We start from the raw sequence: 56,812 nt of genomic DNA, 5'->3' as shown, positions 1-56,812 counted from the left end.
GGCGATCATGGCCCGCGCCCGCACCAGCGCCTGATCGGGGGCGATGAACTGCCCGCCGTCGGAAAAGGAATCCGGGGTTATGTTGAGCACGCCCATCACAGCCGGAATCGGCCGTTCCAGCAGCGTCCGCAGCACGTCGGGCCCGACCGAGCCGGCCGATGCGACGGATGGGGAGGGCGAGGCATTCATGCCGGTGGCTTTGCGCGGTCGGGAAGGGGGAGTCAAGACGGGAGGGGTGGGTTGCCAGCGTTTGGGCACGGCGTCGCACACCCTCGCTGTCATTGCCCGCGAAAGCGGGCAATCCAGTATTCCAGAGACAGTGCCGCGATACGGAGGAGCCGCGGCGTACTGGATACCCCGCTTTCGCGGGGTATGACGGCGGAGTTGGGGGATGCATTGTTGTCCATCGGGCAAAACGATGCCGAGAGAGTAGCGCGGCAATTCGTATGCGGCGAGCAACCCTAATACGTGATCTTCGGCGGCAGCTTCTTCGCCTTGGCGATGATGTCGCCGACCGACTTCTCCGAGGGCAGGATGCGGACGAGCTTCTTCTTCTCGTTGGCTTCCCGCATGCTCTGGGCGAGCCTTGCCGGGTTTCGATAGGAGAGCTCGCGCACGGTTGTGACACCGGCGGCGCGGACCAGGCCGACCTTGGCCTTGCCCATGCCGGGAATGCGCATGTAGTCGGAGACGTTGGCCCATTCCAGCAGCAGCTGCTCGCTGATGCCGGTCTTGGCGGAGAGCGCCTTGCGCCCCTTCACCGTGCTGGCCGCCTCGAGCAGCGCATCGGTGGTGCGGAGACCCTGCGCCTTCAACTTGCCGGCGGCAAAGGCGGGCAGGCCGTCAATCTCGGAGATCGGATATGTCATGATACTCGGTATGAAATGCGCGCTTCAGGCGAATTGGCTGAGGCCCGGCGTCCCCGCGATGATCTTGCCCATCTGATCCGCTCCGATTTTGTCTCGGCCGAAGCGAAAAAGTTCACGGGCGACTCTTTGAATGTCGGACATGCCGAGCCCCAGGCCCATCAGGCGCGTGCCGACGGCCATCAGGCCGCCGCCCATCAGCCGCGACAGACCGCCGGCGCTCTTGGACGCCTCGATCGCCGCTTCTGCACCTGGGATCTGGTCGATCAGGACCTCGACGCTGTCGGAAGGACCCTCGTTGCGGAGGAAGCCCAGGATAATGCCGACGGTCTTTTCAGCGACAGCACTATCTATGCTGGCGTTTGTTGCCAGCCGTCCGATCAGCTCGTCCATAAGCCCGCCCCTCAGCCGGTTTGCACGCCGGAGTATTACTTTCGAAAAATGATCTTGAGCCGGTGTGATGTGAAATACAAGCGATGAACGCACGCGACCGGGCGATTCACTCTCGAACGCGCGAGAAGTGTTGCAGCGATGCAAGAGCGGAGACGAAATCATTGAAAAATTGCCGCGGTGCGAACGCGTCGCTCCCACTTTCGGCGGATGTCATTCGCTCGTTCTCCGACAATGTCGCGTGTCCAGGTCGCGTTGAACGGTTTCAATCGGTGCGCAACATGCGTTAAACTACGGAACTGGAGCACGCGAATTTCGATACGCGAAACACCGCAGAGAGATCAGAGACAATAAATGACGGCACAGGACAGCAAGCTCGGCGACATCGACGACAGGATCTTCGTCGGCAAGGGAAATGAGCAGGCTTGGCTGACGCTGGCGCTCGCCAATCGCCACGGCCTTGTCACCGGTGCAACCGGAACCGGCAAGACGGTGTCGCTGCAAGTCATGGCAGAAGGATTTGCGCGCGCCGGTGTTCCGGTCTTCGCCGCCGATATCAAGGGCGACCTCTCCGGCATCTCCGAGGTCGGCGAAGCCAAGGATTTCATCGTCAAGCGCGCCACCGAGATGGGGCTGACGTTTCAGCCCGACCAGTTCTCGACGGTGTTCTGGGACGTGTTTGGCGAGCAGGGCCACCCGGTGCGGGCCACCGTCACCGAGATGGGGCCGCTTCTGCTCGCGCGCATGCTCGATCTGAACGACGTGCAGGAGGGCGTGCTCAATGTTGCCTTCCGCGTCGCCGACGACAACGGTCTGCCGATCCTGGATATGAAGGACTTGCGGGCGTTGCTGGATGCGATCGTGCCCGACAGCGGAAAGAAGGCTGCGGACGCAGCGGAAGATCCGCTAGCGCCGATCCGAAAGGCTGCGCAAGGGTTCGGCAACGTCACCAAGGCGACCGTCGGCACTATCCAGCGCCAGCTCCTGGTGCTGGAGAACCAGGGCGGCACCAAATTCTTCGGCGAGCCGGCGCTGACGTTGAAGGATTTCATGAAGACCGACCGTGACGGCCGCGGCATGGTCAACATCCTCGTCGCCGACAAGCTGATGCAGAGCCCACGGCTTTACGCGACATTCCTGCTCTGGATGCTGTCAGAGCTGTTCGAGGAGCTGCCCGAGGCCGGCGATCCGCCCAAGCCGAAGCTGGTGTTCTTCTTCGACGAGGCGCATCTGTTGTTCAACGACGCGCCGAAGGCGCTGATGGACAAGATCGAGCAGGTGGTGCGTTTGATCCGCTCCAAGGGCGTCGGAGTCTATTTCGTGACGCAGAACCCGATCGACGTGCCCGATCGCGTGCTCGGGCAATTGGGCAACCGGGTGCAGCACGCGCTGCGCGCCTTCACCCCGCGCGACCAGAAGGCGGTCGCCGCCGCAGCCCAGACCTTCCGGCCCAACCCGAAGCTCGACACCACAAAGGTGATCATGGAGCTCGGCAAGGGCGAGGCGCTGGTGTCCTTCCTCGAAGGCAACGGCACGCCGGCGATGGTCGAGCGGGTGATGATCCGGCCGCCATCGGCCCGTATCGGGCCGATCACGCCGGAGGAGCGCAAGGCGATCATGGATGCAAGCCCGGTGAAGGGCAAATACGACACCGCCGTCGACTCCGAATCCGCCTACGAGATCCTTCAGAAGCGCATCGCCGGCACCGCGGTCACCGCGGACGGTCCGGCGAGCGGAAGCGGCGGCGGCATCCTCGGCCAGATCGGCTCGATCGTCGGCACCATCTTCGGCACCAACGTCAAGCGCGGCCGCTTGTCGGCCGGCCAGGTCATGGCGCGCGACGTGACGCGATCGGTCACCAATCAGGTGATCGGCGGGATGGCCGCCAATATTGGCAAATCGGTCGGTGGTCAGCTCGGCGGCTCGATCGGCCGCACTCTGGTCCGCGGTGCGCTCGGCGGCTTGCTGCGGAGGTAGGCAGCAAGCCTTGTTTGAGGCAATCCGTCCGCAATCTCGACCGCTTCCGGGAAGAGGTCGGGTGCGTGACATGTACAAATTCGGGTGAGGGGGCTCTCCAAGCGTCTCTGGGTCTGCTAGGTGCTATGTCCCCTGGCTGGACCACACTGTGACCTCAACCGACTTTTTTGCCAAACTCGGCGCGCTCCGTCCCCTGTCTCTGCGCGCGCCGCTCGATCTTCTCTTCCTGTCCTGCTGCGTCCTCCTGTCCGCCGACGTGCTCGTTCCCGAGATCTTCGGGCACGGCAAGACCAAGGACTATGCGCTGTGGTACTGGGCCGGGCAGCAGGTACTGCAAGGCGGACCGCTCTATCCCAGCGATGTCAGCCAGCAGTTCGAGTTCATCTATCCACCTTTGCCGGCGATCCTGCTGGCGATCCCGAGCTGGTTCGGCAAGATACCGCTCTACATCGTCCTGTCGATCCTGAATGCGGCGGCGTGGTGGTACACGGGGATTCTCTCCAATGCCATGACCGGCTCGGGCCACAGGCCCAGCCCTTGGCTGGAGGCGCTGCCGGCCCTGGTCACCGTGACCTTCGTGTTCGACATGTTCGACCTTGGCCAGCCCAACCTCGTCCTGCTGGCGATGATGCTCTACGGCTTCTGGAGCTTGCAGCGTCAGCGGCCCTGGCTTGCGGGCTTCCTGTTCGCGCTCGCCAGCGCCATCAAGGTGTTTCCAATCGCCGTGCTGCCGTATCTGGTCTGGCGGCGGAAGTGGGCTGCCGTTTTCAGCACGATCGCCTTCATCGGCATCCTTCTCTATATCGTGCCGGCGCCCATTCGCGGCTTCGAGCGTAACGCGGCCGAACTTGCGACCTGGTATCAGGGCATGGTCGGGACGAGCTCGGAAAAGGGCTTTGGCCAGCGCGACGAGCAGAACTGGTCGTGGGTCAACCAGTCCCTCATTGCGGTCACGCACCGGCTGGTCCGGCCGATCAACTACAATCAGGAAGATCCCAACAAGCCGCCGCGCACGATGAATGTCATCGACGTCGATTACAGGACGGCGAACTGGATCGTGCTCGCGCTGTCGGCGTTGCTCGGGCTCGGCTTCGTCGCGACCATGCCACAGCAAGCACGGCGAACGCCGCGCTCGGATGCGGAGGAGCTCGGCATCCTGTTCTGCCTGATGACGGTGGCCTCGCCCTTGGCGCGGCAATACTACTTCATGTGGCTGTTCCTGCCGATGACGGTGCTGATGCATCGCGCCGCCTTCGACGAGCGAGCCAATGTACGCCTGGGAACCTGGATCGCCCTCGGCATCGCTGGATTCCTCATGCTGCTGTCGCTGCCGTGGTTTCCCAATGTCATCCAGGCCTGGGGCAACAACCTCATCGCCACGGCCATCCTCGCCGGTACGCTCGTCTGGCACATCCGGCATCCGCCGGTTGTGGCTAGCTCCGACGCGGCGGCAGGGCTAAAACCCCAACCATCTTGAGACCCGATTTCTTGAGCTTCAAACGACGGGAACACGACCATGGCCAACGCGCAGCTTCAATCCGTGCTCGACCACATCGACAAGGACTTCGACAACAGCCTGGAGCGTCTGTTCTCGTTGTTGCGGATCAAGTCGATCTCCGCGGATACGGCCTTCGCCGCCGAGTGCAAGGCAGCGGCCGAGCATCTCGCCAAGGACATCGCGAGCCTCGGCGTCGCGACCGAGGTGAGGCCGACTGCCGGCCATCCCGCGGTCGTCGGCAAGACGGTCGCGGGCGGGCGGCCGCATGTGCTGTTCTACGGCCATTATGACGTGCAGCCGGTCGATCCGCTCGAGCTCTGGCACCGTCCGCCGTTCGAGCCTGTGATCACCGACCATGCCGACGGCCGCAAGATCATCGTCGCGCGCGGCGCCGAGGACGACAAGGGGCAGGTGATGACCTTCGTCGAGGCCTGCCGCGCCTGGAAGAAAGTGACGGGATCGCTGCCGATCGACATCACCTTCCTGATCGAAGGTGAGGAGGAGGTCGGCTCGAAGAATTTTGTGCCGTTCATCGAGGCCAACAAGGACGAGTTCAAAGCCGACTACGTGCTGGTCTGCGACACCGGCATGTGGGATCGCAACACGCCGGCGATCACCACCTCGCTGCGCGGCCTGCTCTACGAAGAGGTGAAGATCACCGCCGCCAATCGCGACCTGCATTCCGGCGTGTTCGGCGGCTCGGCGATGAACCCGATCCGGGTGCTGACCAAAATTCTCGGCGGGTTGTTCGACGACGACAACCGCATCACCATTCCCGGCTTCTATGACGGCGTGAAAGATCTGCCGCCCGATATCCTGGAGCAGTGGAAGAAGCTCAACCTGACGCCGGAGATGTTCCTCAAGCCGATCGGCCTGTCGATCCCGGCCGGCGAAAAGGGCCGGCTCCTGATCGAGCAGGCGTCCTCACGCCCGACCTGCGACGTCAACGGCATCTGGGGCGGCTATATCGGGGAGGGCTCGAAGACGGTGATCCCGTCGCATGCATCGGCGAAGGTGTCGTTCCGCCTGGTCGAGGGGCAGGATCCTGCAAAGATCCGCAAGGCCTTCCGCGATTACGTGTCGGCGCGGATTCCGGGAGACTGCAAGGTCGAGTTCGGCGACCATTCCGCCGCGCCCGCGGTCGCGCTCGACTGGAACATGAAGCCGCTCGCCGCTGCGAAGACGGCGCTGACCGAGGAATGGGGCAAGGAGACCGTGCTGATGGGGTCGGGTGCCTCGATCCCGATCGTCGCCGACTTCAAACGCACGCTTGGGCTGGACTCGCTGCTCGTCGGCTTCGGGCTCGACGACGACAACATCCATTCGCCGAACGAGAAATACGACCTCAGAAGCTTCCAGAAGGGCATCCGCTCCTGGGCCCGCATCCTCGCCGCGCTGGCGGAGGTGAAGTGACCGCGTGGCGATGCGTAGGGTGCGCAAAGGCGCAAAGCGCCGTGCCCACCACCCCCTATGATGTTGGGCACCCGGCGGGTCAGATGCAGGAGCTGTCGCTTGTCTAGCATTACAGTTGCCGTTTTGCTTTGAGATGCGCGCGCTGAGCGGCAGCCTGGTGAGCTCTGCGCCAGAATGACCATGCGATGACATGCGCGGGTTGGATCCGCTTTCGAGCAAGCCTGATGGCGATGCGGCGGATTTCCTGGATTGACCAACGGATCAGCGGCGGCGTGGGTGTGCTTTGGCTTTTGCCGGGGGGCGGCGTTTGGTTTTTTTGGGCGGTGGCGGATTGGCGCGATGGCGGATCGCCGCCATCATGGCGAAGGCGAGCATCACCAGGGACACGTGGCGATGCCAGCCATGCCAGGATCTGCTCTCGTTGTGATCGAGCCCGAACTCGTTTTTCGCGGTTTCAAAGCTGTCCTCGATCGCCCATCGATGGCCTTCGACCGCGACCAGCGTTTCAATTGATGTTCCCGCTGGGCACCAGGTGGTGAAGAAGGCGAGATCGCCATCGGCGATATGGCGACGGATCAGCAGACCGCGCGTCCATAAACCATCATTTGCGCTGTTGAACTGCTCGACCTCGAGATCGGCCAGTTCGAGATAACACCAGTCATGCAGCCTCGGTCCTTTGGTTCCGGCTCCCGCCGACAAGCGCTTCCAGTCGGACGGGCGCCGCGTCCGGGCGATGTCTTCGGCCTTGCCGGCGACCGGCTGTCGCTTGCCCCAGGATCGGAAGACATGAGAGCTGCTGACCCCGAGCACATAGCCTTTGCCTGCCCGCCGTAGCTGCTGTTCGATATCGCCAACACCGTAGACCGTGTCACCGGCAACCCACTTGAATGGTACAGACGCGGCTATCGCACGTGCGATCATTCTCGTCGCAAGCTTTGGTTTGGTCGCAAAGCCGACATCGGCAGGCACATATGCGGCTTCCAGACGATCTGGATCGTCAGTCCATTCCTTCGGAAGATACAACGCGCGATCGATGAACGCATGACCATGACGCGAAACGTAGGTAGCGAAGACGCCGATCTGGCAGTTCGTAATCTTCCCTGCCGAACCAGTGTATTGCCGTGCCACTCCGCATGAGGCCTTACCCTGCTTGAGAAAGCCGGTCTCGTCGATCACCAGCACCGCATCGTCATCCGCCAAGTGCTCGATGACATAGTCCCGGACGATGTCGCGCAGGGCATCAGCGTCCCAATCTCCACGACCCAGGATCGCCTGCTGACGCCATGGGCCAGGATCGCCAGCCGCCTCCGCGCGCATCCAGCCGGTCTTGCGCTGCTCATCTCCGAGCAGACCTTCCAGGAACAAGCCTGCATTCGTCGCCACACGCTCTTGCGTGAACAACGGACGTATCCGTTGCTTGATCTCTCGAAGCGACGCCGCCCACAACGCAAGCGTCTCCTCAACCGACGCGGCCCGCGTCCACGACATTCGAATCATGGTTGCCCATGGATTCAGAAGCCCGCAAACAAAGCAACTGTAATGCTAGGCAGAATATTTCGTCCGGCTACGCCTTTGAAGACGCATACGGGTACTCGCGAGCCGTCCGCGTGGGAAATCAAATCTATGTATCAGGTACGACGGCACGCCAGCCGCAACTGAGCGGTGATGCCTACGTGCAGGCCAAGGCTGCCTTGGCAATCATAGCCGATGCGCTGGCGGAGATCGGAGCAGACATGCGACACGTCGTTCGTACGGTGGTGTATGTGATTGACATCGGGGACACTCAGCATGTTGCCCGCGCCCATTCGGAGTTTTTTGATCAAATCCGCCCCGCAAGTACGCTCGTCCAGGTCAGCGGACTCTCGCCAGCTTCCGCACGGGTTGAGATCGAAGCAACGGCTGTCACCTGCGAATGACCAAGCAATCCCGGCCCGGCCAAGCAAGCTGATGCAGTGCCCGGGTTCTGCGCTGTGAACGCGTCGATTGTAATTGGAGAGTGGATGGTGACACGGAGCGGGACAATTTCGTGTCGATCACTGCTGTACCGGGTCTGGCGCGCTTGGCTATTGGCCGCCGCGATAGTCTCGTGTTCTTGGCTGTCCGTTGTTGGAGCCGCTGACGAGTTTGCGCGAACTCATGATCGAGAAATTCAGGAAATGGTAGCAGCGAGCGTCAAGATTGAACCCGGCTTCAGTTCGATTTTTGACGAATTTCGACGGAAAATACGGTCGAATCCAGGTCCATCAGATCTCCGCGCAGAGGGGCGCCTAAATCAAGATTGCTACAATTTTGTTCACGCAAGATTTTATGCAAAATATCGGACGGTATTGGATAGCATCGACATCTCGAGTCTAAGCGGGTTCTCTGATCTCAGAAGGGAAAGGACGGATAAGAGCATCCTCCGAGATCCGCGAAAAATTGCCTACGAGACAAACTATCTGATTTCGAGCTTCAAGTTTCTGAAGGACTTCCATCCGCCGTTGGAAGAATTTGTGGTCCAGTACGCGGCGTACCCGGATTTAGAAGCCAAGTGCATGCGCTATCTCGACCTAACCGGAACGAGGAATTGATCCACGCTGACAGACTTGTTCATGGGCGACGATGTCGTCGCAAATAAAAACGCCGCCCGGAATTGGGCGGCGTTTCATTCCAGAACGTGCAGAGGGTGTTGACGCCTACCCTACACAAAATCCCGAAAATCTCAAGACCGGTAGCCGGGATTGACGCGGTCCAGCTTGCGCAGCAGCGGCGGCCACACCAAATTGGTCGCGCGCAGCTCGGCGCGGTCGCGGTTGGCGAGCAGCTCGGTGTTCTTGTCGATCGCGACGTCGTCGACCGGATAGACCGGCGTGCCCAGCGCGCGCGTGCGCACCTGCATCGAGCAGGCGCGCTCGAGGTGATACATGCGCTCGAAGGCCGAAGCGACCGAGCGGCCGACCGTCATCGTGCCGTGGTTGCGCAGCAGCATGTGGTTGTGGTCGCCGAGGTCCTTCTGGAGGCGCGGCCGCTCGTCGTGGTCGAGCGCGATGCCTTCATAGTCGTGATAGGCGAGGTCGTGGGTGACGAGCTGCGCCGTCTGGTTCAGTGGCAGCAGGCCCTCGGCGCTGCTCGACACCGCGGTGCCGTCGAGCGTGTGGAGATGCAACACGCAGATCGCGTCCTCGCGCACCTCGTGGATCGCCGAATGGATGGTGAAGCCGGCCGGGTTGATGCTGTATTCGCTCTCGGAGAGCTGGTTGCCGTGCAGATCGACCTTGACGAGGCTCGACGCCGTGATCTCGTCAAACATCAGCCCGTAGGGATTGATGAGGAAGTGATGCTCGGGGCCGGGCACGCGCGCGGAGATGTGGGTGTCGACCAGATCGTCCCAGCCGTACAGCGCGACGAGGCGATAGCAGGCGGCGAGATTGACCCGTTGCTGCCACTCGGCCTCCGTCATGTTCGACGGCACTTCCCTCCGGCGTGCTTCCGCTGGCGACATGGCAAATCTCTCCGAACATCGTTGTTGCGGGGAGGGAGCCTAGTCCTGCTGCGGGCTGCCAGCAAGGCGCACAAAGCGCGGCAGTTCAGCGTAGCCCGCATGGAGCGCAGCGAAATGCAGGAAGCCGTGAGGTCCCCGGATTTCGCTTCGCTGCTCCGGGCTACGGATCAGGAGAAGGATATTACGGCGCCGGGATCGACAGCAGGCTGGAAATGCTGCGGCCGCGGATGTCGTAGACGCGGGCGAACACCACGTCGTCGCGCTTGATCTCGACCAGGACCGGCGCGGTGAGGCCCTTGCAGTAGAACTCGCCGAGCGTCATCGCGAAATCGGCCGCATTGGAATCCCAGCCGATGGTGAAGTCGGGGCCGAGCGCGACCTGGGCAGGGCGCTGCGGGCCGCACACCGCGACCTTCCATTTGCGATTGCCCGGCGCCACTTCCTGCCGCTCGACGATCTGCTCGCGCAATTCGTCGGAAGCCTGCTTCAGCGCCAGGCCCCAATAGTCCAGCATGAAGCGGTCGTCGGCGCCGCGCACGGTGCCGGCGATGTGGTTAAAATGGGTGTATTGATACGGATGCAGCCGGATCATCTCGGCGAGCGACAGCGCCAGCCCGAAGCAGAAGGTGGCGAGCACGACCGGCTGCCAGGTGCGGTGGTTGGCGCGCAGGCGCTCCATGACCCAGCCGAAAGCGACGCCGCCGAGCACCGCCATCGGCGGGATCACGAAGACGAAATGGCGGATACCGTTGTAGAGCGCCGGCCGCTTCACCATCGCGATCGCGAGCGGCAGGGTCGCTGCGAGCGTCAGCATCAGGAGGATGGTCTTGCGGCGCGCCGGGACCTCGCGTCGCGGCAGCAGCGCTAAGGTGCCGATCACGGCGCCGACCATCAGCACCAGCATCACTTCCGGAAGCTGAAGCGCGAAAAGCGTCGGCAGATAGGACCAGGGCATGTCGGGCACGGACACGATCGCGCCGTCGAACATCTCCTTCCAGGGCTTCTCGAAGAAGTGCGAGAAGTAGGTCAAAGCCTCGAAGGGATTGCCGGGCTCCATGATCGACCACGGCCAGATCAGGCCCATGACGAGGTAGCCGAGCACGAGGCCGGGCAGCAGGATGTAGACGACATGGGCGAAGCGGCGGACCGACTCGCGAAGGCCCTCGGTGCGCAGTTCCTCCAGGAACAGCGGGATGAAGCCGATCACGGCGTAGACCAGCGCGAGCCCGCCGAGAATGCGCGAGCCGATCGCCAGGCCGGCGCCGAGGCCGACGATCAGGATCGTGCGCGGCGAGGGCTGCGGATATTCTTCGGCGAGCCGCACGAGGCCGAGCATCAGGATGATCATCGATACTGCGAAGGGCGCATCCTTCGGGTTCATGAACATGTGGCCGTAGAAGATCGGGCATAGCGCAAGCAGCAGCAGCGTCGCGAGACCGGCAAGCGGGCCACCGATGCGGCGGCCGAGTCGCCATGTCACCGCAAGCCCGACCACGCCGACCATGGCGCCGAGCAGACGGCGCGTCTCGAACAGCTCGAGCGGAATGACTTTGTGCAGGAGGGCTGCGACCATGTCGAAGCCGCCGCCGTACATATAGAGGTTGGCGAAGGAGAGCGCCGCGGTGTCCTTGAAGCCGGAACCGAACATGCGCAGCAGCAGGTCGGCATATTCGGCGTGGGTGTAATCATCCCAGCCGAGCCCGTAGTCACGGAAGGTCAAGCCTGCAATGACGGCGACCGCAGCCAGCACCAGCATGGCGAGATCGTCGCAAGTCCGTTCGACCGAGCGCCGGAGAGGCGTGTCGATCGCCGAAGTCGTGATGGATGTCATGGCTATTGGTGACCCGGAATCCCCTCTCGGCCCTGCTGGTGCGCATGGGCCTGTTCCCCGGAATCCCTATAGCGCAGTTCCATTACCAAGTAATTGGGCATTATGGCTAAATTCCTGATGCGACGCAGCAAATCCTTGCAACTCGGAGAACACTAACCGTAGGGGGCCGTAGCTGAAGGGAATGTGAATAAGTCCCTGATTTCCTTCCCTTTAGGAACGTTGCCCATAATTGGCCGTTGGCGAGGAACACCGTATGACGGTATCGTGGCGTAACGGGTGTCGCGCATGGGTGCGCGGCCGGGGGTGGGTTCGATGATCTTGGCATTGCTGATCGCAGGGATCGTCGCCGTGGTGGCGGGCCTCCTCGCGGTCCTTTTCGGTTACACCGTCAGGGATTTCAGCCTCGGCAGCACTCTCATAATCTCCGGCACGATCGGCGTCTGCTCCGGAATGTTACTGGTCGGCCTCCACGTCGTGGTGCTGGAGCTGAAGGGCATCGCTCGCCGGCTGGCCGGTTCGACTGCGGCGGCGGACGTTCGGGTCAGGCCGGTACTGCCCTCAGGCCTCGCGATGCCTGGAACGGCTCCGCGGGAGCCCGTGCCTGCTCCGGCGATGCAAGTCGATCCGCAGGCTCCGCCATCGTCCGCCGCGCCGCCGCCGTGGCAGAGCGAGGCAGCCGCTCGCGAGCGGCCGCGCGTCGAGCTACCGGCAGAGCCGGAAGCGCCCCCGCCTGCGGCTCCCGAAGCACCGCGCCGGCGCAACCTGTTGTTCGCCTCGACCTCGCGCAAGGAGCGCGAGCGCGCGGAGGCAAAAGCGACCGACGGCCTGCCGCCGCAGTCGCACGAAGAGCCCGCGGAGCCTGTCGCGCCGGAGGTTCCGCCTGCGAGCTTCGACGATGCCTGGCCGAAGCCCGACCGCGCGCGGCCATCGGAGCCGGCGGCGTCGCGGCGCCCGCCACCGCGCACCCCGTCGACCTTCGAGGCCGTCCCGCCCCAGCCTGAGCCAGAGCTGCCGCCGGCCGAGCCGGCGCAGGTCACTGTGCTCAAATCCGGCGTCGTCGACGGCATGGCCTATTCGCTCTATTCCGACGGTTCGATCGAAGCGCAGATGCCGGAAGGCATGATGCGCTTTGCTTCGATCGACGAACTGCGCGCCCATCTCGACCAGCGGTCTTGAGCGGCCCGCGGGCCAAGTGCATTCGCGGAGTGCAGCGCCGTCTTCTTGTCACCTCCGCAGTCATCCGCTCATATTGGTCAGTCGTCACATTTCAGTCGAACGTATTGTTGACATCGAATACTTCAGCGTCGTGAATCTCAAGAGACGCAAGACAGACGCAAGTTGGAGAAAGGTCGGGTCCATGTCGGATGCCGCGGGCAAGAATTTCATCGAGCTGACGGCGAACATCGTGTCGGCCTATCTCAGCAACAATCCGACGCCGGCCGCCGAGATTTCCAACCTGATCAGCCAGGTGCATGGTGCGCTGGTGCGGGTGTCGTCAGGCCGCGTGGAGGCGCCGCTCGAGCCGGCCAAGCCGGCGGTCTCGCTGAAGAAGTCGATCGCGCCGGACTATCTGGTCTGTCTGGAAGACGGCAAGCGCTTCAAGTCGCTGAAGCGGCATCTGCGCACCCAGTACAGCATGACGCCGGAGCAATATCGCGAGAAATGGGGCCTGCCGGCCGATTATCCCATGGTCGCGCCGAACTATGCGGTGGCGCGCTCGCAACTGGCGAAGAAGATGGGATTGGGGCAGCAGCAGCGGAAGCGGAAGTAAGCTTCCTACGAGGCGTCCGCGAGCGCCGCTTTCGCATCGGCCTTGATACGTTCGACCATCGAGCGCAGGCCGTTGGAGCGCTGCGGCGTCAAATGGTCGCGAAAGCCGAACTCGTTGAACACAGCGATGGCGTCGGTCGCAAGAATCTCCTGCGGCGTGCGGCCGGAATAGAGCGAGAGCACGATCGCGACCAGGCCGCGCACGATATGGGCGTCGCTGTCGCCGAGATATTTCAGGCGCGGTGCGCCGTGGCCGCGGTCGACGTGCTTGGCGAGCCAGACCTGGCTGACGCAGCCCTGCACCTTGTTGGCCGCGGAGTGCTCCGCCTCGGACAGCGGTTCCAGGGTGCGGCCGAGTTCGATGACATACCGGTAGCGGTCGTCCCACTCGTCCAGGAGCTCGAAATTGTCCCTGATTTCGTCGATTGTCGTCATGTGGCCCGTGTTCCCGTTCAGGCCAATATAGGGATGCAAGTGGGTGAAATCGATAGGGTTTGGGCCCTAATTCGCGACTTGCGGGCCACGCCACTCCAGCGCGAGGTCGTCCTGGGTCAGGGTTTCGCGCGGCGCCTCGCTCGCAGCTATATCGCCTTCACCGGCCATCGCGATCGAACCGGTGTGGTCGGGCGCCTTCTTGTCATTCTTCTCGTTGGTGATCTGCTCCTTCTTGTCGTTGATGATCTGGTAGAGCTTGCGCGCGCCGTCCTGCGCCCGTTGGCCGATGATGGTTGCGGCCTGACCGCCGACCTCGCAGGCCGCCGGCTGGCGTTTGCAGAACTGGCTCGCGTCGGAGACGGCCGCGGTCGCAGCCTGCACGGCATCGGCAGCGCCGATCTGCGGCAGCTTCTCCGATTCGGGCGTCTTGTCCCGCGGCAGGAGCACCAGCACCAGCCCGAGCCAGAATGTGATGCGGAGCAGAAAGCGCATCTTGCGACCTGTGTGTTAGATCCCTCCGCGGCGATTGCCGCGCGCGTCCGATCTAGCAATCCTCGATAAATCGCAAGTGATTGCCTTCCGCTTAATTCGCGGAAAATTTACGCAAAAATCTTCGCAACCGGCGGTCTCGTAAATTTTCGATTGACGCGCACGCCCGTGATTCCCCTGGCCCGCGCATCCACCAATTCGAAACCATGAGGGGGAGGGTGAAACCCTGTGTTCACCATCCCCGCCGATGACATCGCCAAATCGTCTAAAAAGCCCCGCGATGATACGGTGTCCGGCGGCAGGCCGGGCGGCCTTAGCGTTCGTTTAAGGTCACTCTGACACGTTGGCTCAACGATAAGGAGGCGTTCCGGCGCGTCTTCTCGACGATTGAGCCGAAGCGCGAGACCCGTGACAGTTTTGAGTATCATCCGCGATTGTCTCGATGCGCTGCTGCATCCCTCCGCGCGTTACGACGCGCTGACGCGCGCGCGCCATCGTGCCTTCATGGCGCCGAGGCTGCTGGGAAGCCTGGCGGCGTTTGCCGCATTTCCGGTCTATCTCGCCATGCGCGGCGCGCCGAGCGCGATCGAGGTTGCGGCCTTCGCGTGGCTGATCGCACCGATTCTGTTGTCCTGGTTCCTGTCGCGCACCGGCCGCTATGAAGGCGCGCATGTACTGTCGTCGCTGGCGCTCGCCGGCCTGATCATGGCGATTGCGGCCACGACCGGCGGCATCGAATCATTTGCTGCGATCTGGCTGGTCGTGGTTCCCCTCGAAGCCGCGTTGTCGGCTTCGCGCCGCGTTGCGGCCTTCGCCTCGCTGCTTGCACTGTCCTGCGCCGGGATCTTGATCCTCGTCAGCCAACTCGGCTGGTTGCCCGGCGACGCCAGTGCCGCAGAGCGCGGAATATTGATGGCGTTCGGCGTCGCTTCGGCGACGCTCTATGCCGCGGGCCTCGCCTTCGGTGCGGAATCGCTCGCGCGCACCAGCGTCGCGCTGCTGTCGCGCGAAGAAGAGCGCTATCGCCTGCTGGCGCGCAACATGAGCGACGTCATCTCGCGGCATCAACGTAACGGCGCGGTGCAGTTCATCTCGCCGGCGGCTGAGGCCATGCTCGGCATGCCCATTGCGCGACTGCTCGGCCACGGCCTGTTCGACCGTGTCCATGTCGCGGATCGCCCGGCCTATCTCACTGCGCTCTCGGATGCCGCGCGCGGCCACGTCCGCAGCGTCGAGTTCCGACTGCGACAGGAGAAAGCCGGCTCCGAGCGCGGCCAAGCCGATTTTCAGGTCGATTTCATCTGGGTCGAGATGCGCTGCCGTCCGCTCGAGCTGGATCCGGGCCGCCGGGCTCTTGACCGTGATGTCGCGAGCGAGGCCGATGTCGTCGCCGTGATGCGCGATGTCACCGATCGCAAGCTCGCGGAGCAGGCGCTCGATCAGGCCCGCAGCGCCGCGGAGGCGGCCGACGCCGCCAAGACGCGCTTCCTCGCCACCATGAGCCACGAATTGCGTACGCCGCTCAACGCCATCATCGGCTTCTCCGAGATGATCGCGCAGGAGCAGACTTTGATGCTCGGCGCGGCCCAGCGCAAGGAATATGCCCAGCTCATCAACGATTCCGGGCAGCATCTGCTCTCGCTCGTCAACGGCATACTCGACATGTCCAAGATGGAATCGGGCAATTTCGAGATTGCGGCGGAGCCGTTCGCGCCGCGGGCCTCGCTCATGCACTGCTGCAATCTGCTCGCGCTGAAAGCGCGGGAGAACGGTATTGATCTGATCACCGATGCGCCGCAGGATTTGCCGGTGATGACCGGCGATCCGCGCGCCTTCAAGCAGATCGTGCTCAACCTCGTCGCCAACGCCATCAAGTTCACCGAGCGCGGCGGTCAGGTCACTGTTGTTGCCGCGGTGTCGGGATCGCAACTCACGCTGCGCATCAGCGACACCGGCGTCGGTATCGCGCCCGACGATCTCAAGCGTGTCGGCGCGCCGTTCTTCCAGGCAGGCAAGACCTATCAGCGCCGCCACGAAGGCACCGGCCTCGGTCTTTCGATCGTGAACGGTCTGGTGGCATTGCATCTCGGCGAATTGACGGTACAAAGCAGGCTCGGCGAGGGCACCGCCGTCACCGTCAAGCTGCCGCTCGTCTACACGCCGCCGCAAGTCAAGGCGCCCGAGAGCAAGATCGCGACGCTGACGCCGGTGCTGCGCCAAGAACCTCAGGATCAACCTCAGGATCAACTTCAGGACCAACCTGCTTTGGTGAAGAAAAGTGCCTAGAAAGCCCGCAAAGGACGAAGCTGCTCGGCGCCGCCGTGGCGCAAAGGCCGCGGTCGTGGATATCGAGACCGAGCGCAATCTCGCGATGCGGATACTGCTGCACAGCCCCAAGGACACGCTGGCCGGGCTGGTCGCCGTCGCGGCCGTCAGCGCCATCGTCGCCAACGCGCTGTTCCTTCAGACCGGCCGGCATCCGGCGCCGATGTTCGGCACAGTGATCAATCTTCCGATGCCGTCGTCCGTCCCGCAGCCGAATCCCATGCCGCGCCCGCGCCCCGTCGGCGCCGATACGTCGCCGCTCGAGCCGAAGGCGACTGAGTTCCGTGCCGAGCCGAAGCCGGCCGAGAAGGCGCCCGAGAAGCCCATTGAGGCGACCGCATCGACGCCGAGAGCAGGCGATCCCATGACCAATCTGGTCAAGGCCACGACATCTCCTTCCGTCGCCGTCGCGCGTCCGCCGGCGCCCATTCCGGTGCAGCAAAGCCCGGTTGCGCGCCGCATCTCCGGCGTGCAGCGCGCGCTGTCCGAATATGGCTATGGTCAGTTGAAGGTCACGGGCACAATGAGCGGCGAAACCCAGTCCGCGATCCAGAAATTCGAGCGCGAGCACAAGATGCAGGTCACCGGCCAGGTGTCCGATCGCCTGTTGCGCGAACTCGGGGCCGCGATCGGCCATCCCGTCGAATAATCGTCACGCTTGCGGAGGCTGGTGCTGATTGCGGCACTGGCCTATCGTGCGATTTATGCGCCTAAAATCAAACATATGGGTCGCGGCCTATCTGCGCCGGTGTCAGACCGAGGGCGTGTTCGGCGCGGTGCGCCGTCGCGGCGCCGAGGAAGCGGGCGCGGTGTTCGTCAAGGTCGCGCTGCTCGACGGCAACGCGATGCTCTACGTGCCGGCGCCGCAAACCGTCTATGACGACGGCCGGCCGGTCGATCGGTTCTTTGTGCCGGCCGCGCCGCAGCCGATGCCGGAGCCTGCGGTCGAGGAGCGTCTGACCAAGGAGATCCGCTTCGACTCGGACGCCTGGATCGTCGAGACCGAGGACCGCGCGGGCCGGCACTTCCTCGAACTGGCGCGGACCTGATTAGCGATCCGATCCGTCGGTCCCCGTCCGCACCGCGGGACTCGAGCCGGGCTGCACGCCCGGCCGCGGCTGGTTTGCGCTTGCGCGCGCGCGCTGGCGTTCGCTGTCATGCAGCGTCGACTGGTATTTCGCGCGCGTGACGGCGAGCGTGGAGCCGCGCCAGGCGGCGAGCAACACCAGCGCGGAGCGGTCGCTCAGCCGGTCATAGAGCCGCGACAGCCGGTAGACCGCGTCCACGGACGTGCCGATCTCCGGCTTGAAGAACAACAGGATGCGCTGGAAGTTGGGGCTCGGCATGTCGAGCGCGCGGGCGGCGACCGCGATCGCTTCGCCGCCGGGGTCGTCGACAATCTGGGCTGCGACGCGCGAGGGCAGGATCAGGCTGTCACCGAGTTCGGAGATGAAATTCTCGAAATCGTTGGCGATCGCCGCCATCTCCAGGATCTGGATCGCGCGCTTGGCGCGCACGGTCGGAATGCGCGGCGCCGCCTTCAGCGGGGTCTGCGCCAGATTGTGCAGGATCAGCGCACGGTCGGACGCGCCGGCGCGGAAGAACATGTCGTGGATCTCGGCCGCGTCCTTCGGCTGCATCGCCAGGTTCGAGGCCATGCGTTGCTCGGCCTCCGTCGGTGCGCGGACCGGGGCGGGGGCCGGCGGCGGAGCGGGAATCTCGCGCGCGAGCGGAACCCTGCGGCCTTCCTGCGCAGCCGTCAGCCCGAGCTTCTGCATGATCGGGGCGGGTGTGGACGGATAGATCGCGAGCCGCGCCTTGACGGCGGCGCGCGTCGCGTCGTCGACCTGGTCGATCAGCCGCGTGGCAAGCTCGACGAACTGGCGCTGCTCGTCGTCGCTGTGGGTGCTGGCCTGGACATAGAGGTCGGTCAGCACGCGCAGCAGCGTCGGACGGATGTCGACGCCCTCGCGGCGGGAGAGGGACATCAGCCCGTCGAATCCGGGAAACAGTGACTTGGTCATTGAGGCGTACGCAACTCGGAAGAGACTGTTGCCGCAGCCTATCGCAGCTTGGTTTAAAGCCTCGTTAAGGAAAACGAGACGTGAAACGGGACGCGTCATCTAGGCTGTTGTCGTCCTGCAACGGGACGCTACGCCCGCCCCGTGCGGTTACGGTCCGAACGTCACGTTTACACCCCGTTAACCATGTGCTGATCTTAATGAGCCCATGTTGCAGGAGCGCGCTTGGTCGCGCGGCAATAGAAGAGAGCTGACATGGGGACCATCGTTGAATTTCCGGCCGGTCGCCGGGTGGGCTCGTCGGGGGATGTCGCTCCGAGCGCGGACATGGGAACGATCCTGATCCTTCCCGTGATCCGTATCGAGCGCGAGGCGGATGAAACCAGCGGCGATCGTGGGCCGGAAGCAGGCACAGCGCCGGGGCGCCGTCGTCGTCGCCGCTGACGTCCGGTTTCGTCTAATGCCGGAGCCCATCCGCCAGATCCGGCCTTTCGTATCGGCCGTCCTGCTTGCACTGTCAGGTGCGATGCTCGCAGCCTGTAGCGGCGGCGATTTCGGCCGTACCCGCGCCGACATGCGCAGCGACGACATGCATCGCTGGCTGGGGGCCGAGGTCACCTCCAGCGTCGGTCTGAAGCCATCGCAATTCCAGCTCACCGACGAAGAGCGCCAACTTCGCGACCTCGCCTATCCCCTGATCGAGCCGCCGTTGTCGCGGCCTGCCTGGAAGAGCGTGTTCGGCGACTACAAGGCGTTGCCGTCGCCCTGGCGCCAAAAGGTGGTGTTCGACCGCACCATGTACGGACGCACGCTGATCGACGAGCCGCATCGCTCGCATTCCTCGCGCTATGCGCAGTTGATCGAGGACGTGCGCAACGACATCACCCGCTTCGAGCCGTACTTTGCGAGCGCGATCCGCGTCATCGATCTCGACAAGAAGCGCAATGCCAGCATGGCGCGCGTCTCCGAGCTGTCGCCGAGGGAGAAGGCAGATGCGGTCGAGCGCATGCAGGAGAACTCGCTGATCGTGCAGTGGGTACAGCAATGCCTGGAGCAGCGCGTCTCGTCCTATCGCTGGGCGCTGGAGCGGCTGGTGATCCAGGCGCCCGACGGCATGGCCGCCGACGCCGACCGCCTGATCGGCGAGCTCGCCGCCCAGACCGCCAACCCGCCGGTTGCGGCCCAGCCGGCCTACGGCCGCGCGGTCAGCGTGCGCGGCTAGTTTTTGCGAGCGACGCGCCGAGGCTTGGCGCGATCGGGCTTGCGCCGCTGCTTCTGGAGCTTCGCGACAAAGTCCTTCAGCGCGTCCGAGAGCGGTGCCGATGCGCGATAGGCGAGGCCGACCTCGCGCTTGACCTTGACCTCGATCTCGCGGACGGCCACGTCCGGATTGCTGCGCGCCACGCCTTCGGGAACGATGGCGATGCCGACGCCGGCCGCAACCAGCGCCATGGCCCAATCCTCCGATTGTGCGATCGCCGCGGGTTGGCGGCGTTGCGCGGTGCGTCCGAAGAATTCGCTCTGCTCGCAATGACAGCGGTCGATCAGCGGAACGTCGGCCAGATCGGCGGCGCGGAGCTTGTCCTTGAGCGTCAGCGGATGCGACGGCGGCAGGGCCGCGACATAGCGCTCGCTCCAGAGCGCGACGAAATGTTCATCAGTGCGCAGCATGCTTTTCGAGATGATCCGCGCATCGGCGCGCTCGTCGCTGCCGACGAGGCGAAGCGCAATGTCCGCACGGGCCGTCAGCGGCTTCAACAGCGCGATCGTGCGCGGCACGTCGAGCGTGCGCATCAGGCCCAGCGTCAGCGTGCTCTTCGTACTTGGTTTCCGGAACAGGCTGCGCGCGGCATCGGCCTCGTCGATGATGCGGCGGGCGAGGACGTGAAACTGCTCGGCCGAGGCGGTGGGCGCGACGCCCTTCTTGTGGCGGATGAACAGCGTCGTGCCGAGCTCGGCCTCCAGGCTGGTGATCGCGGTGGAGATCGACGGCTGCGACACGAAGCACGAGCGCGCCGCAGCGGTCAGGTTGCGCGCGCGGTAGACGGCGGCGAAGTAGCGAAGCTCGCGGATGTCCATAGGATAGACCTAGAGATACTATCAATATTCGATATTTTACCTATAGATCTGGCAATGACAAGGCCCTGCTCACATAAGGCGAGGGTCTTCCAATGAAAATCCATCATCTCAACACCGGCACGATGTGCCCGATGGGCCGCCGCCTGGTGAACGGCACCGGCAGCCTGTTCCAGCGCGCACGCATGGTCTGCCACTGCCTGTTGATCGAAACCAATGACGGGCTTGCCCTGGTCGATACCGGCATCGGCCTCGGCGATATCGCAACGCCCGACCGTCTGGGGCGGCGATGGGTGCGGCAGACCGCACCAAAACTCGACCCGTCCGAGACGGCGGTGCAACAGGTGAAAGCGCTCGGCTATTCGCTCAACGACGTGCGTCACGTGCTGCTGACGCATCTCGACCGCGACCACGCCGGCGGTGTGCCCGACTTTCCGCATGCCGCGATCCACGTCCATCGCGCCGAATACGAGATGGCGGTGCTGCGAAAGCCCGCGCCGCCCCAAGGGCGCTATGTCACGGAGCAGTGGCAGCACGGACCGGGCTGGAAATTCTGTGGCGAAGCCGGCGAAGACTGGTTCGGCTTCAAGGGCGTGCGCGCGCTGGGGAACGGGGAGGGGGATATCCTGATGATCCCGCTCGCCGGTCATACGCTCGGCCATTGCGGCATTGCGGTGCGCTCAGGCGACAAATGGCTGCTGCATGCCGGCGACAGCTATTTCCATCACGGGCAGCTCGAGGCATCGCCGCGCATGCCACTGGTGCTCGGCTATTTCCAGCGCCGCGGCGACATGGACCGGAAGCTGCGGATCGCGAACCAGGAACGGCTGCGTGCGCTGAAGCTCAGCCACGGCGACCGCGTGACGATCTTCAACAGCCATGATCCCGTTGATTACGAGAGCTGCCGGTGCGGCGGGGAATCGCGAAGCAAGAGCTCGCGTTGATTTCGCACAAGACGTCAAGGCCTTGATCAGTTGGTGCCCGTAGCCCGCGACCTTGGATCCGCTCATGTAGCAGCGGATCATTTCGTCGGGCAGGCGAGGTTGAATGGTGTCCGCATCCGGAAGGGCCTCGACCTTCCAAACCCCTTGGCCTCCGTTGTCCGCAAGTTTCAAGACGGTGGACGGTGCGGTTCCGTTCGGACAGTGAACTCTTCGTGACGCTCGAACACATGCCGGTTGACAGCTCCGCGCTCGCGGCTTTTATTTAGGGTACGGGGATGTGCGATCTCCTCGCGAGGCGACATGCCCAAGAATCGCGTCCTGATCACCAAGGGCGCAGCATGTCATCATACATCCCGATTTCATCCCACAGATTGTCTCGACTTATCGGCACGTCGGCCGCGCCGATGCTCATCGACGTGCGCATCGATGCCGGCGTCCTACTGCGCCTCGTATAGGGGCAAGATCGCGAAACGGACTTCACCTGGGGCAGGGATACGACCAGGAGAACGAAGATGCGAACGCTGACAATCTTTCACACGGTCCTGCTTCTGACGCTCGCGGGCGGGCTGTCGAGTGCACACGCGCTGACTCAAGAGGAACTCGCCGCCAGGATCCAGGCGGCCGGCTACTCGCAGGTCAGCGACATCAAGTCGACCGCCAAGGGCACGACCGCCAAGGCCGTGAAGAACGGCAAGGGGGTGCGGCTGGTCGTCGACAGCAGCGGCCAGATCAAAGAGCAAAAGTGAGATGCTGACGGCTCGACAGCGCGGAATTCAAGCTCAAGGGAGCAGATCCATGCGAAAGACAATCTCGGCGCTGATAGGCATCGGCGCCTGCTTATTCGCGACCGGCGGAAGCGTTCGGATGGTCGATTGGCGAGCGTTCACCGAGCTGTTCGTCGCGACCGCTCACGCGCAAGATGCCGATTGGCAGAAGGTCGATGAGACACTGGGCCGAAAGGCGGCCGTCACGGGCGATGTCCATCGCTACGGCTTTCCGCGCACCGACCTGACGGTGACGCTTGACGGCGTAACCATCAAGCCGGCACTCGCGCTTGGCGGCTGGGTCGCGTTCAAGCCCGCGCATGGCGGCATCATGGCGATGGGCGACCTGGTGCTGCTGGAGTCGGAAATCAACCCGGTCATGCTGAAGATGATCGCGAGCGGGCTCGAGATCACCGCCGTCCATAATCATCTGCTCGGCGCGAGCCCGGCGACGTTCTACATGCATGTTGCCGGGCACGGCGATCCGATCAAGATCGCGACTGCCATCCGAGACGCGCTTGCCGAAAGCAAGACGCCGCTGTCTGCAGCCCCTGCAGCGGCCCCTCCGCCTGCCGTCGATCTCGACACCGCACAACTCGATCAGATCATCGGCGCCAAGGGGCAGGCCAACGGCGGCGTCTATCAGTTCAACGTTCCCCGCCGCGATCCGGTTACCGAAGAAGGGATGCAATTGAGCCCCGCCGGTCCGCTGGGCGTTGCAACCGCCATCAACTTTCAACCGACCGGCGGCGGCAAGGCGGCCATCACCGGCGATTTCGTGATGACCAGCGGCGAGGTGAACCCCGTGATCAAGGCGCTGCGGTCGCATGGCATCGGCGTGACGGCTCTCCATAGCCACATGCTGGATGAACAGCCGCGCCTCTTCTTCATGCACTTCTGGGCCAACAACGACGCGATCAAGCTTGCCACCGGCTTGCGTGCCGCGCTCGACAAGACGGCCAGCACAAAAGACTGACGCGGGGTGCGTGAAATGGTTTTGCAGATTTGTGTTTCGCGCTGCGCCGAGTCGCCAGTCGATTCCACCAATTGAACGTCGAGGTAAGACAGCCGATGATCTGCACCGCCCCAGCCCTTCCGCCGCGACCTTCTGCCTGGACGAGGCTCGCACTGACGTCGATGCTGGCCTTGTCGATGGGAGGGAACGCCGTGGCCGAGACCCTGAATTTTGACAACGCTCCTGCCGGAACGTCGCCCGAAGGGTGGACTTTAACGAAGACCGGCAAGGGAGAACCGAAATGGACCGTCGAGGCGGAGCCCACGGCGCCAAGCAAGCCGAACGTTTTCAAGCAATCCGGACGGGCGACTTTTCCGGTGGCCATCAAGAGTGACACCTCCATCCGCGACGGCTTCGTCGAGGTGAAATTCAAGGCCGTCGCCGGGTCCGAGGATCGCGCCGCGGGAATCATCTGGCGCGCGAAGGATCCCGACAATTACTACGTGGTCCGGGCTAACGCGCTGGAGGACAATGTCGTCCCGTACAAGACGATCAACGGCCTTCGAACGTCGCTGGAGATCGTGGGCCGCAGAGGAGGCTATGGCGTCCGCACACCGGTGCCGTCAGGACAATGGCACGTGCTGCGCTGCAACTTCGCAGGAAGTCGGTTCAAGGTGACCTATGACGGACGGCCGCTATTCGAGGTGGAGGACACCACGATTGCGCGCGCGGGCATGATCGGCCTGTGGACCAAGGCGGATAGCGTGACCCTGTTCGATGATCTGACATATGGCGAGATCAAATAGGCGTTTGTCCACCTTTGCCGGAGATTGGCATGAACTTTCGACGCCCGTCGATCGCGACGGCCCTGCTGATTGCGTCTATCTGCCAACCGCGGGCGGAAGAGGGCTTGGTCGCCTACAAATCACTTACTCCGGAGTTGGCACTCGATCTCGCGCGAGCCGCCTTGAGCAGCTGCCGCGCCCGCGGATATCAGGTCGCCGTCGCCGTCGTTGATCGTTTCGGCGTCACGCAAGTCATGCTGCGCAATCGCTTCGCGGGCCCACACACGCCATTAACGGCATCGGGTAAGGCTTGGACGGCCGCCTCGTTCAAGACCAGCACGACGGAGCTGAATGCGACCAGCCAGCCCGGCATGATGCAGGCCGGCATTCGCAACCTTCCTGGAGCAGTCATCATAGGGGGAGGATTGATCGTCGAAGCAGGGGGCTCGCTGGTTGGAGCGGTGGGCGTGTCCGGAGCTCCGGGCGGTGACGCGGACGAAGCGTGCGCGAGGGCGGGGATCGACGCCATACGTGACAAGCTGGAGTTCTGAGCGGCAAGAACTCGGACCCGTGCGTTCGTCGAGCTAAAATCGCGCCAGCGACGCGGAACTGGGGAAGCAGCACGGCTCTCAAGGACTGCTGACGTCGAATAGGAGTCGCAGCGCGGCTTCGCGCTGTTCAAAGAGGGCAGCGCTGAGCCGGCGGCCAATCGCACGGCGATCATCGAGTTCCAAGTCGGTGACGTCAAAACGGAGTTTGCGAGATTGAAAGATCAAGTGGAGGTCGTGCACGAGCCGAAGATGATGCCTTGGGGAAATTGCGCGGCCCAGTTCCGCGATCCCGAAGGGACGCTCGTGAGCCTCTATACCCCCGTCACCGAGGCTGCCAAAAAGCGATTTGGAGGGCGATGACACGGAACGACGGAGCCAGCTTTAACGAACTGTTCTCGGCCGGGCCATCGTAGCTGGGCGACGCGCGCTGGTGCGGTCTCGACCCCCGGGTTTAGTGGTCAGTCCGGGGTGTCACGGCTCGTTCCAATGGCGTGGAAAGTCCTTCCGCATGGTGTCGTTTCGACGAACGCCTCATAGAATTGTTCTCGGGGGTTCTTATCGACCTCGGTCTGAAGCATCCTGTACAAGACACGGATATAGCGAATTTTGTTTCCGAGCAGGGCATTGAGAGACGAGTTGCTCGGTTGAAACACTGGTATCGAGCAGCAGTTTGGATGATTTGCCAGATAGGATTTCGGGGTATCTGTCGGCAAGTAGTCACCGATCCTGTACGCTTCATGGGCAATGGCACTTTCGAACAGCTCTTGATTGGAGAGGTACCGCACTTCGCGATAGCAAAATCCAGTTAGGTTCAGCACGAGCAGGACGAAGCTTGCAATAATCATGAACCCTATAAGCTTGGCCATCCGGTTACCGTACCTTGTCTTTGCCTGCCTAGCATCTTGCCTGGCCAACACAATCGAACTTAACTCTCACGTTCCGCGGCGCTGCAAGCGTGGTTTCCCGTACAAATAAGCCAATCGACCATTGGCTCTGTGCGGTTTCGTCCGGTTTATGAGCACTACCTTGCCTCAAGGAAGGTCTGCTTCGGCCGAAAGCGTAAAGTGCGGCCCCGAATGCTGATCCAGCCAACTTATCAAAGCCTCCCGAACGCAATCGATGACGCTGACGTGCTCGCGGCACTCGGATTGTTCGAACAGACGACGGCAATGACCAGATCAAGAGCGGACATCAGCGGGGCGGTGTCCGAGACATCCGCGACATCTCGCGGTGTGAGGTCTCACGAACACGACGGCATGCGGGTTAGCTTTCGCACGCTTGACCGATCGACGCGTGCCGGCACAATCTCGGCTCGCGGATTTCCCGGCGCTGTGGTCTCGGTCTGCAGCGCAAGCCCTTCGCGCATCCAGCGCGGCCAGCCATCCAAATCCAATACTGGTTCCGCTGGTGAGTTGTCTCTGCATGCTGCGCGCGACGACAGCGATCCTTTGGTCATGGCAACCTCTGCTCCGACATGAAAAAACCCGCGACGGATTGCTCCGCGCGGGTGCAGCGATTTTCTTGATGGTGCCATTATGCAGGTGTTTTGCCCGACGTGTCAAAGGCGACCGGAACGGTCATGTTGCCGTTCGCGCGGCTGCCGATCGGGGGCTTGGATTAAGCCAATGAATTCAATACCCCTGCTACTGTGCATGGGGTTGTTTTTCACGTTTTTTGTTTCGCGCTCGCGAAACGCCTGCGTCACCGCCGGCCGCGCGGTGCTTCGGCCTTGGCCGGCGGCTCGGTCTGCGGCGCGCAGGTCGCAGCCGCCAGCGTCGCCTGGGCCTGAGGCATCAGGCCGGGCTCGGCGGCGAGCGCCTTCATCACGATCAGGCCCGTGGTGCTCGGCGAGTCGATGATCAGGCGGTCGGCCGCGGTGATCTCCTCGTCCTCGGGCAGCTCGTTGTGTTGGGCTTCGGTCATGAGATCGAGCTCGATCACCTTCCTGCCCGCCGAGCGGTCGTTGATCGCGTAATAGGCGATCTCGTTGCGGGTGTAGAACGACACCGAGGTGTAGGCCTGACTCACGGGCACGGTGAGCTTGATCGGTCCGCCCGACAAGTCGTAGCGGCAGGTCGCCAGCGCGAAGGCCGGGTCCATGAACGGCATCGGCGAGGTGCCGGGATCGGCGAGGGGAAGCTGTGTGACGCCGTTGAGCTTCGTCATCGGCGTCAGCCGCGAATAGGCGTCCTGGGTCGCGATCCGCGGCAGCGTCAGCACACTGACGAGATGGACGATGAGGCCCAGTACGACACCGGCAACGATGGTGAACAGGAGCCGGATCATGAGCAGCCCACCGTCGTGATCGTCGGCATCGGCGCATCGCGCTGCGTGCGCGTCGCGACACCAACCGGCGTATCGTAGAGGCGAAGCATCAGCGCGTAGCGCTCGATGCCGCCGGTCGGCAGCCAGTTGCCGGAGCGCGAGCGCGAGGCGATGCGGATCTCGAACGAGCCGTCGGACTGCCGCACGATCTCCTGGCTGGTGAAGCCGTAGCGCTGCAGCGAGTTGGCGACGAGGTGACCCTTGCGGTCATAGAGCGTCAGCGTCCAGAACCGCGCCGGCGGCGTGACGCCGGAGACGACCACGTCGCAGCGGCCGTCGAGCGCTCTCTTCTTGACGTCGGCGGTCGCGGTGAAGGCGACGCCGTCACCGGTGCCGATCGGCAGCTCGCCATTGCGCACGATGGTCGCGCGCGAATAGGGATCGACGTCGGCGGTGCCGGTGCGCGGCCGCGCCGTCCACGGCCCGATGGTCAGCGCGCCGATCTCGGTGCCACGCGTCGTCGTCATCCAGGTCGCGCCGACGCCGACGACGGTCGCGAGCAGCAGCGCCGTCAATGTGATGAGGATCAGCCGCACGGGATTACGATCAGTTCTTGCGCGGGACGGATGAGCCCGCATTCCCCGCGGTCTCCGCTGCATAGTTCTGCGGGAACGCGAGCGCGCTCGACGACGCGGCCGGCTTGCCCGGGCTCGCCGGGTCGTCGGCGGCCGCCTTGGTCGCGGTCTTGGCCGCATCATCCAGCAGCTTCTCGACCCGCACCAGGACATCGGCGCCGCGCTTGGTCAGCACGGGCGGCGGACCGGGCTTTGTCTCCAGCACCTTCGGCGCCGCATTGGCCGGCGCGTTGGCGGCCATCGGCTGCGGCGGCAGCTTCTGGCCCATGCCGATGCCGGGAATTTCCCTGACCTCGACGCCCTGATGTGCCGCGACCATGATGTCGTGCCAGGTCTGCGCCGGCAGCGAGCCGCCGGTCATGCGGTTGGTCGGCGAATAGTCGTCGTTGCCGTACCAGACCGCGCAGGTGAAGTTGCCGGTGTAGCCGACGAACCAGGCGTCGCGATACGCATTGGTGGTGCCGGTCTTGCCCGCGGTCGGAATGCCGTCCAGCGCGGCGCGGCGCGCGGTGCCTTCGCTGACGACGTGGCTCATCATGCCGGCCATGTCCGATGCGACCGATGCGGGGATCGCCTGCCGCGGCTTCGGACCGTCGCGGTCCCAGCGCCAGACCGGATCGCCGGCGCCGGTGCGCACCTCGAGCACCGAATGCGGCGTCACGGCCCGGCCCCTGTTGGGGAAGGTCGCGTAGGCCACCGCGTGCTCGAGCACGGTGACTTCGTCGGAGCCGATCGGCAGCGACGGCGTGTCGGGCAGCGGCGCCTTGAGACCGAAGCGGCGGGCGACCTCGACGATCTTGGCGCGGCCGATCTTGGCCGGGTTCGGCGCCTTCGGCTGTTCCTTCTGGCCGATCGCGATCGACAATTTCACCGGCACCACGTTGATCGAGCGCGTGATCGCCTGCGTCAGCGTCACCGCGCCGGAATAGGAATGGCCATAGTTCTGCGGACACCAATTGCCGATGCAGACCGGGCCGTCGACCACGATCGAGTTCGGCGTAAAGCCGTTCAGCAGCGCGGTGGTGTAGACATAGGGTTTGAACGACGAGCCGGGCTGACGGTAGGCGTCGGTGGCGCGGTTGAACTGGCTTGCGCCATAGTCGCGGCCGCCGACCATGGCGCGGATGCCGCCGTCGAGATCGGACACCACGGTCGCTGCCTGCGTCGCATGATAGTCGCGGCCGAACTGGCGAAGCTGGTTCTCGATCGCGTCTTCGGCGGCCTTCTGCACGTTGGTGTCGATCGCGGTGCGGACCACGAACACGCGCTCGGTGTAGGACTTCGGGAAGGTGTCGACCAGCTTGCGCATCTCGTCGAAGGCGTAGTCGAGATAATAGTTCGGCGAGGCCTCGTCGCGACGGTCGACGGCGAAGGCAGGATTGCGGCGGGCGCCGAACACCTGGCCCTCGGTCATGAAGCCGGCATCGACGAGGTTGTCGAGCACGACGTTGGCGCGGGCGCGCGCGGCGGGCAGGTTGATGTGGGGCGCGTACTTTGTCGGTGCCTTGAACAGGCCGGCGAGCATCGCGGCTTCCGCCAGCGTCACGTCGCGCGCGGATTTGTTGAAGTAGAAATGCGCGGCGCCGTCGACGCCGAAGGTGCCGCCACCCATATAGGCGCGGTCGAGATAGAGCTTGAGGATCTCGTTCTTGGTCAGGCGCCATTCCAGCCAGACCGCGAGGAACGCCTCGTTGACCTTGCGCTCGATGGTGCGCTCGTTGCTCAAAAACAGGTTCTTGGCGAGCTGCTGCGTGATCGAGGAGCCGCCCTGGCGGACGCCGCCGGCCTGGGCGTTGGTGACCAGCGCGCGCCCCGTGCCGGCGATGTCGATGCCGAAATGATCGTAGAAGCGGCGGTCTTCGGTGGCGAGCGTCGCCTTGATCAGCACGTCCGGAAAATCTTCCAGCGGGATCGAGTCGTTGTGCTTGATGCCGCGGCTGCCGATCGGGTTGCCGTAGCGGTCGAGGAAGCTCACCGCCAGATCGGACTTCTTCAGCCAGTCCTCATCCGCGGTCTCGCGGAAGGCGGGGATGGCGAGCGTCAGCAGCAGGACCAGGCCGCCGAGCCCGAGGGTTGCGGCCTCCGACAGCGGCTCGATGAACACCCAGCGCTTCCACCGTCCGACATAGAAGCGGTCCATGAAGGTCGAGTAGCGCTCGTAGAGCTCGCGGATGCCCTTGGCCGAGGAGAACAGCGAGGAATCGATGCGCGCATCGAGGTCCAGGAAGAAATTCCGGACCCTGGCCTTCCAATGCGGTGGTATGATCTGGCGCACCTAGAACCCTTGAGGCTCGGTTCGAAAGCGTTCAAGCACCCAGCCGGGGCGGCATCGAGACGTCTTGCGGGAATGTTGCGGCAAACCCAAGGCGCCCGGTTCGCGTCCGTGGGGACTTGCTGTTCCTTCTAGCCGAGCGGGGCCTATAAACCAATGGTCACGCTCGGGATTTTGAACAACAGGCCTAATTGACCCCGGTTCATTACGGGCCTCACGGGGGCGTTGCTTGCGGCTTCACGGCCGCATGCCCTAGATGGCACTAGCCGTAGCTCTTTCGAATCTTGTTGAGGCGCATGACCGCAGCTCGCAAACGACCTTCCGACCAGGAAGGATTCTTCTGGAAAACCAAGACGTTGGAAGAGATGTCGGGGCCCGAATGGGAGAGCCTGTGCGACGGCTGCGGCCGCTGCTGCCTGAACAAGCTCGAGGATGAGGATACCGGCCAGATCTATTTCACCCATGTCGGCTGCAAGCTGCTCGATGCCGGCACCTGCGGCTGCAAGGACTACCCGAATCGTTCCGACAAGGTTCCGGACTGCGTGCGCCTGACCCCGGCCAACGTCCGCACCCTGAACTGGCTGCCGCCCAGCTGCGGCTACAAGCTCGTCGCCGAGGGACGCGATCTCTATTGGTGGCATCCCCTGGTGTCCGGCGATCCCAACACCGTGCATGAGGCCGGCGTCTCCGTGCGCGGGCGGGTCCAGGGCAGCGAGGAACAGATCCCGGACGAGGATCTCGAGCATCATATCGTGCAATGGCCGGCGCAGCTGCCGAAACGGGCGCGCTTGAAGCGACGTCCGAAGGACTGATCCGCCCGACTGCGCCAATCACGCGTTCGGCATGACCCGGGGGCGGGATGCACCCATGCGTCGCGGTGCCTGCCCGAGAAGAACTTTGCTGCTTAGATTGGACTGCATAGAACGAATCCTTCGCGGCATTGCGCCGCTGCACCACGTCCGATCGAGATGAACAAGTTCGAACGGCAGAGCAAATCTGCCGACACCCAGGCATTGCCTGACGATATCGCCGAGGAACTGTCCCGCCTTCCGAGCGAGGTCATCAGCGTCAGCGACGCACCCTCGCTGGCGCCGCCGGCGCCGCTGTCGCAGGACGAAGTCCGCACCATCGTGATCAGCCTGATGCTGACGATGTTCCTGGCGGCGCTCGACCAGACCATTGTGGCGACCGCGCTGCCGACCATCGGGCGCCAGTTCCAGGACGTCTCGAACCTGTCCTGGGTGATCACGGCCTATCTGCTCGCCTCGACCGCGGTTGCGCCGGTGTTCGGGACGCTGAGCGACATCTATGGCCGCAAGGCCATGATCATCGCGTCATTGAGCCTGTTTATTGCGGGCTCGGTGCTGTGCGCGATCGCGCCGAGCATGCCGATGCTGATCCTGGCGCGCGGCCTCCAGGGCCTCGGCGGCGGCGGCATCATGCCGGTCGTTCAAACCGTGATCTCCGACGTGGTCTCACCGCGCGAGCGCGGCCAGTATCAAGCCTATTTCTCCAGCGTCTGGATGGTCGGCGGCATCCTCGGTCCCGTGATCGGCGGTGTGTTCGCAGAGCATCTGCACTGGTCGATGATCTTCTGGATCAATTTGCCGCTCGCCGCCGCCGCGCTCGCGCTGCTGCTGCCGAAGATGAACAAGATCCCGTCGTTCCACCGCAAGCGCAAGGTCGACTGGCTCGGCGGCGTGCTGCTGATGGCCTCCGCAGTCGTCTTCATGCTGGTGCTGACCTGGGGCGGCACGCGTTATCCGTGGCTGTCGCCGACCGTTCTTGCGATGGTGGGCGGCGCTGTCGCACTCGCTGTCAGCTTCGTATGGCACGCGCGGCGGGCGGACGAGCCGTTCCTGCCGCTGCCGCTGCTCAGTGGAAAGGTCGCGCCGTTCGCATTGACGGCCGGCGGCTGCGGGCTCGGTGCGATTACCGGCCTCACTGTCCAGCTCCCGCTCTATTACGAGTCGGTCTACCACCTCAGCGCCAGCGAGGCGGGGCTTGCGCTGATTCCGCTCGCTGCGGTCTCGACCTGCGGCGCGGCGATCGCCGGCCGCACCATGGCGCGCGCCAAGCACTACAAGCGCGTCGCCATCATCGGCACATCCTGGGCCGCGATCTGCGCGCTGGGCCTCACGCTGACCACCTTGCCGTTGTGGGGACTGCTGACGCTGATGGCCGCGTTCGCGCTCGGGCTCGGCACGACCTTCCCGGTCTGCGTGGTCTCGCTACAGAATTCGGTTGCCCGTCCCCAGGTCGGCACCATCACCGGCGCGATGAATTTCTTCCGCTCGCTGATGTCCTCATTCACAGTTGCGGCGTTCGCTGCGATCCTGCTCATCGCGCTTGGCGCCGACGTTCCGCTTGCCGGCGAGCATCACGGCGCCGTCAATGCGATCCCTGCCGACGACATGCGGCACGCGTTCCGCTACGTCTTCGGCGCCGCCACGGCGCTGATGACCACCGCCGCGCTTTGCCTGATCGCGATGGAGGAGCGGCCGCTGGCCGGTCCCTCCACAGCGCAACCCGTCGAGATGGCGGAGTAGGGCCTCATCCACCGCGATCGGTGTAGGGATCGTCGCCGGAATTGCCCTCGGCTGCCTTCCGCGCCGCCGCCGCAAGATGGCTCTTGAGTCGCGCCAGCGCATCGGCAGACCAGTTATGGACATCGGTCACCGCGACCCAGGCATCGACGTAATGCTCGGGCGCATAGACGTGGCCAAAGCCCATCGGCGTATTGGTCGCCACCGCCATGTCGAGGGCGAGTTGCAGCATCGTCACGACGGGATACCATCGCAGCTCCGGTGACACGTCCGGCCCGCGCGGCGCTGTCATCCACGCCGGGGCCCGAAAGGCGTCGCGGTAGGCGAAGAACGTGATCGCGTCACTGGCATATTGCAGATAGACCACGCGCATCGGCCCCCAGGGCGTATCTGGCGGCACCGTCGGCCCGTTCTGATTCATGAAACGGGCGAAGCGGCCGTCGCCGAATTCCGGCAGCCAGGCCGGCGAACCCTGATTGCGGTTCGCGGTGACCGAGCGCCAGATGCGGCTCTCGAACGGCGGCCCGCTCCACAGCGCGCCGGCAATCGGGTCGCCGATCGTTTCGAACAGCTCCGCGGATTTCTCCGAATTCATCGCGCCGAGGCTGAGCCCATGCAGGTACAGCTTCGGCCGCCTGTCCTTCGGCAGTGTCGTCCAGTATCCGTAGATCTCCGAGAACAGCGCACGCGCCGCTTCCGCGCCGTATTCGGGCTGAAACAGCAGCGACAGCGGGCTGTTGAGATAGGAATACTGTACCGCGACGCTGGCGACGTCGCCATGGTGGAGATGTTCGACCGCATTCATCGCAGCCGGGTCGATCCAGCCGGTTCCGGTCGGCGTAATGACGATGAGCGTCGCGCGTTCAAAACCGCGCTGGCGCTTGAGCTCGTCGAGCGCAAGCCTGGCGCGCGCCTGCGCCGTGTCGCCGGCACCAAGGCCCACATAGACGCGCACGGGGTCCTGCGCGGGCCTTCCCGTGATGGCGCTGATCTCGGCTGCGGTCGGACCGGAGGCAACGAATTCACGCCCCGCACGCCCGAGCTGCTTCCACTTCACCAGCGATGCCGGGCTTCCTGTTCGATTGGGTGCGGTCGGCTGCGGCCGCTCGGGCTCGAGCAAGGCATCGAATTCGTGAAACGACAGATCGAGCGCGTTAAACGCCGTGCGGATCAGGAGATTGTTGGCGATTGACCAGAACAGCAGGCCTGCAACGAACACGCCGATGACGTTCGCGATCTTTCGCGGAATGACGCGCCGTTTGCGCGCGGCAAGGAAGCGGGCGACAAGCACGAACAGCCGCGCCAGCACCAGCAGCACGACGAACGTGATCAGGGCGATGGCGCAGACTTTCAGCGGGTGCGCGGTCTCGACCGGCGCCATCTTCATGACGGCGCGGATCGAGTTCTGCCATTCGGCAGCCCGCCGCAGAAAGACGATGACGACGAGCAGGCAACCGGTGGCGACCAGTGAATTGGCGCTCGATCTCACGCGCGCCGAAGGCTCGGGCAATTCAAGATAGTGCCACAGCCAGCGCCATAGGATGCCGGCGAGGTAGCCGATCGCAAAGCAGGCGCCGGCGAGGACGCCTTGCGTGAGATAGCTGCGCGGGATCAGAGTCGGCGTCAGCGCGGCCGCGAAGAACAGCGCGCCCAGCATGAGGCCGACGCCGGACAACGAGAGCAATTGCCGTCGAATGAGCCGCGCCAGATTCATGAAAGCACCCTCCGAGCGATGCTATCCTCTGTCGTTATCTGAAAAACTGCTCTTCCGCGGCAAACGGATCGTGAACTCGGTGAACTCGCCGGGACGCGTATCGACGTCGATGGTGCCGCCGTGCTGCTTGACGATGATGTCGTGGCTGATGGAGAGGCCGAGGCCCGTGCCTTCACCGGCGGGCTTCGTCGTGAAGAAGGGATTGAACAGCTTCTCCTTCACGTCAGGCGCAATGCCGATACCGTTGTCGCGGATGCGGATCTCGACTTCAGCGCCGCAGTCGCGCGTCGCGGCGCTGAGCGTGGGCGCGAAGCTTTCGCGGTTGCCGTGCCTTTCCAGGGCATAGAAGCCGTTCGAGATCAGGTTCAGCAGCACCCGCGTGATTTCCTGCGGAAACACCTCTGCCGTGCCGGCCCTTGGATCGAGCTCACGCTTGAGCGTGACGTCGAACTGGGGCCTCTCGGCACGTGCGCCGTGATAGGCGAGGTCGAGGCTCTCCTCGACCAGGGCGTTGATGTCGGTCATCCGGTGCTCGCCGACGCCCTCGCGCGAATGCAGCAGCATATTCTTGACGATGGAGTCGGCGCGCCTGCCGTGTTGCACGACCTTTCCAAGATTGTCCTTCAGCAGTCCCGTCAGCTCGTCGATCTCCGCGCGGACGCTGTCTGCGAGCGGGACAGGCGCGAGCGCCTCGTTCAGCTCGTCGGTCAGCTCGGCGGAAAGTGATGCGAAATTGTTGACGAAGTTGAGCGGGTTCTTGATCTCATGCGCGATGCCGGCGGTGAGCTGGCCGAGGGAAGCGAGCTTCTCGGTCTGGATCAGCCGGTCTTGGGCAGCGCGCAAATCGTCGAGCGATTGGGCGAGCTCCCTGGTGCGGTCCTGCACCTCGTTGAACAGCCGCGTGTTCTCGATGGCGATCACGGCCTGGTCGGCAAAGATCTTGAGCAGAGTGATCGCCTTGTCCGGGAAAGGACCGGCCTCCGGTCGCGTGACGCCGATGGTGCCGATCGCAACGCCATCGCGCAGCATCGGGATCACCAGGATGCTGCGATAGCCTCTTGTCCGCGCCAGCTCCTTCATCGCCTCCGTGAGGTCGGGTTCGGTCTGCATGTCGTTGCGGAAAGCATAATCTCCGCTCGTCGCCACCCGGCTGTGAATGCCGGATGCCGAAAGCGGCGTCGGGAACGAGCCGAGCAGATCCGCGTTGCCGGCTTCGTTGTCGGTGGTGAAGGCCGCCAGGTGCAGCATGCCGTCGATGACGCGGGTGACGGTCGACGAATGTCCCCCGACCAGCGTCTTGGCACTGTCGGAGATGGCCTGGAACACCGGGGTCACATCCGACGGCGAAGCTGCAATGACCTTGAGGATGTCTGCGGTGGCGGTCTGCCGTTCCAGCGCTTCCCTGGTCGCGTTGAACAGGCTGACATTCTTGATCGCGATCACGGCCTGGTCGGCGAAGGTCTGCAAGAGCTTTACATGGTGCTCGCCGAATTCGCCGGTCGCGCGGCGCGTGGCGATGATGATTCCGATGGCCTCGCCCTCGCTCATCAGCGGCGCGAACAGCATGCTGCGATAGCCGCGGGCGCGCGCGATATCGCGTGCGGCCGGTTCGAGCTCGGTGTCTGGGAGCTGCGCTGCGGCGCCATTGGCCACGAGGTCGTAGGGTGGGAACTGCGCGAACGGCACCGGGAACGAGGCCTGCAGCACTCGGTCGCCGGCAGGGTCCGTCGGTGTGAATGCCGCCAGATGCGCGGCGCCTTCGATATAACGCAGCACTGCCGTGGAAAAGCCGCCGATCAATCGATTGGCGTTGGCGGCGATGGCGTCGAACACCGGTTGCACGTCCGCCGGCGAGCCTGCCATCACCTTGAGAATCTCGGCCGTGGCGGTCTGGCGCTCCAGCGCCTCTCTCGTTTCGTTGAACAGCCGCGCATTCTCGATCGCGATCACGGCCTGGTCGGCGAAGGTCTGGAGCAACTCCAACTGGTCCGGTGCAAACGCGCCGGGCTCGGCGCGCGTGACGCTGATCATGCCGACCGGCGTGCCCCTGTTCATCAGCGGCATGAACAGGACGCTGCGGAAGCCGCGCAGCCGCGCCAGGTCCCGGTTCAGCTCCGGGACGTCGGCGGCTTCGCTGTCGGGAAACTGGATCGTCTCGCCGCCGCGAACCAGCGCAAAGGTCGGGAACTCCGCGATCCGGCGCGGGAATGACGCTTTCAGTCCCGCGTCCGCCTCCGGGCTGGTCGGCGTATACGCCACGAGGTGCAGTTCGTCGCCGATGAACTGGAGCACGGTGGCGGAGAAGCCGCCGAGCAGGCGTTTCGAGCTGGACGCGATCGCAGCGAATACCGGCCGGGCGTCGGAGGGGGAGGCCGCGATGGTGCGCAGGATCTCGGCGCTCGCGCTCTGGCGGTCACGCGCAATGGAGAGCTCGCTTCGCAGCTGCGCGTTCTCGGCCGCGCCCGACTGCAATTGCCGTTCGAGCTCGTCGATCCTGCGCCTCAGCGCGGCGACATCGTTGGAAGGCGCGGTCATTCGTAATCCGGCTCACTGCCGCGACGCGGCTACGTCCGCCCGATTAACACATCCCGTGCGGCCGGAGCCAGCGCTCGCAGCCGCAGCCTTACCGCCGAAACCGGGCTCGGCTCACGTCCCCGGCCGCGACACTTCCGTCTCCTTGCTGGTTATGAACTCCAGCAGCACCGGCACGCCCTCCTGGGTCTGCTGGATGCCGCGCCTGATCGCGGGCACGATATCCTCCGGCTTCGTCACCCGCTCGCCATAACCGCCGAAGGCGCGCGCCATTGCGGCATAGTCGCCTGAAATGTCGGTCGAGCGATATTTTTCGGTCGAGATCGGCATCACTTTCAGCTCGATCGCCATCGAGAAATTGTTGAGCAGGATCGACATGATCGGGATGCGCTCGCGCACCGCGGTCTCGAAATCCATCCCGGTGAAGCCGATCGCCGCATCGCCCCAGACATTGATGCAGAGCTTGTCGGGTTTTGCGAGCTTGGCGCCCATCGCAAGCCCGAGGCCGTAGCCGAGCTGCGTCGTCTTGCCCCAGCCGAGATAGGTGAGGGGCTCGATCGCCTTCCAGAACGGCGAGAGCTGGTCGCGCGGGCTGCCCGCATCATGCGTGATGATGGTGTTGCGGATGTCGACGGTGTGCTGGAGGTCCCACAGCACGCGATAGGGGTTGAGCGGCGCATCATTGCTGGTGAGCTTCGGCATCCATTTCGCCAGCCACTCCTTGTGCGAGGCCGCGATCTCGGCCGCGACCGCCGAGGCATCGCGATCGCTGGTGACGGTCTTGCCGATCTCCTCCAGCAGCGCATCGAGCACGAGGCCGGCATCGCCGACCAGGCCGATCTTGGCTTCCACATCCTTGTTGAGATGGTTCGGATCGAGCGTGGAGTGGATGATGGTCTTGCCCTTCGGCATCGCGATGCCGAAACTGGTTTCAGTGAAGGAGCAGCCGATGCCGAAGATGACGTCGGCTTCAGCAAGGAACTTCGGGACCGCGCGCGGCACCGCGAGACCGCCGGAGCCGAGCGAGAGCGGATGGGTTTCCGGAAACGACGACTTGCCGCCCAGACTGGTGGTGACGGGAATGGCCAGTCGTTCGGCGAGCCGCTTCAGTTGTGGCCAGGCCTGCGCGTAATGCACGCCCTGGCCGGTATAGATCACCGGGCGCTTGGCGTGGACGAGAAGGTTGGCTGCTTCCTTCACATGCACGGGGTCGGCGCCGTAGCGGGTGCGCAGCACCGGCGTGTAGTTCAGCGGCTCTGGCACCTCCTCGTTCCACATGTCCGCAGGGATCTCGACAATGACGGGACCGCCGCGGCCGTTCTTCAGCTTGGTGAAGGCGCGGCGGAAGATGTTGGCGACTTCAGCGGCGAGGATGATCGGCTCCGAGGACTTCGCGAACGCCTTCATCACCTCGCTGGAGTTGAAGTTCGGCTCGATATGGGCGAGCCGGCGCTGATACCCCATCGGCAGCACCAGCACGGGAACGGATTCGCCAAAGCACTGCGCGACGCCGCCCATCGCGTTCTCGGCGCCCGGCCCATGCTGCATGCAGAACGCGCCGATCGAGCGTCCCGACGTCACGCGCGAGATCGCATCCGCCATGTGGATCCCGACGCGCTCCTGCCGCACCATCACCGGCCGAATCTCGGCCTTGGCCGCGTGCTCGATCAGGTGGTTGACGGGATAGCCGCAGAGGATCTCGATCCCCTCGCGCTTCATGATTTCCGCGATCGCGGTGCCGAGCTTCATGGCGTCTCTCTCCCTGGGCAGGCCGGTTGATCCGGCCGATTGAGGAGAGAGGATCAGGATTTTGGGGAAGCGTAAAGCGCTCACGCTCACGTGCGCCGTAGGTCAGCTATGCAGCGCGGTGTGCAGCCGGGCTGCCTATGGCATCGAGCGGGCTCGTTATTTCCCTGTCTTTGTGAAATCGACGATTTCGTTGCCAAGACGGGCGTCCGCCGTATTGATCGAATACACCTCTGACATATGATTATGTTGCGGCAACATGACTGCGCGCATGCATCCGCTTGCCCGCTCGCAACTTGCGCGCTTTAACATGTCGAATTGCTGCATGAACCCGGCGGGGTCGAGTTCTGCGGCTACCGTCATCAGCGGTATCGTTGTCGCCAGCAAACCTGGCAGTGAGGACTGCTCGGCGTAGCGTGCGGGATCAGCGCCATAGTAGACGCGGTAATCGCTGACTGAAGTCGCCGGCATATCGTAAATGCCCGATACAAGGATCGCCCCGGCAAGTCCGCCGGCCTTCACCTTATGCAATTCCGTGCGGGACACATAGTCAGCGACGTGCGCCGCGCCGGTCGAATGGCCCATCAGATAGATGCGTGCTGGATCGCCACCGCGCGTAATGATTTGATCTGAGACCCACTGAACCGCTGCGGCCACGTCTTCCCGCCTGCCGGCCAAACAGCCTGGGGCGCGAGGCGATACGTGGTGTTGACGCCGATGTAGCCATTTTTGACCGCCCACAGCATGATATTGTCGTTGAACGGGGCGCCCGGGGCGCGCTTGTTGCCTCGCACGAAGCCCCCGCCATGCACAAAGATCAGCACGGGCCGAGGCGACGTAGCCGCCGCTGGCATGAAGATGTCGAGCAGATTGCGATCGGCAGCGCCATACTTGGCGTCGCGCTCGACCTTGACGTCCCGGTAGGGCTCTTGCTCCTGCAGCGGCGTGTAGAGCTGGCTGGTTTGCGGCGGATCGATGACGCGACCGATTTCCTGCAGCTTGGCGGCGATCTCGGCGGGCATGGGGCTTTGCTGGGCGTCCGCGGCCTGGGCCGCGGCGACGACAAACCAAATGACAAGAACTGACGTTGACAACGCCACGGCTGAAATCCTTCTCTCTCTTATTCGACCATCATGACCGATCGCGTGTCCAAGTGGTACCGTTCCTGGGTTGCAGCATCACGCCGATCGGCCGCAAAAACTTTGGGCTTTAGGCGTGGCAAGGCATGTTCTAAGATGGCAACACGCGTCGCCGCGAGTTCATCGCATGTCTGGGATGCGGCTATTGTTGTGCCGTTCGTGTCGTGTCGTGTCGTGGCGTGCCGCGCGATTGAAAGACTCCATGTCCGGTTGGCGTGTTCGAGCCCAAGCCGATGACATTTGTGCGGTACGTCGCAAGATGATTGGCGTGATTGATTGCTGTTAGCCGGACCATTTGGAGTCAGATCATGATGAGCAAGTTCTTTGTTGCGGGCGCCGTTGGCCTCGCATCCATGCAAGCAGCGATTGGTCAGCAATACGGCAACGCGATTGAGGCTCGCGCAATGCTGGAAAGGGTTGTCGCCGGTATCAAGGCAGATCCTGGCGAGACGATCTCCCAGATCAACAAAAGCGACCCAAAGTTCAGCGACAGGGATCTCTACCCGACATGTGCTGGCCCGGATGGCAAGATGGTTGCAAACCCGAATCCGGCGCGCCTGGGCATTGTTCAAAAGGATAGTAAGGACGCCTCAGGGAAGCCTTACGGTGAGGAATTGGCCACGGCCCAGGAAGGAGTTGTCTCCGAAGTCAGCTATCTGTCGCCGCGTCCCGGCGCGGACAAGACCCCCGTCCAGAAAATCGCATTTGTTACAAAAATCTCGGGCTACATCTGCCTGGTCGGGTACACGCCCTGATTGCGTTCAAACAATGATCCGGAGACGATCGCCAAAAACTATTGTCCAGATGCGATGCCAGGCAATCATCGCCTATTTCACGCAGCGGTCTATTCGATGACTTCATTGGCGCGCGCGAGCAGCGACGTCGGCACGGTTATACCCAGCGTATTGGCGGTCTTGAGGTTGACGATCAGCTGAAGTGCCGTGGATTGTATAACCGGCAGATCAGCCGGCTTCTCACCCTTCAGAATCCGGCCGGTGTAAACACCGGCCAGACGGTACACATCTTCGACACTTCCACCATAGCTCACCAACCCTCCGGCTTCGGCGTACTCACGTCGATCGAAGATCGTGGAAATTGCATAGCGTTTCGTCAGATCGACGAGTTGAGCGCGTCGGCTGAATAGAAACGCATCCGTGTCGACCAGAAGAGCGCCCGTCCGTCGTTCAGCAAGTTGTGCAAGGGCTGCATCGATTTCGCTTTCAGTTGATGCGCCCACCGTCTCAAGTTGCAGTCCGATCGTGCGAGCCGCAGCTTCCAACGCTCTGGACTGCGTCTTGGCATTGGGATTCACGGGATTGACGAGCGCGGCAACAACGCTCGCGGTCGGGACGAGCTCATGCAGCAATTCCAGCCGCTTCGAAACCACCTCCACATTCAACGTGACCGCACCCGTCACATTGCCCCCCGGTCGATCCAGGCTGGCAACGAGACCTAGCTCAACCGGATCGCTGCTGGTCGTAAAGACGACGGGAATTCGCATAGTCGCCTTCTTTGCTACAAGGTTCGCAGGGGTGCTTGTCGCGACGATAACGGCCACGCGCCGGTCAACCAGATCAGCCGCCAATGCCTGCAAACGCTCGTAGTGGCCCTCCGCCCATCGGTACTCGATCGCAACGTTCTGGCCCTCAATGTAGCCGGTTTCGGCAAGCCCACGGCGAAATGCCGCAACGAAGTGGCCATATCCCTGCAGCGATGTGCCATTGATAAATCCAATGACCGGGGTCATCGGCTGCTGCCCACGCTGCAAGCGGCCACGCGGCAGCGGCGCTTCCGACTAACGAGACGAACTCGCGCCGCTTCATTGGATCATCCCTTTGGGAGCGCCTGTGACGTTGGTACAGCACCCTGGGCTTATAAACCAGGGAGTGAAGTCGTTTTACAGTGAAAGCCGCATCTGCCCCGTCCCTAGGAAGTCCGCTTCGGATCCACAAGGGTGACGTCTCGGCCGGCCCGAGTCGTGATCTCTTCAGCCCTGGAGAGCATACCTGGCAGCTCCGAGACAATTCGGCTTGAGGCCAGGTAGATGAGAGGTTGCGACGCGGCGAGGGGCGCCTCGCGAGGGGCCGGCGTTCACCTTTTGTGGAACGCTGCCCGTCGGGCAAAACAGCGGCCGACGGGCAAGATCCTGTCAAGCGCATCACGACAAGATAATTCTCTTTACCAGAATTCGGATTTGTCGTATAGGCAGATCATCCCAGCCCGCCACAAGGGGCGTTTCGCGATCGTCACGGGACGCGGGCCGGGGTGCGGTGGACGCGACGGCGTTGGCGCGCGAGGCAGGCTGTGGGGCGGAAATCCTCCGTGAGCAGCAGTACGCGCGGTACGACACGGCGCTGACAGCGTCCCCGCTCGGCTTCGACGGCGAGCGCACGCCAACCGTCGATGACGCGAGCGGGGATGTGCGCGGACGGAGAAGTCGTGTGGTCCTGACGCCCGAATCTGGCGTCAAGCGTTGCCGTAATGCACGCCGTCCAACCGGACGATGCGCATCAGCCATCGGCAAGGCGACGGGGGCAATTGGGTTCGACTCCCCGGGGAGAGCACGAAGGACACCGTTAAAACCATCCGCGTAGGGAAGGCCGGGATGTCCCGGCGTCACCTGTCGTCCAACCCGTGCGCGTCAAACCCGCACACGGGACTTCGGGTGCCAGCCGGCGCCCGGCCTTCCCTGCGCCCTCTCTTCGAAAAGAGGGGGAGATGAGAGCAAAGCTCGGGCGAAACAAGCCGCGAGAATGCAAAACCCTGTCTGTCGCTTGAAATGTGAATTGAGCCGATGCGCAGTTGCGCACACTCGTCATTGCGAGAGCCGCAATCGAGAATGGCTCGGCGCCAAGCTGAAAGCCGTGCTGACATCAACGGGGCCAGCAGGCCGCTTCCGGCCAGGTATGAGGCTTACTTCGTGGCCGCGCTGATCGAGTTGAACTTGTTGTTCAGGAGTGCCGTCCCGACATTGTTCACGGCCGTAATGATCGCGAGCGCGATACCGGTGGCGATCAGGCAATACTCGATGGCGGTGGCACCATTTTCATCGGCAAGAAAGGACCTGAGCAAAGCCATCGTCAACTCCTGTTCATCCGCCCAGCGTATGCTCGCGCCGTTTTCGGAATGGTAAATTGATCCATTAACTTTTTGCGCACGTGAAAAAGAACAGGCCGGTCGCGCTCGCCCGCTGCGTCATATATTGCCATCGATTAACTTAAGGTTCCCTGACCCAGTTCAGGTGGATCTAAATCGGCGCATCCTGCCCGGAACGGTGTCGCAAGTGGGGCTTGATGAGGGGCATTGAGAGGGGGCGGCTGTGTCGTCGCTCGTCCAGACGTGATTGAGCGTCCCGGCGTGTCCTTGCCCGGGCGTCTCAGCACCGCTGCGATACACGCGGTGCGACGAGGGGGCGGGCAGTCTTGGCAAAAACGACGGCGCTGCTTAACGGATTGTTGAGGCTGTTCTTCAACGGGTCGGGCAGGCTCACGTGCGACGAACGTCCGCGTTCAGCCCCCGCAACATCGCGATGCGGGCGAACATCATCCAGCCGCCGCCGGTCTCGGCCGCATTGATCAGGGTTTCGATCGCAGTCTGCCAGTGCCCGGCGTGCTGTTCGTCCTCAGGCAGTTGCATGATGTGATCAGCCGCGTCTTGAAGGGTCCGCAGCTTGCGTCCATTGCGCAAAGGAATCGGATCGTCGAACGCCGCCGACCAGGGCATATCAAGCCGGCCCGTCCGTGGACGATGTCACGACGCGCTTCGCCCCCGACTGCGGCCGCTATCCGGCCTTCTTTGCCCGCATCGGCTTGTCGGCCTTCTTGGAGGCGTCCTTGGAGGCTTCCTTGGCCGCGGCTTGCTTGCCGCCCTTGCCGGCGATCGGCAACAGCATCTCGCGCTGGCCTTCGACGCGCTTCTTCGGCTTCTTGCCCTTGGCGGCCTTGGCCTCGTGCTTGGCCGCGGGCGCTGCGTCCTTCTCGTTCGCGATGCTCTTCTTCAGCGCGTCCATCAGGTTGATGACGTTGCCGCCGGTCTTCGGTGCTGCCCTGGCTGCAATGGGCGCGCCGCTGCGCTTCTTGTTGATGAGGTCGATCAGGGCGGTCTCGTAGTGATCCTCGAACAGCTCGGGCTCGAACGCGCCGGACTTCTTCTCGACGATGTGTTTTGCGAGGTCGAGCATGTCCCTGGTGAGCTTCACGTCCTGGATCTCGTCAAAATATTCTTTCTCGCTGCGCACCTCGTAGGGGTAGCGCAGCAGGGTGCCCATCAGGCCGCTCTCGCGCGGTTCGAGCGCAATGATGTGCTCGCGGTTGGTCAGCACCACGCGGCCGATCGCGACCTTGTCCATGCTGCGGATGGTCTCGCGGATCACCGCATAGGCGTCGTGGCCGACCTTGCCGTCCGGCACGAGATAATAGGGACGGATCAGGTAGCGGTTGTCGATGTCGGTCTTCGGTACGAACTCGTCGATCTCGATGGTGTGGGTCGAGTCGAGCGCGATGTCGTCGAGCTCGTCCTTGCTGACCTCGATGTAGGTGTCGGTGTCGACCTTGTAGCCCTTGACGATGTCCTCGGAGGTCACCTCGTCACCGGTCTCGGCGTCGACCTTGAGATACTTGATCCGGTGGCCGGTCTTGCGGTTGATCTGGTTGAACGAGACCTTCTCGGTATCCGACGTGGCCGGATAGAGCGCGACCGGGCAAGTCACGAGCGAAAGACGCAGAAAACCCTTCCAATTGGCGCGGGGGGCCATAGGCTACTCCAAACGCAAAGGACAACTCGCAACGATACCATCGGGGAACAGCGAATCATAGCAAGCGCCGGGACGGAATCTTGCAACGGCGTTAACCGCCGGCCCCGGCATCCGTTGCCTCTTTCGCAATACGCACGCCGCAGCGCTCCTTCCGGAACATCGCTCCTGATCAGGCGTTGCCCCGGGACTTATCGTCGCGACAAGGTCGCGGCAGTCGGACGCGGCAGCCTGAGATTGAGGTCACCATGGCAACCACACGAGATCAACGTCAGATCGTCGAAACGCCGACCGAGGCGCGCCAGGGCGAGCCGGGACCTTCGGTGGCGGCGCTGCTCGCCATCTCGACGGGCCTTGCGATCCTGATCCTCGCCGTGGTCTGGTTCGTGTTCTTCCGGACCTGACGGCCGAAACGTCGGGCCTTCCAACTCGCCGCGCAACGCGGCACAGTGCGCCCGCCATGCCCCCGGCTCGTCCGGCGGCCCGGCGGGCGCAGTTGCGTCGGTCCGTGAATAGCATATGACCAAAAAGTAACGTAAGCCGGTTCCCCGTGTTCATATTCAGTTCACGCCGGAATTGCTCATCTCTGGCGGTCAATCATGCGGCCTATCCCTGGAGAGAAGCGTGCGCCTGCTCGTCGTCGAGGATGACCCCGATCTCAATCGCCAGCTCACGAAGGCCCTGACCGATGCCGGTTACGTGGTCGACCGCGCCTTCGACGGGGAGGAGGGGCATTATCTCGGCGACAACGAGCCCTACGATGCCGTGGTGCTGGACATCGGCCTGCCGAAGAAGGACGGCATCTCGGTGCTGGAGGCCTGGCGGCGCAACGGCCGCACCATGCCGGTCCTGATCCTCACCGCGCGCGACCGCTGGAGCGACAAGGTCCAGGGCTTCGATGCCGGCGCCGACGACTACGTGGCAAAGCCGTTCCATCTGGAGGAGGTGCTGGCGCGCATCCGCGCGCTGCTGCGCCGCTCGACCGGCCATGCCCAGAGCGAACTGAGCTGCGGCCCGGTGACGCTCGACACCAGGACCGGCCGGGTCAGCGTCTCCGGCAATCCCGTGAAGATGACCTCGCACGAATATCGGCTTCTGGCCTATCTCATGCACCATTCGGGGCGCGTCGTCTCCCGCACCGAGCTCGTCGAGCATCTCTACGACCAGGACTTCGATCGCGACTCCAACACCATCGAGGTCTTTGTCGGCCGCATCCGCAAGAAGCTCGATGTCGACATCATCCAGACCGTCCGCGGCCTCGGTTATCTCCTGACCCCGCCGGCAGTCCCCGGCGCTTGAGGCGTTGGGGCTTGACGGGCGGCCGGACACGGGGCCTTGGTCGGATCATGATTGCCGACGACCCGACATTCTGCGCCTCCCGGGACCCTTCCGATGCCCGCTAGCTCGCTTGCCAACCGACTGTTCCTGTCGGCGACGGCGTGGCTGGTGGTGATCCTGGCCATCACCGGCGTCGTGCTGTCCTCGGTCTACAAGAACGCCTCCGAGCGGGCGTTCGACCGCCGGCTCAACCTCTATCTCCGCACGCTGATCGCGGAGGTCGCGACCCCCGACGAGCCGCCGGACCGCCAGTTCCAGTCGCTTGGCGAACCCTTGTTCGAATTGCCGCTGTCCGGCTGGTACTGGCAGATCACGCGGACCGATACCGAAAAGCCGGAAGTGCGCTCGTCGCGCTCGCTCTGGGACAAGAAGCTGCCGAAGCTGGAAGAGCAGGGCGCCGAGCTCACCACGGCCGGCATCCGGCTCGCCTATGTCGACGGGCCCGAGGGCCAGAACCTGCGGATGGTGGAGCGGCCGGTCGATCTCGGCGGCGACGGCAAATATCTCGTCAGCGTCGCGGGCGACGACACAGAGATCTTCGACGAGACGCGCAGCTTCGACTACTATCTCGGCGGCACCTTCACCGCGCTCGGCGTCGTGCTGCTGCTGACCACGGTGTTCCAGGTCCGCTTCGGCCTCGCGCCGCTCAAGCGCATCTCGGAGTCGATTGCCGATATCCGCTCCGGGCGGGCGGAACGGCTCGAGGGCGAATTCCCGGTCGAAATCGCGCCCTTGGCGCGCGAGACCAACGCGCTGATCGACGCCAATCGCGAGATCGTCGAACGCGCCCGCACCCATGTCGGTAATCTCGCGCATGCGATCAAGACGCCGCTCTCGGTCATCGTCAACGAAGCCGGCATACACGCGGCCGACCCATTCGCGGCCAAGATCATGGAGCAGGCCAACGTGATGCGCGATCAGGTCTCCCATCACCTGGAGCGCGCCCGTATCGCCGCGAGAGTCTCGGTCGTTGGGACCGTGACGGAGGTTGCGCCTGCCATCGAAGCGCTGCGGCGGACCATGGAGAAGATCCATCGGGACCGCGGCATCGTCGTCGAGGCCAAGGCCGATCCGTCGGCCAAATTTCGGGGCGAGCGGCAGGACCTGGAGGAGATGGTCGGAAACCTCGTCGACAATGCCTGCAAATGGGCCGCCTCGCACGTCTTCATCGAGGTTTTGGTGGAGATGCCGCATCCCGCCGGCACGGGGCCCCGTTTGCGGATCATCGTCGATGACGACGGCCGTGGCCTGTCGGAGACCGAGCGCGCCCAGGTCTCGCGGCGCGGCCAGCGGCTCGACGAGTCAAAGCCCGGCTCCGGGCTTGGCCTTTCCATCGTGGTCGACCTCGCCGCGCTCTACGGCGGTAGTCTTTCGCTGGGCGGTGCGCCGATCGGGGGCCTGCGGGCCGAACTGGTCCTCCCTGGCGTATAATCCTCTGTTCCCTCACGCTTATTTGGTTTGCCGGGGGGCGATCCGGGCGAAACCGGTGGGATTCGGCGCGACTTCCTCAACGGCTTCTTAAGGCGCGTGCCCCTATGATCGCGCCCGGACGCATCCCTCGTCCGCCACTTCACCGTGCATACCGGGCGTATGACCCAGACATCGATCGAGCGGCTGAGAGACTATCTCGCGCAGCTCCCGCCGCAGGCGCAGGCGCTGCTGATGCGGGAGTTCGAGCGCGCGCTGGAGCGTGGCCAGGACACGGCCGTGGCGACCCTCGTGCTCGAGCAGTTGCGCAAGATCGTGCGCAAGACGGAGGCCGACGAGGTCCCGCCACCACGTACCGACGATCTGTCGCGGCTGCTGTTCCAGGTGCTGGAACCCTTCCTGGTCGAGGCGGGCGCTCCGACCCGGGTCGGACAAATCCGCCGTTCCTCGCTACAGCCGATCTGGCAATGGCTCGGCCGTGACGGTGCCCCGGACAAGGTGAATGAATTCGAGGCAGCGCTGGCGCGGATGCCGGCGGACGGTGCAGGGCAGGTCGAGGCCCTGACGCAGAAGCTCCAGGCTGCGGCCGCGGACGCCATCTTCGCCCTGACCGGGCCTGGCGGCGGCGACAAGTCGCGGGCGCTCGCCCGCGTCGGTCCGCCCAACGTGATCGAGGACCTCTATTCGATCGGGGCCGTGCTCGGGGTTCGCGAGGCCATTGCCACGCTGAACGAAAAGCTGCCGCGCTTCCTGCGCGCCTTCGGCGATTCCCAGATCGCCTCGGTGACTTCAGCGCTCAACATTCCCGTGCTCCAGACGCCGCAGATGCTGCCCTTCGCGCTGTCGATAGTGGTGCAGCGGATGACTGCGCCGTGGCAGATCATCCGCCTCGCCATCAAGATTGCCGCATCGGACGACGAGATCCGCGTCGCTGCGACACCGTATGGGGTCGCCGTCACCATCGCCCTGCACGACTTGTCCCGCGTTGCCGCGATCCTGCGCATGGACATCAAGCGCAGCCACTTCGACAATGTCGCCGACAATCTCAAGGCGCTGCACGATGGCGTGCGCGGCCTGCGCACCGAGCTCGACCTGCGCAACGATTCCGTCTGGGGCAAGCAGTTGACCTCGATCCGGGCCGACATCTCCAATGCGCTCCAGTCGGAGATCGACAGCGTTCCCGGCCGCGTTCGCCGCATTCTGCGCCAACGCGCCGAGAAGGACATTCCGCCGGGGGCGCGGATCGACAGCACCGAGGTCGAGGAAACCGCGGCGTTGATCGATTTCGTCGCGACCTGCCGGAACTACGCCAGCGAGCTCGCGATCAACGAGGTGACGCTGCGCACCTATTCCGACCTCCAGCAATATGTGGAACGGTCGACCGAGCAGCTCGTGCAGTCGCTTCGCGCCGCCGATCACAAGGTCCGCACCTATCGGCAGCAGCAGGTGCAGGCCGCAATCCGCTTCTGCCAGGTGCTGTTCGGCGATGATTACGCCTCGCTGATGAGCAGGGCTGCGGAAAATGCGCTCACCGGCGAGCGCAAATCGTCGCGTGCAAGCTGATCCAAGCGCATATTTTCGTGATCACAATTTGTAGTTGACGATGCCAATGGTGAGCCCTACGCTCCCCGTGCAAGTCCGGGGAATTTCTATCTGTGGGCGCATGAAACCACTTATCAGCTTCGTTGAAATCGAGAATCGCATAGTCGTGGCGAACTACCAGAGATTGATGGTCAGGGCGAAGGTGGTGCTGGTCGAGAAGGCAAGTGGCCAGCAATTGCCGGACACGACCACCACGATTGCATCGCCGGTTCCCGTTGGCGCGGTGCGCATCAGATTGCCGGATGCGATCAAGCCGGGAACGTACTTCCTGAAGGCCCTCAACGGGCACGGCGAGGACGCCGCCCGGAGTGTAGACTTCGAGATACACTAAGCCGTTGGATTTCCACGATTTCGAGACGGCATCCGGTCGCGGCAAATTGACAATTGTCAATTGCCGCATCGTCCAGCCGTGGTGTAAAGCCACGCATGGGCGCGGCTCGCGCGCTGCCGGAAGTTTGCCAGATGACGCTATGGTTCGTGTTCGCGCTGATGACGGTCGCGGCGATCTTCGCCGTGCTCTGGCCGCTCGGCCGCGGCGCGCGCGCGGAGAGCCAAGATACAGAAAATCAAGGCAGCGAGGTTGCGGTCTACAAGGACCAGTTGACCGAGATCGAGCGTGATCTCGCCACGGGGCTGATCGCCGCGCCGGAAGCCGAGGCTGCGCGCGTCGAGATCGGCCGCAGGCTGCTCGCCGCCGCCAGCAGCGGGCCCGCACTGGCGCCGAAGTCCAGCCTGAATTGGCGTCGCGCGGCGGCCGTGCTGGCGTTCGCCGGCCTGCCGCTCGTTGCGATCGGTGTCTACATGCCGCTTGGTTCGCCGAGGCTTCAGGACTTTCCGCTGGCGCAGCGGGAGCGCGGATCCGGGTCCGGCATGGCGCTCGAGAATCTCGTCGTGCAGGTTCAGCAACATCTTGAAAAGAATCCGACCGACGGGCGCGGCTGGAACGTGCTCGCGCCGGTGCTGGCGCGGCTCGGCCGCTTCGACGATGCGGTGCGCGCCTATCGCAACTCGCTCACCTACAATGGTGAGAGTTCGGAGCGCCGGGCCGATCTCGGCGAGGCGATCTCGGCCGCTGCCGGCGGCGTGGTCACCGCCGAGGCCAAGACCGAATTCGAGCGCGCGCATGCCCTGAACGCGGACGATCCCAAGGCCAACTACTTCCTCGGGCTCGCCGCCGAGCAGGATGGCCGCAAGGATGATGCGGCTGCTATCTGGCGCGCGCTGCTTGCGAAAGCACCGGCGGATGCGCCGTGGCGCCCCCTGGTGCAGTCCTCACTCGCGCGGGTCGGCGGCAGCACGGTGCCAGCGTTGTCGGACGAGACGATCGCGGCCGCGAAGGATATGAACGAGGGCGATCGCGGTGCGATGGTGCGCGGCATGGTCGAACGCCTGGCCACTCGGTTGAAGCAGAACGGCGATGATGTCGAAGGCTGGCTGCGCCTGGTGCGCGCCTATCTCGTGATGGGCGATCGTGACAAGGCAATGGGCGCCTCGACCGACGCCCGACAGGCGGTCGCCAACGACGCCGAGCGGTTGCGCCAGCTCAACGAGGGCCTCAAGACTCTCGGGCTCGACGGATGACGATTTCGGAACGAGACGAGCGGAGAACGGATACGCCATGACGCGCAAGCAGCGACGTATGACCATCATCGGCGGTTCGCTCGCCGTGCTCGCGCTCGCCGCCGCGCTCGTGCTCAACGCCTTGCGCGACTCCATCGTGTTCTTCTCCACCCCGACCATGGTTGCCGAGAAGCACGTCGAGGCCGGCAAGCGATTTCGCCTCGGCGGCCTGGTGCAGCCGGGATCGCTCCAGCGCGGCGACAATCTCATGGTGACCTTCGAGGTCGCCGATGGCGGTGCCAAGCTTCCCGTTGCGTACAAAGGCATCCTGCCTGATCTCTTCCGTGAAGGGCAGGGCGTGATCGCCGAAGGCGCGCTCGACGCCAACGGCGTGTTCAAGGCCGACGCTGTGCTTGCCAAGCACGACGAGACCTACATGCCCAAGGACGTCGCCGATGCCCTGAAGAAGCAGGGGCACTGGAAGGACGATTACGGCGCCAAGCCTGCGGCCACGACCGCGCAGGGTAACCCGCAGGGAGCAGTGCGTTGATCGCGGAATCCGGACACTACGCGCTGGTGCTGGCGCTCGGACTGGCGCTGATCCAGTCCGTCGTGCCACTGATCGGTGCACGCTTGCATGATGCTGCGCTGATGAACGTGGCGCGTTCCACCGCGCTGGCGCAGCTGCTGTTCGTCGGTGCCTCGTTCATAGCCCTCGTGATGCTGCACGTGAACTCGGATTTCTCCGTCGCCAACGTCTACGAGAACTCCCACTCCATGAAGCCGCTGATCTACAAGATCACCGGCGTGTGGGGGAACCATGAAGGCTCGATGCTGCTATGGGTATCGATCCTGGCGCTGTTCGGCGGGCTGGTGGCGGCCTTCGGCAACAATCTGCCGCTATCGCTGCGCGCGCATGTGCTCGCAGTCCAGGCCTGGATCGCGAGCGCCTTCTATCTCTTCATCCTGATGACCTCGAATCCGTTCCTGCGCATCGCCAATCCGCCGATCGAGGGACGCGATCTCAACCCTGTGCTCCAGGACATCGGCCTCGCCGTGCATCCGCCGATGCTTTATCTCGGCTATGTCGGGTTTTCGATCTCGTTCTCCTTCGCGATTGCAGCGCTGATGGAGGGGCGGATCGACGCAGCCTGGGCGCGCTGGGTGCGGCCGTGGACGTTGGTCGCCTGGATATTCCTCACCCTCGGCATCGCGATGGGCTCCTACTGGGCCTATTACGAGCTCGGCTGGGGCGGCTGGTGGTTCTGGGATCCCGTTGAAAACGCCTCGCTGATGCCGTGGCTCGCCGGCACCGCGCTGCTGCATTCGGCGGTGGTGATGGAGAAGCGCAATGCGCTGAAGGTCTGGACCATCCTGCTGTCGATCCTGACCTTCTCGCTGTCGCTGCTCGGCACCTTCCTGGTGCGCTCTGGTGTCATCACCTCCGTGCACGCCTTTGCCACCGATCCGACCCGCGGCGTGTTCATTCTCCTGATCCTCTGCCTCTTCATCGGCGGCAGCTTGTCGCTGTTCGCGGGTCGCGCCACCGCGTTGAAGCAGGGCGGCCTGTTCGCGCCGATCTCGCGCGAGGGTGCTCTGGTCCTCAACAACCTGCTGCTCACCGTGGCCTGCGCGGTCGTGCTGTTCGGCACACTCTATCCGCTGGCGATGGAGGTGCTTGCCGATTTCAAGATGTCGGTCGGTGCGCCGTTCTACAACCTCACCTTTGCCCCGCTGTTCACCCTGCTGCTGCTCGCCGTGCCGTTCGGCCCGATGCTGGCATGGAAGCGCGGCGACCTGCTCGGTGTCACCCAGCGCCTGCTCGCGGCGGGCGTTGCCGCGCTCGTTGTGATCGCCATTGTCTGGGCCTGGACGCGTGGTGGCAGCGCGCTGGCGCCATTGGCAATTGGGCTTGGAGTCTTCGTCATCGCCGGTGCCGTGACGGATCTGGCCGAACGGACCGGCTTGTTCCGCCTGCCGTTCGCAACGACGCTGCACCGGGCCCGCGGCCTGCCGCGTTCGGCCTGGGGCACGGTGTTCGCTCATGCAGGGCTCGGCATCGCGTTGATCGGGATCGTCTGCGAGACCACCTGGAACAGCGAATATATCGCGACGATGAAGCAGAACGAAATCGCCCACATCGCCGGCTACGATCTGAAGCTCGACGGGCTGTTCCAGCGCCAGGGGCCGAACTACCGCGAGATGATCGCCGAGTTCAACGTCAGCCGCGACGGCGAGACGCTCAGTGTCATGACGCCGTCCAAGCGCAGCTTCACCACCCGCGGCTCCTCGACCACCGAGGCGGCGCTTCTGACCCGCGGCGCAAGCCAACTCTACGTCTCGCTCGGCGACGCCACCGCCGAGGGCACGATCGCGGTGCGCATCTATCACAAGCCGCTGGTGCTCCTGATCTGGTGGGGGCCAGTGCTGATGGCATTCGGCGGCATGCTCTCGCTCTCCGACCGGCGCTTGCGGGTCGGCGCGCCGAAGCCGGCGCGGGCCAAGCAACGCCTCCAGCCGGCGGAGTGATCCGATGCGTCGGATGTGGCTCGTGATCGTTGCGATGCTGCTGCTGTCGTGGCCGGCGGCCTATGCCGTGCAGCCCGACGAGATCATGTCGGATCCCGCGAAGGAGGCGCGTGCGCGCGAATTGTCGCGCGAGCTGCGCTGCATGGTCTGCCAGAATCAGTCGATCGACGATTCCGATGCGCCGCTCGCGCGCGATTTGCGGCTGCTGGTGCGGGAGCGGATCGCGGCCGGCGACAGCAATTCGCAGGTGCTCGACTTCCTGGTCGTGCGCTACGGTGAGTTCGTGCTGCTGAAGCCGCGGTTCGAGCGTCAGACCCTGCTGTTGTGGCTGCTCGCGCCGCTTTTGCTGACCGGCGGCGGTCTGGCGCTGTGGCTGCAAATCCGGCGTCGCGCGCGGAATGCTGCAGACGTCCCCGCGCCGCCGCTCACGCCCGACGAAGAGGCGCGGCTCGCCGCATTGATGTCCGACGACGCAAAGCCGCGGTAGCTACGTAATGATACGTAGGTTGTCTGGTGCAGCGTGTTTCATGCTCTGTTGATCTTTGTCTGGAAGCTTGGCGCGAATTCGATTCCAGACTTTGAGTGCTTCCGATGTTCACGAACAGCCTGCTGGCGCTCAACGCCACGATCGAGGCGGCAAGGGCAGGGGAGGCCGGAAAGGGTTTTGCGGTGGTCGCTTCCGAAGTGAAGAGCCTCGCGCACCAGACCAGCAAAGCAACGGAGGAGATCACCTCGCACGTTGCCAGCATCCAAGGCATCACCGCCGAGACGCGCGGGGCGATCGACGGCATCTCCAAGACGCTATCGGAGATCTCGTCGATCATGTCCGGCATCGAGGTCGACACCGCTCAGCAACGCAACGCGACCCAGGATATCACGCGCAGCGTCCAGGATGCCGCGCGCGGCACGCTCGAGGTTTCCAATCACATCGTCCAGATCACCTCGACCTCGGCGGAGACCGGGCGCATGGCCGCGGAGGCCCGCGATTCCGCCGTCGACCTGTCGCAGCAGGCTGAGACCCTGAAGCGCGAAGTCGACGAATTCATCGTCAGCGTCAGGGCGAGCTGAAAGCCCAAACGTCATTCGGCGCCCGTCACAGGAACTTGATTAAGTTCCTGTAGAACCACGACTTTTGGCCTGCGCTAAACTGCCGCATCGGCGCGGGCCTTCATTACGAAAGTTTAACCCCGCCGCCAGCGCACGGTAAGGCGGGAGCCCCCATCTTCAGCTTCGTAAAGTGCTGCCATCCGGCACCAAAAGAAATTCAAGGCCCTGGAGACCTCTGCATGACCGACCGTCCCGATCTTTCGAACCTTCCGTCCTACCGGCAGTCGCGCCGGTCGGTTTTCTCGGCGCGCAAAATCGCGCTGATGGCTTCGGTTGTCGCCGGCTTCGGTGCCGCCGTCTATGGCTTCAGTCCGTCGACCTCGCCTGCCGACCTGTTCTCCAGCCCGGCGCATGCGCAGGTCAACAACGAGGTCCGGAAGGTCGAACGTCCCGTCGGTTTTGCCGACGTCGTCGAGCGCGTGAAGCCCTCGGTGATCTCGGTGAAGGTCAATATGAAGGAAAAAACCGCGAGCAACGATGACGGCGACGATTCCTCGCCGTTCCAGCCGGGCTCGCCGATGGAGCGCTTCTTCCGCCGCTTTGGCGGACCGGATGGCTTCCCCGGCGCGAAGGGTGGTCGTGGCCGCGTTGTGCAGGGCCAGGGCTCCGGCTTCTTCATCTCGGCTGACGGCTTTGCCGTGACCAACAACCACGTGGTCGACGGCGCCGACAAGGTCGAGGTCACGACCGACGATGGCAAGATCTATACCGCCAAAGTGATCGGCACCGATCAGCGCACCGACCTTGCTTTGATCAAGGTTGAGGGCAGCTCGAACTTCCCGTTCGCCAAGCTCGCCGACGGCAAGCCGCGGATCGGCGACTGGGTGCTCGCGGTCGGCAATCCCTTCGGCCTCGGCGGCACCGTGACGGCCGGCATCGTCTCGGCGAGCGGCCGCGACATCGGCAATGGTCCGTATGACGATTTCATCCAGATCGACGCGCCCGTGAACAAGGGCAATTCCGGCGGTCCGGCCTTCAACACCGACGGCGAGGTGATGGGCGTCAACACCGCGATCTACTCGCCTTCCGGCGGCAGCGTCGGCATCGCGTTCTCGATTCCCGGCAGCACCGTGAAGAGCGTGGTGGCGCAGCTCAAGGACAAGGGCTCGGTCAGCCGCGGTTGGATCGGTGTGCAGATTCAGCCGGTGACATCTGATATCGCCGACAGCCTCGGCATGAAGAAGGCCGAAGGCGCGCTGGTTGCGGAGCCGCAGGCGAATGGTCCGGCGGCGAAGGCCGGCATCGAGTCCGGTGACGTGATCACGTCGGTCAACGGCGAATCCGTCAAGGACGCCCGCGAACTTGCCCGCACCATTGGCGGCTTGGCGCCCGGCGCGACCGTGAAGCTCAACGTGCTGCATAAGGGCCAGGACAAGGTCGTGAATCTTACCCTCGGTCAGCTGCCGAACACGGTCGAGGCCAAGGCTGACACCGACACTGATAGCAACAAGGGTGCGACCCGCGGTACCGACGTGCCGAAGCTCGGCATGACGGTAGCGCCCGCGAATTCCGTCGCCGGCGCCGGCAAGGATGGCGTCGTGGTCACCGAAGTCGATCCGAAGAGCGCCGCGGCCGAACGCGGCTTCAAGGAGGGCGACGTGATTCTCGAAGTCGGCGGCAAGAGCGTGAGCACCGCCGGCGACGTCCGCGACGCGATCAACACGGCGCGGACCGACAGCAAGAACAGTGTCCTGATGCGCGTGAAGAGCGGCGGCCAGTCGCGCTTCGTCGCCGTGCCCCTTGCCAAGGGCTAGGCCTCAGGAGGCTTACGAGACGAAGGGTGTCGCCGGCATCAGTCGCCCCCGCCGACGGCGCCCTTCGGGGAAGCAGCGTAACGTTCGCTTCTCCAGTCTACCTTCCGGTGGAATTACGCCCCCCTCCGTCGGAAGGCTTAGGGCGGTGAGGTCCCCCCAGCTTCACCGCCCGCCTTTTTCTCGATCCGAGATTCTCCCGTTCGGCTTGCATGCGATTGCCGCTCGCGCCATGTTCAGAGAAGGTTGACCTCCTTGACCGCCGCCGAACGCACGATGCGCCTCCTCATCATCGAAGACGACCGCGAATCCGCCGACTACCTCGTGAAGGCGTTTCGCGAGGTCGGACACATTGCCGACCACGCCAGCGACGGCGAGGAAGGCCTCTCCATGGCCGAAAGCGGCGATTATGACGTTCTGGTGGTCGACCGCATGCTGCCCAAGCGCGACGGCCTGTCGCTAATCGGCGCCCTGCGCGACAAGGACGACTCGACTCCGGTGCTGATTCTCTCCGCGCTCGGCCAGGTCGACGATCGCATCAAGGGCCTGCGCGCCGGCGGCGACGACTATCTGCCAAAGCCCTATTCCTTTGCCGAGCTGCTGGCCCGCGTCGAGGTGCTGTCACGCCGCCGCGGCGGTCCGGCCGAGGACACTCTTTACCGTGTCGGCGATCTCGAGCTCGACCGGCTCTCCCATCGCGTCGCCCGCGGCAAGGACGAGCTGACGCTTCAGCCGCGCGAATTCCGCCTGCTCGAATACCTCATGAAACATGCCGGCCAGGTGGTGACGCGCACCATGCTGCTGGAGAACGTCTGGGACTATCATTTCGATCCACAGACCAACGTGATCGATGTGCACATTTCGCGGCTGCGCTCCAAGATCGATAAGGGTTTTGAGCGGCCGCTGCTGCACACGATCCGCGGCGCCGGGTACATGATCCGTGACGGGATCAGATAAGATCCAATAATTGTTGAACTTTTTCAGACGTGCGGTTTCCAGATTGCCAATTATTTACCACTTCTCTCAACCGTAAATCTGCTCTGCAGCATCGCCGAAAAGTAAAAACCCCGCCTAAGCGGGGTTTTCTTTGATCGGCCTGCGGGCGTCCGGCAGCGTTTTGAGCCATACTCTCAAATCGTCCGGCAGGATGATCGTACGCCTCCCGTGCTTCTTGGCCTTGAGATCACCGCTGCTGATCGCCTCGCGAATGGAAGTCAGCCCGATCCCGGTGAGGGCGCTTGCCTCCTCAGGTGACACCGAGAGCCGTTCCGAGAGCGGTACCTTTCCCTTCTGCCCGAACTCGTTCATCACATAAGCCCCAATCGTT

At 63.9% G+C, this 56,812-nt stretch carries 54 protein-coding genes and 2 pseudogenes (1 of these 56 cut by a window edge); 32 read left to right on the top strand and 24 right to left on the bottom strand.

What is annotated here, in order from left to right:
• The 3 genes from folP to IVB18_RS34375 form a co-directional block, all read right to left on the bottom strand.
• Window positions 1–189, bottom strand: partial view of a dihydropteroate synthase gene (gene folP / locus IVB18_RS34385; RefSeq protein WP_247984740.1) — the start only. The gene continues 672 nt to the left of window position 1, outside the view; the window shows 189 of its 861 coding nt (coding positions 1–189); its start codon is at window positions 187–189; the stop codon falls past the left edge of the window.
• 272 nt (window positions 190–461) lie between these two features.
• The gene (locus IVB18_RS34380) at window positions 462–869 is read right to left on the bottom strand and encodes a DUF4332 domain-containing protein (RefSeq protein WP_247984739.1); all 408 of its coding nucleotides are present in this window, start codon (window positions 867–869) and stop codon (window positions 462–464) included.
• Between the two features lie 24 nt (window positions 870–893).
• On the bottom strand, window positions 894–1,259 hold the full coding sequence (locus tag IVB18_RS34375; RefSeq protein ID WP_247984738.1) for a DUF2267 domain-containing protein: 366 nt from the start codon (window positions 1,257–1,259) through the stop codon (window positions 894–896).
• A gap of 351 nt (window positions 1,260–1,610) precedes the next feature.
• Here IVB18_RS34375 and IVB18_RS34370 point away from each other — a divergent pair, with 351 nt between their 5' ends.
• From IVB18_RS34370 to IVB18_RS34360, 3 genes are all read left to right on the top strand, one after another.
• Window positions 1,611–3,233, top strand: a complete 1,623-nt coding sequence (locus tag IVB18_RS34370) for a helicase HerA-like domain-containing protein (RefSeq protein WP_247984737.1) — start codon at window positions 1,611–1,613, stop codon at window positions 3,231–3,233.
• Window positions 3,234–3,381: 148 nt separating this feature from the next.
• The gene (locus IVB18_RS34365; RefSeq protein WP_247984736.1) at window positions 3,382–4,710 is read left to right on the top strand and encodes a glycosyltransferase family 87 protein; all 1,329 of its coding nucleotides are present in this window, start codon (window positions 3,382–3,384) and stop codon (window positions 4,708–4,710) included.
• 39 nt (window positions 4,711–4,749) lie between these two features.
• Window positions 4,750–6,144 carry a M20/M25/M40 family metallo-hydrolase gene (locus tag IVB18_RS34360; protein WP_247984735.1) on the top strand — a complete coding sequence of 465 codons (1,395 nt, stop codon included), beginning with the start codon at window positions 4,750–4,752 and terminating at the stop codon, window positions 6,142–6,144.
• Window positions 6,145–6,405: 261 nt separating this feature from the next.
• Here IVB18_RS34360 and IVB18_RS34355 read toward each other — a convergent pair whose 3' ends face one another.
• Window positions 6,406–7,641, bottom strand: coding sequence for an IS701 family transposase (locus tag IVB18_RS34355; RefSeq protein ID WP_247983558.1), 1,236 nt, complete (start codon window positions 7,639–7,641; stop codon window positions 6,406–6,408).
• Window positions 7,642–7,649: 8 nt separating this feature from the next.
• Between IVB18_RS34355 and IVB18_RS34350 the strand changes: the two genes are divergently transcribed.
• Window positions 7,650–8,060: a Rid family hydrolase gene (locus IVB18_RS34350; RefSeq protein WP_247984734.1), complete on the top strand. Its 411-nt coding sequence runs from the start codon at window positions 7,650–7,652 to the stop codon at window positions 8,058–8,060.
• A gap of 785 nt (window positions 8,061–8,845) precedes the next feature.
• On the opposite strand, the gene IVB18_RS34345 is transcribed toward IVB18_RS34350, so the two are convergent.
• Together IVB18_RS34345 and IVB18_RS34340 are read right to left on the bottom strand one after the other, a co-directional pair.
• Window positions 8,846–9,625, bottom strand: a complete 780-nt coding sequence (locus IVB18_RS34345) for a class II aldolase/adducin family protein (protein ID WP_247984733.1) — start codon at window positions 9,623–9,625, stop codon at window positions 8,846–8,848.
• Window positions 9,626–9,806: 181 nt separating this feature from the next.
• Entirely contained in the window at window positions 9,807–11,456 is a 1,650-nt protein-coding gene (locus tag IVB18_RS34340; RefSeq protein ID WP_247984732.1) for a glycosyltransferase family 39 protein, read from the bottom strand.
• A 312-nt stretch (window positions 11,457–11,768) separates the two neighbouring features.
• Between IVB18_RS34340 and IVB18_RS34335 the strand changes: the two genes are divergently transcribed.
• Entirely contained in the window at window positions 11,769–12,632 is an 864-nt protein-coding gene (locus IVB18_RS34335) for a DUF308 domain-containing protein (RefSeq protein ID WP_247984731.1), read from the top strand.
• Between the two features lie 181 nt (window positions 12,633–12,813).
• On the top strand, window positions 12,814–13,227 hold the full coding sequence (locus tag IVB18_RS34330) for a MucR family transcriptional regulator (RefSeq protein ID WP_247984730.1): 414 nt from the start codon (window positions 12,814–12,816) through the stop codon (window positions 13,225–13,227).
• A 5-nt stretch (window positions 13,228–13,232) separates the two neighbouring features.
• Here IVB18_RS34330 and IVB18_RS34325 read toward each other — a convergent pair whose 3' ends face one another.
• Together IVB18_RS34325 and IVB18_RS34320 are read right to left on the bottom strand one after the other, a co-directional pair.
• Window positions 13,233–13,661: a SufE family protein gene (locus IVB18_RS34325; RefSeq protein ID WP_247984729.1), complete on the bottom strand. Its 429-nt coding sequence runs from the start codon at window positions 13,659–13,661 to the stop codon at window positions 13,233–13,235.
• A gap of 66 nt (window positions 13,662–13,727) precedes the next feature.
• A complete protein-coding gene (locus IVB18_RS34320) occupies window positions 13,728–14,153 on the bottom strand; it encodes a DUF5330 domain-containing protein (RefSeq protein WP_247984728.1) in 426 nt (141 codons plus the stop codon).
• A gap of 405 nt (window positions 14,154–14,558) precedes the next feature.
• On the opposite strand from IVB18_RS34320, the gene IVB18_RS34315 reads away from it, so the two are divergent.
• From IVB18_RS34315 to IVB18_RS34305, 3 genes are read left to right on the top strand one after another with little or no spacing between them, the layout of a single operon-like run.
• Window positions 14,559–16,436, top strand: coding sequence for an ATP-binding protein (locus tag IVB18_RS34315; protein WP_247984727.1), 1,878 nt, complete (start codon window positions 14,559–14,561; stop codon window positions 16,434–16,436).
• Window positions 16,429–17,124, top strand: coding sequence for a peptidoglycan-binding domain-containing protein (locus IVB18_RS34310; RefSeq protein ID WP_247984726.1), 696 nt, complete (start codon window positions 16,429–16,431; stop codon window positions 17,122–17,124). Before IVB18_RS34315 ends, IVB18_RS34310 begins: the two co-directional genes overlap by 8 nt.
• Window positions 17,125–17,179: 55 nt before the next feature.
• On the top strand, window positions 17,180–17,524 hold the full coding sequence (locus IVB18_RS34305; RefSeq protein ID WP_247984725.1) for a DUF1491 family protein: 345 nt from the start codon (window positions 17,180–17,182) through the stop codon (window positions 17,522–17,524).
• On the opposite strand, the gene IVB18_RS34300 is transcribed toward IVB18_RS34305, so the two are convergent.
• Window positions 17,525–18,499 carry a DUF2336 domain-containing protein gene (locus IVB18_RS34300; protein WP_247984724.1) on the bottom strand — a complete coding sequence of 325 codons (975 nt, stop codon included), beginning with the start codon at window positions 18,497–18,499 and terminating at the stop codon, window positions 17,525–17,527.
• A gap of 252 nt (window positions 18,500–18,751) precedes the next feature.
• Between IVB18_RS34300 and IVB18_RS34295 the strand changes: the two genes are divergently transcribed.
• Together IVB18_RS34295 and IVB18_RS34290 are read left to right on the top strand one after the other, a co-directional pair.
• Entirely contained in the window at window positions 18,752–18,940 is a 189-nt protein-coding gene (locus IVB18_RS34295) for a hypothetical protein (RefSeq protein WP_247984723.1), read from the top strand.
• Window positions 18,941–18,956: 16 nt separating this feature from the next.
• A complete protein-coding gene (locus tag IVB18_RS34290; RefSeq protein WP_247984722.1) occupies window positions 18,957–19,718 on the top strand; it encodes a hypothetical protein in 762 nt (253 codons plus the stop codon).
• Here the strand turns inward: IVB18_RS34290 and IVB18_RS34285 are convergent.
• On the bottom strand, window positions 19,715–20,575 hold the full coding sequence (locus IVB18_RS34285) for a LysR family transcriptional regulator (RefSeq protein ID WP_247984721.1): 861 nt from the start codon (window positions 20,573–20,575) through the stop codon (window positions 19,715–19,717). The genes IVB18_RS34290 and IVB18_RS34285 overlap by 4 nt on opposite strands.
• 92 nt (window positions 20,576–20,667) lie before the next feature.
• On the opposite strand from IVB18_RS34285, the gene IVB18_RS34280 reads away from it, so the two are divergent.
• The 6 genes and pseudogenes from IVB18_RS34280 to IVB18_RS34255 all read left to right on the top strand — a co-directional run.
• Window positions 20,668–21,516, top strand: coding sequence for an MBL fold metallo-hydrolase (locus IVB18_RS34280; protein ID WP_247984720.1), 849 nt, complete (start codon window positions 20,668–20,670; stop codon window positions 21,514–21,516).
• A gap of 512 nt (window positions 21,517–22,028) precedes the next feature.
• Entirely contained in the window at window positions 22,029–22,262 is a 234-nt protein-coding gene (locus IVB18_RS34275; RefSeq protein ID WP_247984719.1) for a hypothetical protein, read from the top strand.
• Between the two features lie 49 nt (window positions 22,263–22,311).
• Complete coding sequence (locus IVB18_RS34270; RefSeq protein WP_247984718.1) at window positions 22,312–23,256, top strand: DUF1259 domain-containing protein; 945 nt, start codon at window positions 22,312–22,314, stop codon at window positions 23,254–23,256.
• A gap of 191 nt (window positions 23,257–23,447) precedes the next feature.
• Complete coding sequence (locus tag IVB18_RS34265) at window positions 23,448–24,041, top strand: hypothetical protein (RefSeq protein WP_247984717.1); 594 nt, start codon at window positions 23,448–23,450, stop codon at window positions 24,039–24,041.
• Window positions 24,042–24,070: 29 nt separating this feature from the next.
• Window positions 24,071–24,571, top strand: coding sequence for a heme-binding protein (locus tag IVB18_RS34260; RefSeq protein ID WP_247984716.1), 501 nt, complete (start codon window positions 24,071–24,073; stop codon window positions 24,569–24,571).
• A gap of 117 nt (window positions 24,572–24,688) precedes the next feature.
• Window positions 24,689–24,931: pseudogene (locus tag IVB18_RS34255) on the top strand (VOC family protein); the annotation flags it as partial.
• A 98-nt stretch (window positions 24,932–25,029) separates the two neighbouring features.
• On the opposite strand, the gene IVB18_RS34250 reads toward IVB18_RS34255, so the two are convergent.
• The 4 genes from IVB18_RS34250 to IVB18_RS34235 form a co-directional block, all read right to left on the bottom strand.
• Entirely contained in the window at window positions 25,030–25,437 is a 408-nt protein-coding gene (locus tag IVB18_RS34250) for a hypothetical protein (protein WP_247984715.1), read from the bottom strand.
• Between the two features lie 835 nt (window positions 25,438–26,272).
• Window positions 26,273–26,857 carry a DUF1254 domain-containing protein gene (locus tag IVB18_RS34245; protein ID WP_247984714.1) on the bottom strand — a complete coding sequence of 195 codons (585 nt, stop codon included), beginning with the start codon at window positions 26,855–26,857 and terminating at the stop codon, window positions 26,273–26,275.
• Window positions 26,854–27,432, bottom strand: a complete 579-nt coding sequence (locus IVB18_RS34240) for a DUF1214 domain-containing protein (RefSeq protein WP_247984713.1) — start codon at window positions 27,430–27,432, stop codon at window positions 26,854–26,856. Before IVB18_RS34240 ends, IVB18_RS34245 begins: the two co-directional genes overlap by 4 nt.
• A gap of 10 nt (window positions 27,433–27,442) precedes the next feature.
• Window positions 27,443–29,746, bottom strand: a complete 2,304-nt coding sequence (locus IVB18_RS34235; protein ID WP_247984712.1) for a PBP1A family penicillin-binding protein — start codon at window positions 29,744–29,746, stop codon at window positions 27,443–27,445.
• Window positions 29,747–30,039: 293 nt separating this feature from the next.
• Here IVB18_RS34235 and IVB18_RS34230 point away from each other — a divergent pair, with 293 nt between their 5' ends.
• Together IVB18_RS34230 and IVB18_RS34225 are read left to right on the top strand one after the other, a co-directional pair.
• Entirely contained in the window at window positions 30,040–30,555 is a 516-nt protein-coding gene (locus IVB18_RS34230) for a YcgN family cysteine cluster protein (RefSeq protein ID WP_247984711.1), read from the top strand.
• 156 nt (window positions 30,556–30,711) lie between these two features.
• Window positions 30,712–32,292, top strand: a complete 1,581-nt coding sequence (locus IVB18_RS34225; RefSeq protein WP_247984710.1) for an MDR family MFS transporter — start codon at window positions 30,712–30,714, stop codon at window positions 32,290–32,292.
• Window positions 32,293–32,296: 4 nt separating this feature from the next.
• Here the strand turns inward: IVB18_RS34225 and IVB18_RS34220 are convergent, their stop codons facing one another.
• From IVB18_RS34220 to IVB18_RS34200, 5 genes are all read right to left on the bottom strand, one after another.
• The gene (locus IVB18_RS34220) at window positions 32,297–34,003 is read right to left on the bottom strand and encodes an alpha/beta-hydrolase family protein (protein WP_247984709.1); all 1,707 of its coding nucleotides are present in this window, start codon (window positions 34,001–34,003) and stop codon (window positions 32,297–32,299) included.
• Between the two features lie 21 nt (window positions 34,004–34,024).
• Window positions 34,025–36,538 carry a GAF domain-containing protein gene (locus tag IVB18_RS34215; RefSeq protein WP_247984708.1) on the bottom strand — a complete coding sequence of 838 codons (2,514 nt, stop codon included), beginning with the start codon at window positions 36,536–36,538 and terminating at the stop codon, window positions 34,025–34,027.
• A gap of 111 nt (window positions 36,539–36,649) precedes the next feature.
• Window positions 36,650–38,305, bottom strand: coding sequence for a thiamine pyrophosphate-requiring protein (locus IVB18_RS34210; protein ID WP_256477122.1), 1,656 nt, complete (start codon window positions 38,303–38,305; stop codon window positions 36,650–36,652).
• 135 nt (window positions 38,306–38,440) lie between these two features.
• Window positions 38,441–38,938, bottom strand: a complete 498-nt coding sequence (locus IVB18_RS34205; RefSeq protein WP_247984706.1) for a carboxylesterase family protein — start codon at window positions 38,936–38,938, stop codon at window positions 38,441–38,443.
• Entirely contained in the window at window positions 38,866–39,381 is a 516-nt protein-coding gene (locus tag IVB18_RS34200; protein ID WP_247984705.1) for an alpha/beta hydrolase, read from the bottom strand. The genes IVB18_RS34205 and IVB18_RS34200 overlap by 73 nt, the downstream gene beginning before the upstream one ends.
• 347 nt (window positions 39,382–39,728) lie before the next feature.
• Here IVB18_RS34200 and IVB18_RS34195 point away from each other — a divergent pair, with 347 nt between their 5' ends.
• A complete protein-coding gene (locus IVB18_RS34195; protein ID WP_247984704.1) occupies window positions 39,729–40,175 on the top strand; it encodes a cache domain-containing protein in 447 nt (148 codons plus the stop codon).
• 89 nt (window positions 40,176–40,264) lie between these two features.
• On the opposite strand, the gene IVB18_RS34190 is transcribed toward IVB18_RS34195, so the two are convergent.
• From IVB18_RS34190 to IVB18_RS34175, 4 genes are all read right to left on the bottom strand, one after another.
• Window positions 40,265–41,167, bottom strand: coding sequence for an ABC transporter substrate-binding protein (locus IVB18_RS34190; protein WP_247984703.1), 903 nt, complete (start codon window positions 41,165–41,167; stop codon window positions 40,265–40,267).
• 1,166 nt (window positions 41,168–42,333) lie between these two features.
• On the bottom strand, window positions 42,334–42,498 hold the full coding sequence (locus IVB18_RS34185; protein WP_247984702.1) for a Flp family type IVb pilin: 165 nt from the start codon (window positions 42,496–42,498) through the stop codon (window positions 42,334–42,336).
• Window positions 42,499–42,906: 408 nt separating this feature from the next.
• Window positions 42,907–43,143 (bottom strand): hypothetical protein, encoded by a 237-nt coding sequence (locus IVB18_RS34180; protein WP_247984701.1) that lies wholly within the window; start codon window positions 43,141–43,143, stop codon window positions 42,907–42,909.
• 58 nt (window positions 43,144–43,201) lie between these two features.
• Window positions 43,202–44,173: a Ku protein gene (locus IVB18_RS34175; RefSeq protein ID WP_247984700.1), complete on the bottom strand. Its 972-nt coding sequence runs from the start codon at window positions 44,171–44,173 to the stop codon at window positions 43,202–43,204.
• Between the two features lie 245 nt (window positions 44,174–44,418).
• On the opposite strand from IVB18_RS34175, the gene IVB18_RS34170 reads away from it, so the two are divergent.
• From IVB18_RS34170 to IVB18_RS34115, 12 genes and pseudogenes are all read left to right on the top strand, one after another.
• Window positions 44,419–44,574 carry a hypothetical protein gene (locus IVB18_RS34170; RefSeq protein WP_247984699.1) on the top strand — a complete coding sequence of 52 codons (156 nt, stop codon included), beginning with the start codon at window positions 44,419–44,421 and terminating at the stop codon, window positions 44,572–44,574.
• Window positions 44,575–44,794: 220 nt separating this feature from the next.
• A complete protein-coding gene (locus IVB18_RS34165; protein WP_247984698.1) occupies window positions 44,795–45,469 on the top strand; it encodes a response regulator transcription factor in 675 nt (224 codons plus the stop codon).
• Between the two features lie 93 nt (window positions 45,470–45,562).
• The gene (locus IVB18_RS34160) at window positions 45,563–46,939 is read left to right on the top strand and encodes a sensor histidine kinase (RefSeq protein WP_247984697.1); all 1,377 of its coding nucleotides are present in this window, start codon (window positions 45,563–45,565) and stop codon (window positions 46,937–46,939) included.
• Window positions 46,940–47,098: 159 nt separating this feature from the next.
• The gene (locus IVB18_RS34155; protein ID WP_247984696.1) at window positions 47,099–48,499 is read left to right on the top strand and encodes a hypothetical protein; all 1,401 of its coding nucleotides are present in this window, start codon (window positions 47,099–47,101) and stop codon (window positions 48,497–48,499) included.
• A 100-nt stretch (window positions 48,500–48,599) separates the two neighbouring features.
• On the top strand, window positions 48,600–48,869 hold the full coding sequence (locus tag IVB18_RS34150) for a hypothetical protein (protein WP_247984695.1): 270 nt from the start codon (window positions 48,600–48,602) through the stop codon (window positions 48,867–48,869).
• Between the two features lie 131 nt (window positions 48,870–49,000).
• Window positions 49,001–50,119 carry a c-type cytochrome biogenesis protein CcmI gene (gene ccmI / locus IVB18_RS34145; protein ID WP_247991797.1) on the top strand — a complete coding sequence of 373 codons (1,119 nt, stop codon included), beginning with the start codon at window positions 49,001–49,003 and terminating at the stop codon, window positions 50,117–50,119.
• A gap of 37 nt (window positions 50,120–50,156) precedes the next feature.
• The gene (ccmE, locus tag IVB18_RS34140) at window positions 50,157–50,648 is read left to right on the top strand and encodes a cytochrome c maturation protein CcmE (protein ID WP_247984694.1); all 492 of its coding nucleotides are present in this window, start codon (window positions 50,157–50,159) and stop codon (window positions 50,646–50,648) included.
• Entirely contained in the window at window positions 50,645–52,627 is a 1,983-nt protein-coding gene (locus tag IVB18_RS34135; protein WP_247984693.1) for a heme lyase CcmF/NrfE family subunit, read from the top strand. The genes ccmE and IVB18_RS34135 overlap by 4 nt, the downstream gene beginning before the upstream one ends.
• Before the next feature lie 4 nt (window positions 52,628–52,631).
• On the top strand, window positions 52,632–53,114 hold the full coding sequence (locus IVB18_RS34130) for a cytochrome c-type biogenesis protein (RefSeq protein ID WP_247984692.1): 483 nt from the start codon (window positions 52,632–52,634) through the stop codon (window positions 53,112–53,114).
• 116 nt (window positions 53,115–53,230) lie between these two features.
• A pseudogene (locus tag IVB18_RS34125) lies at window positions 53,231–53,695 on the top strand (methyl-accepting chemotaxis protein); the annotation flags it as partial.
• 218 nt (window positions 53,696–53,913) lie between these two features.
• Entirely contained in the window at window positions 53,914–55,488 is a 1,575-nt protein-coding gene (locus tag IVB18_RS34120; protein WP_247984691.1) for a Do family serine endopeptidase, read from the top strand.
• Between the two features lie 273 nt (window positions 55,489–55,761).
• Window positions 55,762–56,442 (top strand): response regulator transcription factor, encoded by a 681-nt coding sequence (locus tag IVB18_RS34115; protein ID WP_247984690.1) that lies wholly within the window; start codon window positions 55,762–55,764, stop codon window positions 56,440–56,442.
• 114 nt (window positions 56,443–56,556) lie between these two features.
• On the opposite strand, the gene IVB18_RS34110 is transcribed toward IVB18_RS34115, so the two are convergent.
• Window positions 56,557–56,793 (bottom strand): helix-turn-helix domain-containing protein, encoded by a 237-nt coding sequence (locus IVB18_RS34110; RefSeq protein ID WP_247984689.1) that lies wholly within the window; start codon window positions 56,791–56,793, stop codon window positions 56,557–56,559.
• Window positions 56,794–56,812: the final 19 nt, after the last annotated feature.

The sequence above is a fragment of the Bradyrhizobium sp. 186 genome (assembly GCF_023101685.1).
In the GTDB taxonomy this organism is placed as follows: Bacteria; Pseudomonadota; Alphaproteobacteria; order Rhizobiales; family Xanthobacteraceae; genus Bradyrhizobium.
The sequence above is the reverse complement of the archived record's forward strand: the minus strand, read 5'-3'. Positions and strand labels throughout refer to the sequence as shown.

Bases quoted from the DNA above. Each gene is read 5' to 3' on its own strand.
- IVB18_RS34380 (WP_247984739.1), bottom strand. From the start codon at position 869: ATGACATATCCGATCTCCGAGATTGACGGCCTGCCCGCCTTTGCCGCC.
- IVB18_RS34375 (WP_247984738.1), bottom strand. From the start codon at position 1,259: ATGGACGAGCTGATCGGACGGCTGGCAACAAACGCCAGCATAGATAGT.
- IVB18_RS34370 (WP_247984737.1), top strand. From the start codon at position 1,611: ATGACGGCACAGGACAGCAAGCTCGGCGACATCGACGACAGGATCTTC.
- IVB18_RS34360 (WP_247984735.1), top strand. From the start codon at position 4,750: ATGGCCAACGCGCAGCTTCAATCCGTGCTCGACCACATCGACAAGGAC.
- IVB18_RS34355 (WP_247983558.1), bottom strand. From the start codon at position 7,641: ATGATTCGAATGTCGTGGACGCGGGCCGCGTCGGTTGAGGAGACGCTT.
- IVB18_RS34350 (WP_247984734.1), top strand. From the start codon at position 7,650: ATGGATTCAGAAGCCCGCAAACAAAGCAACTGTAATGCTAGGCAGAAT.
- IVB18_RS34345 (WP_247984733.1), bottom strand. From the start codon at position 9,625: ATGTCGCCAGCGGAAGCACGCCGGAGGGAAGTGCCGTCGAACATGACG.
- IVB18_RS34340 (WP_247984732.1), bottom strand. From the start codon at position 11,456: ATGACATCCATCACGACTTCGGCGATCGACACGCCTCTCCGGCGCTCG.
- IVB18_RS34335 (WP_247984731.1), top strand. From the start codon at position 11,769: ATGATCTTGGCATTGCTGATCGCAGGGATCGTCGCCGTGGTGGCGGGC.
- IVB18_RS34330 (WP_247984730.1), top strand. From the start codon at position 12,814: ATGTCGGATGCCGCGGGCAAGAATTTCATCGAGCTGACGGCGAACATC.
- IVB18_RS34325 (WP_247984729.1), bottom strand. From the start codon at position 13,661: ATGACGACAATCGACGAAATCAGGGACAATTTCGAGCTCCTGGACGAG.
- IVB18_RS34320 (WP_247984728.1), bottom strand. From the start codon at position 14,153: ATGCGCTTTCTGCTCCGCATCACATTCTGGCTCGGGCTGGTGCTGGTG.
- IVB18_RS34305 (WP_247984725.1), top strand. From the start codon at position 17,180: ATGCGCCTAAAATCAAACATATGGGTCGCGGCCTATCTGCGCCGGTGT.
- IVB18_RS34300 (WP_247984724.1), bottom strand. From the start codon at position 18,499: ATGACCAAGTCACTGTTTCCCGGATTCGACGGGCTGATGTCCCTCTCC.
- IVB18_RS34295 (WP_247984723.1), top strand. From the start codon at position 18,752: ATGGGGACCATCGTTGAATTTCCGGCCGGTCGCCGGGTGGGCTCGTCG.
- IVB18_RS34290 (WP_247984722.1), top strand. From the start codon at position 18,957: ATGCCGGAGCCCATCCGCCAGATCCGGCCTTTCGTATCGGCCGTCCTG.
- IVB18_RS34285 (WP_247984721.1), bottom strand. From the start codon at position 20,575: ATGGACATCCGCGAGCTTCGCTACTTCGCCGCCGTCTACCGCGCGCGC.
- IVB18_RS34280 (WP_247984720.1), top strand. From the start codon at position 20,668: ATGAAAATCCATCATCTCAACACCGGCACGATGTGCCCGATGGGCCGC.
- IVB18_RS34275 (WP_247984719.1), top strand. From the start codon at position 22,029: ATGCGAACGCTGACAATCTTTCACACGGTCCTGCTTCTGACGCTCGCG.
- IVB18_RS34270 (WP_247984718.1), top strand. From the start codon at position 22,312: ATGCGAAAGACAATCTCGGCGCTGATAGGCATCGGCGCCTGCTTATTC.
- IVB18_RS34260 (WP_247984716.1), top strand. From the start codon at position 24,071: ATGAACTTTCGACGCCCGTCGATCGCGACGGCCCTGCTGATTGCGTCT.
- IVB18_RS34250 (WP_247984715.1), bottom strand. From the start codon at position 25,437: ATGGCCAAGCTTATAGGGTTCATGATTATTGCAAGCTTCGTCCTGCTC.
- IVB18_RS34245 (WP_247984714.1), bottom strand. From the start codon at position 26,857: ATGATCCGGCTCCTGTTCACCATCGTTGCCGGTGTCGTACTGGGCCTC.
- IVB18_RS34230 (WP_247984711.1), top strand. From the start codon at position 30,040: ATGACCGCAGCTCGCAAACGACCTTCCGACCAGGAAGGATTCTTCTGG.
- IVB18_RS34225 (WP_247984710.1), top strand. From the start codon at position 30,712: ATGAACAAGTTCGAACGGCAGAGCAAATCTGCCGACACCCAGGCATTG.
- IVB18_RS34220 (WP_247984709.1), bottom strand. From the start codon at position 34,003: ATGAATCTGGCGCGGCTCATTCGACGGCAATTGCTCTCGTTGTCCGGC.
- IVB18_RS34215 (WP_247984708.1), bottom strand. From the start codon at position 36,538: ATGACCGCGCCTTCCAACGATGTCGCCGCGCTGAGGCGCAGGATCGAC.
- IVB18_RS34195 (WP_247984704.1), top strand. From the start codon at position 39,729: ATGATGAGCAAGTTCTTTGTTGCGGGCGCCGTTGGCCTCGCATCCATG.
- IVB18_RS34190 (WP_247984703.1), bottom strand. From the start codon at position 41,167: ATGACCCCGGTCATTGGATTTATCAATGGCACATCGCTGCAGGGATAT.
- IVB18_RS34185 (WP_247984702.1), bottom strand. From the start codon at position 42,498: ATGGCTTTGCTCAGGTCCTTTCTTGCCGATGAAAATGGTGCCACCGCC.
- IVB18_RS34180 (WP_247984701.1), bottom strand. From the start codon at position 43,143: ATGCCCTGGTCGGCGGCGTTCGACGATCCGATTCCTTTGCGCAATGGA.
- IVB18_RS34175 (WP_247984700.1), bottom strand. From the start codon at position 44,173: ATGGCCCCCCGCGCCAATTGGAAGGGTTTTCTGCGTCTTTCGCTCGTG.
- IVB18_RS34170 (WP_247984699.1), top strand. From the start codon at position 44,419: ATGGCAACCACACGAGATCAACGTCAGATCGTCGAAACGCCGACCGAG.
- IVB18_RS34160 (WP_247984697.1), top strand. From the start codon at position 45,563: ATGCCCGCTAGCTCGCTTGCCAACCGACTGTTCCTGTCGGCGACGGCG.
- IVB18_RS34155 (WP_247984696.1), top strand. From the start codon at position 47,099: ATGACCCAGACATCGATCGAGCGGCTGAGAGACTATCTCGCGCAGCTC.
- IVB18_RS34150 (WP_247984695.1), top strand. From the start codon at position 48,600: ATGAAACCACTTATCAGCTTCGTTGAAATCGAGAATCGCATAGTCGTG.
- ccmI (WP_247991797.1), top strand. From the start codon at position 49,001: ATGACGCTATGGTTCGTGTTCGCGCTGATGACGGTCGCGGCGATCTTC.
- ccmE (WP_247984694.1), top strand. From the start codon at position 50,157: ATGACGCGCAAGCAGCGACGTATGACCATCATCGGCGGTTCGCTCGCC.
- IVB18_RS34130 (WP_247984692.1), top strand. From the start codon at position 52,632: ATGCGTCGGATGTGGCTCGTGATCGTTGCGATGCTGCTGCTGTCGTGG.
- IVB18_RS34120 (WP_247984691.1), top strand. From the start codon at position 53,914: ATGACCGACCGTCCCGATCTTTCGAACCTTCCGTCCTACCGGCAGTCG.
- IVB18_RS34115 (WP_247984690.1), top strand. From the start codon at position 55,762: ATGCGCCTCCTCATCATCGAAGACGACCGCGAATCCGCCGACTACCTC.
- IVB18_RS34110 (WP_247984689.1), bottom strand. From the start codon at position 56,793: ATGAACGAGTTCGGGCAGAAGGGAAAGGTACCGCTCTCGGAACGGCTC.